The organism is Streptomyces sp. NPDC051207, from assembly GCF_040682395.1.
Lineage (GTDB): Bacteria > Actinomycetota > Actinomycetes > Streptomycetales > Streptomycetaceae > Streptomyces.
The window spans coordinates 283,574-341,244 of sequence record NZ_JBFBAX010000002.1 but is presented as its reverse complement, the minus strand read 5'-3'; the positions used below and the strand labels follow the sequence as shown (position 1 = coordinate 341,244).

Annotated in this window: 46 protein-coding genes, 1 pseudogene and 1 riboswitch (2 of these 48 running past the window's edge); of the genes and pseudogenes, 32 read left to right on the top strand and 15 right to left on the bottom strand. The window is 72.5% G+C overall.

The annotated features are described in order from the left end of the window. Both nrdR and AB0M97_RS03325 read left to right on the top strand, forming a co-directional pair. Positions 1 to 228, top strand: partial view of a transcriptional regulator NrdR gene (gene nrdR, locus AB0M97_RS03330; RefSeq protein ID WP_365958988.1) — the final stretch only. The gene continues 333 nt to the left of window position 1, outside the view; 228 of the gene's 561 nt are visible here — the last part of the coding sequence; its start codon lies off the left edge, out of view; it ends in the stop codon at positions 226 to 228. Positions 229 to 393: 165 nt separating this feature from the next. Further along, positions 394 to 3,297, top strand: coding sequence for a vitamin B12-dependent ribonucleotide reductase (locus AB0M97_RS03325; protein WP_365958987.1), 2,904 nt, complete (start codon positions 394 to 396; stop codon positions 3,295 to 3,297). Between the two features lie 99 nt (positions 3,298 to 3,396). On the opposite strand, the gene AB0M97_RS03320 is transcribed toward AB0M97_RS03325, so the two are convergent. Further along, positions 3,397 to 3,927: a TerD family protein gene (locus AB0M97_RS03320; protein ID WP_365958986.1), complete on the bottom strand. Its 531-nt coding sequence runs from the start codon at positions 3,925 to 3,927 to the stop codon at positions 3,397 to 3,399. Positions 3,928 to 4,084: 157 nt separating this feature from the next. Between AB0M97_RS03320 and AB0M97_RS03315 the strand changes: the two genes are divergently transcribed. From AB0M97_RS03315 to AB0M97_RS03290, 6 genes are all read left to right on the top strand, one after another. Beyond that, positions 4,085 to 4,690, top strand: a complete 606-nt coding sequence (locus AB0M97_RS03315; RefSeq protein WP_365958985.1) for a YdbC family protein — start codon at positions 4,085 to 4,087, stop codon at positions 4,688 to 4,690. Between the two features lie 252 nt (positions 4,691 to 4,942). After that, positions 4,943 to 5,626 (top strand): histidine phosphatase family protein, encoded by a 684-nt coding sequence (locus AB0M97_RS03310; RefSeq protein WP_365958984.1) that lies wholly within the window; start codon positions 4,943 to 4,945, stop codon positions 5,624 to 5,626. Then, the gene (locus AB0M97_RS03305) at positions 5,616 to 6,608 is read left to right on the top strand and encodes an ADP-ribosylglycohydrolase family protein (RefSeq protein WP_365958983.1); all 993 of its coding nucleotides are present in this window, start codon (positions 5,616 to 5,618) and stop codon (positions 6,606 to 6,608) included. Before AB0M97_RS03310 ends, AB0M97_RS03305 begins: the two co-directional genes overlap by 11 nt. A gap of 202 nt (positions 6,609 to 6,810) precedes the next feature. Continuing rightward, the gene (locus tag AB0M97_RS03300) at positions 6,811 to 6,933 is read left to right on the top strand and encodes a hypothetical protein (protein ID WP_365958982.1); all 123 of its coding nucleotides are present in this window, start codon (positions 6,811 to 6,813) and stop codon (positions 6,931 to 6,933) included. An 81-nt stretch (positions 6,934 to 7,014) separates the two neighbouring features. Continuing rightward, the gene (locus AB0M97_RS03295; protein ID WP_365958981.1) at positions 7,015 to 7,716 is read left to right on the top strand and encodes a ribonuclease HII; all 702 of its coding nucleotides are present in this window, start codon (positions 7,015 to 7,017) and stop codon (positions 7,714 to 7,716) included. Between the two features lie 68 nt (positions 7,717 to 7,784). Beyond that, positions 7,785 to 8,417, top strand: a complete 633-nt coding sequence (locus AB0M97_RS03290; RefSeq protein WP_365958980.1) for a hypothetical protein — start codon at positions 7,785 to 7,787, stop codon at positions 8,415 to 8,417. Between the two features lie 208 nt (positions 8,418 to 8,625). On the opposite strand, the gene AB0M97_RS03285 is transcribed toward AB0M97_RS03290, so the two are convergent. Both AB0M97_RS03285 and AB0M97_RS03280 read right to left on the bottom strand, forming a co-directional pair. Further along, positions 8,626 to 9,240: a hypothetical protein gene (locus AB0M97_RS03285; protein ID WP_365958979.1), complete on the bottom strand. Its 615-nt coding sequence runs from the start codon at positions 9,238 to 9,240 to the stop codon at positions 8,626 to 8,628. A gap of 372 nt (positions 9,241 to 9,612) precedes the next feature. Next, the gene (locus tag AB0M97_RS03280) at positions 9,613 to 11,778 is read right to left on the bottom strand and encodes a RecQ family ATP-dependent DNA helicase (RefSeq protein ID WP_365958978.1); all 2,166 of its coding nucleotides are present in this window, start codon (positions 11,776 to 11,778) and stop codon (positions 9,613 to 9,615) included. A 140-nt stretch (positions 11,779 to 11,918) separates the two neighbouring features. Between AB0M97_RS03280 and AB0M97_RS03275 the strand changes: the two genes are divergently transcribed. The 6 genes from AB0M97_RS03275 (at position 11,919) to AB0M97_RS03250 (ending at position 20,585) form a co-directional block, all read left to right on the top strand. Then, positions 11,919 to 13,409 carry a DUF4192 family protein gene (locus tag AB0M97_RS03275; protein WP_365958977.1) on the top strand — a complete coding sequence of 497 codons (1,491 nt, stop codon included), beginning with the start codon at positions 11,919 to 11,921 and terminating at the stop codon, positions 13,407 to 13,409. A 197-nt stretch (positions 13,410 to 13,606) separates the two neighbouring features. Next, positions 13,607 to 14,365: an NUDIX hydrolase gene (locus tag AB0M97_RS03270; protein WP_365958976.1), complete on the top strand. Its 759-nt coding sequence runs from the start codon at positions 13,607 to 13,609 to the stop codon at positions 14,363 to 14,365. Between the two features lie 264 nt (positions 14,366 to 14,629). Next, on the top strand, positions 14,630 to 16,579 hold the full coding sequence (locus AB0M97_RS03265; protein WP_365958975.1) for an ATP-binding cassette domain-containing protein: 1,950 nt from the start codon (positions 14,630 to 14,632) through the stop codon (positions 16,577 to 16,579). A gap of 162 nt (positions 16,580 to 16,741) precedes the next feature. Beyond that, on the top strand, positions 16,742 to 17,626 hold the full coding sequence (locus AB0M97_RS03260; RefSeq protein ID WP_365958974.1) for an FCD domain-containing protein: 885 nt from the start codon (positions 16,742 to 16,744) through the stop codon (positions 17,624 to 17,626). A 416-nt stretch (positions 17,627 to 18,042) separates the two neighbouring features. Continuing rightward, positions 18,043 to 19,578 carry an RNA polymerase sigma factor gene (locus AB0M97_RS03255; RefSeq protein WP_365958973.1) on the top strand — a complete coding sequence of 512 codons (1,536 nt, stop codon included), beginning with the start codon at positions 18,043 to 18,045 and terminating at the stop codon, positions 19,576 to 19,578. 131 nt (positions 19,579 to 19,709) lie between these two features. Further along, positions 19,710 to 20,585, top strand: coding sequence for a serine protease (locus AB0M97_RS03250; RefSeq protein ID WP_365958972.1), 876 nt, complete (start codon positions 19,710 to 19,712; stop codon positions 20,583 to 20,585). Between the two features lie 111 nt (positions 20,586 to 20,696). Here the strand turns inward: AB0M97_RS03250 and AB0M97_RS03245 are convergent, their stop codons facing one another. Continuing rightward, positions 20,697 to 20,921, bottom strand: a complete 225-nt coding sequence (locus AB0M97_RS03245) for a hypothetical protein (RefSeq protein WP_365958971.1) — start codon at positions 20,919 to 20,921, stop codon at positions 20,697 to 20,699. Positions 20,922 to 21,365: 444 nt separating this feature from the next. Between AB0M97_RS03245 and AB0M97_RS03240 the strand changes: the two genes are divergently transcribed. The 3 genes and pseudogenes from AB0M97_RS03240 (at position 21,366) to AB0M97_RS03230 (ending at position 25,753) form a co-directional block, all read left to right on the top strand. Further along, positions 21,366 to 23,489, top strand: coding sequence for a DNA topoisomerase IV subunit B (locus AB0M97_RS03240; RefSeq protein ID WP_365958970.1), 2,124 nt, complete (start codon positions 21,366 to 21,368; stop codon positions 23,487 to 23,489). 154 nt (positions 23,490 to 23,643) lie between these two features. After that, on the top strand, positions 23,644 to 24,168 hold the full coding sequence (locus tag AB0M97_RS03235) for a DUF485 domain-containing protein (RefSeq protein WP_365958969.1): 525 nt from the start codon (positions 23,644 to 23,646) through the stop codon (positions 24,166 to 24,168). Further along, positions 24,165 to 25,753 (top strand): annotated as a pseudogene (locus tag AB0M97_RS03230) (cation acetate symporter). The gene AB0M97_RS03235 and the pseudogene AB0M97_RS03230 overlap by 4 nt, the downstream one beginning before the upstream one ends. Positions 25,754 to 25,855: 102 nt before the next feature. Here AB0M97_RS03230 and AB0M97_RS03225 read toward each other — a convergent pair. The 4 genes from AB0M97_RS03225 to AB0M97_RS03210 form a co-directional block, all read right to left on the bottom strand. Beyond that, positions 25,856 to 26,536, bottom strand: coding sequence for a response regulator (locus AB0M97_RS03225; protein WP_365958968.1), 681 nt, complete (start codon positions 26,534 to 26,536; stop codon positions 25,856 to 25,858). After that, the gene (locus AB0M97_RS03220) at positions 26,533 to 28,296 is read right to left on the bottom strand and encodes a sensor histidine kinase (protein WP_365958967.1); all 1,764 of its coding nucleotides are present in this window, start codon (positions 28,294 to 28,296) and stop codon (positions 26,533 to 26,535) included. The genes AB0M97_RS03225 and AB0M97_RS03220 overlap by 4 nt, the downstream gene beginning before the upstream one ends. A gap of 97 nt (positions 28,297 to 28,393) precedes the next feature. Next, on the bottom strand, positions 28,394 to 29,335 hold the full coding sequence (locus AB0M97_RS03215) for a sucrase ferredoxin (RefSeq protein WP_365958966.1): 942 nt from the start codon (positions 29,333 to 29,335) through the stop codon (positions 28,394 to 28,396). Between the two features lie 53 nt (positions 29,336 to 29,388). Continuing rightward, positions 29,389 to 30,642 (bottom strand): citrate synthase, encoded by a 1,254-nt coding sequence (locus AB0M97_RS03210; protein ID WP_365958965.1) that lies wholly within the window; start codon positions 30,640 to 30,642, stop codon positions 29,389 to 29,391. A 100-nt stretch (positions 30,643 to 30,742) separates the two neighbouring features. On the opposite strand from AB0M97_RS03210, the gene AB0M97_RS03205 reads away from it, so the two are divergent. Together AB0M97_RS03205 and AB0M97_RS03200 are read left to right on the top strand one after the other, a co-directional pair. Continuing rightward, positions 30,743 to 31,909: a citrate synthase/methylcitrate synthase gene (locus AB0M97_RS03205; RefSeq protein WP_365959036.1), complete on the top strand. Its 1,167-nt coding sequence runs from the start codon at positions 30,743 to 30,745 to the stop codon at positions 31,907 to 31,909. Positions 31,910 to 32,132: 223 nt separating this feature from the next. Continuing rightward, entirely contained in the window at positions 32,133 to 33,257 is a 1,125-nt protein-coding gene (locus tag AB0M97_RS03200) for a GTP-binding protein (protein ID WP_365958964.1), read from the top strand. Here the strand turns inward: AB0M97_RS03200 and AB0M97_RS03195 are convergent. Then, the gene (locus AB0M97_RS03195) at positions 33,254 to 35,704 is read right to left on the bottom strand and encodes a DNA topoisomerase IV subunit A (protein WP_365958963.1); all 2,451 of its coding nucleotides are present in this window, start codon (positions 35,702 to 35,704) and stop codon (positions 33,254 to 33,256) included. The two genes, AB0M97_RS03200 and AB0M97_RS03195, sit on opposite strands and share 4 nt — an antisense overlap. A gap of 326 nt (positions 35,705 to 36,030) precedes the next feature. On the opposite strand from AB0M97_RS03195, the gene AB0M97_RS03190 reads away from it, so the two are divergent. From AB0M97_RS03190 to AB0M97_RS03175, 4 genes are all read left to right on the top strand, one after another. Further along, the gene (locus tag AB0M97_RS03190; RefSeq protein ID WP_365958961.1) at positions 36,031 to 37,410 is read left to right on the top strand and encodes a pitrilysin family protein; all 1,380 of its coding nucleotides are present in this window, start codon (positions 36,031 to 36,033) and stop codon (positions 37,408 to 37,410) included. Continuing rightward, positions 37,407 to 38,795 (top strand): pitrilysin family protein, encoded by a 1,389-nt coding sequence (locus tag AB0M97_RS03185; protein ID WP_365958960.1) that lies wholly within the window; start codon positions 37,407 to 37,409, stop codon positions 38,793 to 38,795. The genes AB0M97_RS03190 and AB0M97_RS03185 overlap by 4 nt, the downstream gene beginning before the upstream one ends. A gap of 225 nt (positions 38,796 to 39,020) precedes the next feature. Continuing rightward, positions 39,021 to 39,186, top strand: a riboswitch (cyclic di-AMP (ydaO/yuaA leader). A gap of 12 nt (positions 39,187 to 39,198) precedes the next feature. Further along, positions 39,199 to 39,975, top strand: a complete 777-nt coding sequence (locus AB0M97_RS03180) for a M23 family metallopeptidase (RefSeq protein ID WP_365958959.1) — start codon at positions 39,199 to 39,201, stop codon at positions 39,973 to 39,975. Positions 39,976 to 40,274: 299 nt separating this feature from the next. Further along, positions 40,275 to 40,964 (top strand): GntR family transcriptional regulator, encoded by a 690-nt coding sequence (locus AB0M97_RS03175; protein ID WP_365958958.1) that lies wholly within the window; start codon positions 40,275 to 40,277, stop codon positions 40,962 to 40,964. 215 nt (positions 40,965 to 41,179) lie between these two features. Here AB0M97_RS03175 and AB0M97_RS03170 read toward each other — a convergent pair whose 3' ends face one another. Next, positions 41,180 to 41,461 carry an HPr family phosphocarrier protein gene (locus AB0M97_RS03170; protein WP_365958957.1) on the bottom strand — a complete coding sequence of 94 codons (282 nt, stop codon included), beginning with the start codon at positions 41,459 to 41,461 and terminating at the stop codon, positions 41,180 to 41,182. Between the two features lie 213 nt (positions 41,462 to 41,674). On the opposite strand from AB0M97_RS03170, the gene AB0M97_RS03165 reads away from it, so the two are divergent. From AB0M97_RS03165 to AB0M97_RS03150, 4 genes are all read left to right on the top strand, one after another. Further along, positions 41,675 to 44,602, top strand: coding sequence for a GNAT family N-acetyltransferase (locus AB0M97_RS03165; protein WP_365958956.1), 2,928 nt, complete (start codon positions 41,675 to 41,677; stop codon positions 44,600 to 44,602). Between the two features lie 101 nt (positions 44,603 to 44,703). Then, on the top strand, positions 44,704 to 45,291 hold the full coding sequence (locus AB0M97_RS03160; RefSeq protein ID WP_365958955.1) for a DUF5998 family protein: 588 nt from the start codon (positions 44,704 to 44,706) through the stop codon (positions 45,289 to 45,291). Continuing rightward, a complete protein-coding gene (locus AB0M97_RS03155) occupies positions 45,291 to 46,484 on the top strand; it encodes a nucleotide pyrophosphatase/phosphodiesterase family protein (protein WP_365958954.1) in 1,194 nt (397 codons plus the stop codon). The genes AB0M97_RS03160 and AB0M97_RS03155 overlap by 1 nt, the downstream gene beginning before the upstream one ends. Positions 46,485 to 46,530: 46 nt before the next feature. After that, positions 46,531 to 47,181, top strand: coding sequence for a thymidine kinase (locus AB0M97_RS03150; RefSeq protein WP_365958953.1), 651 nt, complete (start codon positions 46,531 to 46,533; stop codon positions 47,179 to 47,181). Between the two features lie 31 nt (positions 47,182 to 47,212). On the opposite strand, the gene AB0M97_RS03145 is transcribed toward AB0M97_RS03150, so the two are convergent. Then, positions 47,213 to 48,016, bottom strand: coding sequence for a VOC family protein (locus AB0M97_RS03145; RefSeq protein WP_365958952.1), 804 nt, complete (start codon positions 48,014 to 48,016; stop codon positions 47,213 to 47,215). A 278-nt stretch (positions 48,017 to 48,294) separates the two neighbouring features. Here AB0M97_RS03145 and AB0M97_RS03140 point away from each other — a divergent pair, with 278 nt between their 5' ends. After that, positions 48,295 to 49,146, top strand: a complete 852-nt coding sequence (locus tag AB0M97_RS03140) for a sulfurtransferase (RefSeq protein WP_365958951.1) — start codon at positions 48,295 to 48,297, stop codon at positions 49,144 to 49,146. A 158-nt stretch (positions 49,147 to 49,304) separates the two neighbouring features. Here the strand turns inward: AB0M97_RS03140 and sepH are convergent, their stop codons facing one another. The 3 genes from sepH to AB0M97_RS03125 form a co-directional block, all read right to left on the bottom strand. Next, positions 49,305 to 50,339, bottom strand: coding sequence for a septation protein SepH (sepH, locus tag AB0M97_RS03135; protein ID WP_365958950.1), 1,035 nt, complete (start codon positions 50,337 to 50,339; stop codon positions 49,305 to 49,307). A 426-nt stretch (positions 50,340 to 50,765) separates the two neighbouring features. Next, complete coding sequence (locus AB0M97_RS03130; protein ID WP_365958949.1) at positions 50,766 to 52,085, bottom strand: D-arabinono-1,4-lactone oxidase; 1,320 nt, start codon at positions 52,083 to 52,085, stop codon at positions 50,766 to 50,768. Beyond that, on the bottom strand, positions 52,045 to 53,283 hold the full coding sequence (locus tag AB0M97_RS03125) for an MFS transporter (protein ID WP_365958948.1): 1,239 nt from the start codon (positions 53,281 to 53,283) through the stop codon (positions 52,045 to 52,047). Before AB0M97_RS03125 ends, AB0M97_RS03130 begins: the two co-directional genes overlap by 41 nt. Positions 53,284 to 53,443: 160 nt before the next feature. On the opposite strand from AB0M97_RS03125, the gene AB0M97_RS03120 reads away from it, so the two are divergent. Next, positions 53,444 to 54,571 (top strand): ferrochelatase, encoded by a 1,128-nt coding sequence (locus tag AB0M97_RS03120; RefSeq protein ID WP_365958947.1) that lies wholly within the window; start codon positions 53,444 to 53,446, stop codon positions 54,569 to 54,571. 8 nt (positions 54,572 to 54,579) lie between these two features. Continuing rightward, positions 54,580 to 55,395, top strand: a complete 816-nt coding sequence (locus AB0M97_RS03115) for an inositol monophosphatase family protein (RefSeq protein WP_365958946.1) — start codon at positions 54,580 to 54,582, stop codon at positions 55,393 to 55,395. A 66-nt stretch (positions 55,396 to 55,461) separates the two neighbouring features. Here AB0M97_RS03115 and AB0M97_RS03110 read toward each other — a convergent pair whose 3' ends face one another. Beyond that, entirely contained in the window at positions 55,462 to 55,632 is a 171-nt protein-coding gene (locus AB0M97_RS03110) for a hypothetical protein (protein WP_365958945.1), read from the bottom strand. A gap of 417 nt (positions 55,633 to 56,049) precedes the next feature. Here AB0M97_RS03110 and AB0M97_RS03105 point away from each other — a divergent pair, with 417 nt between their 5' ends. Beyond that, positions 56,050 to 56,703, top strand: coding sequence for a response regulator transcription factor (locus tag AB0M97_RS03105; protein WP_365958944.1), 654 nt, complete (start codon positions 56,050 to 56,052; stop codon positions 56,701 to 56,703). Between the two features lie 6 nt (positions 56,704 to 56,709). Further along, positions 56,710 to 57,671 carry the 5' portion of a HAMP domain-containing sensor histidine kinase gene (locus AB0M97_RS03100; RefSeq protein ID WP_365958943.1) on the top strand. It continues 271 nt past the right edge of the window, so only the first 962 of its 1,233 coding nucleotides appear in the window; its start codon is at positions 56,710 to 56,712; its stop codon lies beyond the right edge, outside the window.

Below are 57,671 nucleotides of genomic sequence, written 5' to 3'. Positions count from 1 at the left end.
CCGCTGCAGGAGCTCGACCTCGTCGCCTACCTGCGCTTCGCCTCCGTCTACCGGGCGTTCGACTCGCTCGAGGACTTCGAGGCCGCGATCATGGAGCTCAGGCAGCAGACGGGGCGCACCGCCGCGGACGACGCGGTCCGCGAGGGCGCGGGTGCGGGGAGCCAGGAAGACGACCGCGGGCCGACGGGAACCGGGCAGGTCCCCGAACCCGCGGGCGCCGCCGACTGACCGGCGGGCCGGACCCGGACCACAGGACCGGGGCCGGCCGTGCGGCGGCGAGGGAGAAGACCTGTCGCGGGCGGCGTACGAGAGGCCCGCGACACCAGACAGAACACCGTGCCACGGGAACAAACGGGGCACTTCAGGGCGTTTTCGCCCGTACAGGGAGGCGGCATGACAGAGACGGCGAGCGGTCCGGCACGGAGTTCCCGAGCCAAGAGCACCAAGGGCGGGAAGGGACTGCGGATCGAGCGCATCCACACCACCCCTGGGGTCCACCCCTACGACGAGGTGGAGTGGGAGCGCCGTGACGTCGTCATGACCAACTGGCGCGACGGCTCGGTCAACTTCGAGCAGCGCGGCGTCGAGTTCCCCGGCTTCTGGTCGGTGAACGCGGTCAACATCGTCACCAGCAAGTATTTCCGCGGTGCCGTCGGCACCCCGCAGCGCGAGACCAGCCTCAAGCAGCTGATCGACCGCATCGTGAAGACGTACCGGAAGGCCGGTGAGGACTACACGTACTTCGCCTCGCCCGCCGACGCCGAGATCTTCGAGCACGAGCTGGCGTACGCCCTCCTGCACCAGATCTTCAGCTTCAACAGCCCTGTCTGGTTCAACGTCGGCACCCAGCAGCCCCAGCAGGTCTCGGCCTGCTTCATCCTGTCCGTCGACGACTCCATGGAGTCGATCCTCGACTGGTACAAGGAAGAGGGCATGATCTTCAAGGGCGGTTCGGGCGCCGGCCTGAACCTGTCCCGCATCCGCTCCTCCAAGGAGCTGCTGTCCTCCGGCGGCAACGCCTCCGGCCCGGTCTCCTTCATGCGCGGCGCCGACGCCTCCGCCGGCACCATCAAGTCCGGTGGCGCCACCCGCCGCGCCGCCAAGATGGTCGTCCTCGACGTCGACCACCCGGACATCGAGGACTTCATCCAGACCAAGGTGAAGGAAGAGGAGAAGATCCGCGTCCTGCGCGACGCGGGCTTCGACATGGACCTGGGCGGCGACGACATCACGTCCGTCCAGTACCAGAACGCCAACAACTCGGTCCGCGTGAACGACGAGTTCATGAAGGCGGTGGAGAACGGCGACAGGTTCGGCCTGCGCGCCCGCATGACCGGCGAGGTCATCGAAGAGGTCGACGCCAAGCAGCTGTTCCGCAAGATCGCCGAGGCCGCCTGGGCCTGCGCCGACCCCGGCATCCAGTACGACGACACCATCAACAACTGGCACACCTGCCCCGAGTCCGGCCGCATCACCGCGTCGAACCCGTGCAGCGAGTACATGCACCTGGACAACACGTCCTGCAACCTGGCCTCGCTGAACCTGATGAAGTTCCTGAAGGACGACGGCAAGGGCAACCAGTCCTTCGAGGCCGACCGCTTCCAGAAGGTCGTCGAGCTGGTCATCACCGCGATGGACATCTCCATCTGCTTCGCGGACTTCCCCACCCAGAAGATCGGCGAGAACACCCGCGCCTTCCGCCAGCTCGGCATCGGCTACGCCAACCTCGGCGCCCTGCTGATGGCCACCGGCCACGCCTACGACTCCGACGGCGGGCGCTCCCTCGCCGGCGCCATCACCTCCCTGATGACGGGCACGGCCTACCGGCGCTCCGCCGAACTCGCCGCGGTCGTCGGCCCGTACGACGGCTACGCCCGCAACGCCGACGCCCACAAGCGCGTCATGAAGCAGCACGCTGACGCCAACGCCACGGCCGTCCGCATGGACGACCTGGACACCCCGGTGTGGGCCGCCGCCACCGAGGCCTGGCAGGACGTGATCCGCCTCGGCGACAAGAACGGCTTCCGCAACTCCCAGGCGTCCGTGCTCGCCCCGACCGGCACCATCGGCCTGGCGATGTCCTGCGACACCACGGGTGTCGAGCCCGACCTCGCGCTGGTCAAGTTCAAGAAGCTGGTCGGCGGCGGCTCGATGCAGATCGTCAACGGCACGGTCCCGCAGGCCCTGCGCCGCCTGGGCTACCAGGAGGAGCAGATCGAGGCGATCGTCGCCCACATCGCCGACCACGGCAATGTGATCGACGCCCCCGGCCTGAAGCCCGAGCACTACGAGGTGTTCGACTGCGCGATGGGCGAGCGGGCCATCTCCCCGATGGGCCACGTCCGCATGATGGCCGCGATCCAGCCGTGGATCTCCGGCGCCATCTCCAAGACGGTCAACATGCCGGAGACGGCGACCGTCGAGGAGGTCGAGGAGATCTACTACGAGGCGTGGAAGCTGGGCGTCAAGGCGCTCGCCATCTACCGCGACAACTGCAAGGTCGGCCAGCCCCTCTCCGCGAAGACCAAGGACACCAAGGCCGCGGAGAAGGCCGAGATCACCGAGAAGGCCGAGGAGACGATCCGTACCGCGGTCGAGAAGGTGGTCGAGTACCGCCCGGTCCGCAAGCGCCTCCCGAAGGGCCGTCCCGGCATCACCACGTCCTTCACCGTCGGCGGCGCCGAGGGCTACATGACCGCCAACTCCTACCCGGACGACGGTCTCGGCGAGGTCTTCCTGAAGATGTCCAAGCAGGGCTCGACCCTTGCGGGCATGATGGACGCCTTCTCCATCGCGGTCTCGGTCGGCCTCCAGTACGGCGTGCCGCTGGAGACGTACGTCTCGAAGTTCACCAACATGCGCTTCGAGCCGGCCGGCATGACGGACGACCCGGACGTGCGGATGGCGCAGTCGATCGTCGACTACATCTTCCGCCGCCTGGCGCTGGACTTCCTGCCCTTCGAGACGCGCTCCGCGCTCGGCATCCACTCCGCCGAGGAACGCCAGCGCCACCTGGAGACCGGCTCGTACGAGCCGTCGGACGACGAGGTCGACGTCGAGGGCCTCGCCCAGTCGGCGCCGCGCGCCCAGGAGCTGAAGGCCGTCGCCACGCCGCAGGCCGGGACGGAGGCCGCCAAGCCCGCCCCGCAGCAGGCCCACACCAGCGCCGAACTGGTGGAAATGCAACTGGGCATCCAGGCGGACGCCCCGCTGTGCTTCTCCTGCGGCACGAAGATGCAGCGGGCGGGGTCCTGCTACATCTGCGAGGGGTGCGGCTCGACGAGCGGTTGCAGCTGACCGCCGGCCCAGCGGTGACCGCTGAGCGCTGAGACGACGGAGGGGACCGGCCCGGTGGCCGGTCCCCTTCCGCGTGTGTCCGTGCCTGCCGGCGTCCTCTCAGTTGCGCGCCGCGCCCATCGTCCTCGTGAACGTGGCCGGGTCGGTGCCGGAGCCGCGCACTCCGGGGCGGAAGTCCCAGGTGCCGGTCTCGCCCCGGACGAACTCGGCCACCGTCGCCGCCGTCGCGCCGAGGACACCGCCGAAGTCGTCCTCGGCCAGCACGGTGTAGCCCTCCCGGATGCGCAGGCCGACGTTGGCCACGTCCGCGAACGTCCGGGCGCCGGAGCGCTGCTGGATGACGACGCCGACCACCACGCGCGCGTACCGGGCGTCGAGCCGGTCCAGCTCCAGCGTCATGACCTCGTCCCAGCCGAAGCCCTTGCCGTCCTCGCTGTCCCGGTTGAGCGTGATCGTGCCGTCGGGGGAGCGGCTGTCGAAGTGCACCAGATAGGCGGCGTCACCGTGCGGATCGCTCGCCAGGTACGTACCGGCGACCAGGTCGAGATCGGAGGGCGGCTTCCCGGCCGGACTCGGATCCCACCTCAGCGAGACCTCGACCTTGCGGATTCCCTTGCCCAGACCGTTCACCAGCAGTCCCCTTCCCCGTACCCGTCCTGCACGTCCTTCCCCTAACTGCCGCGCAGCCAGGGCCGATTGCCATCCTCCCACGCAGGCCCCGCCCCGCGCCGGGAAGCGGTGCCGCCGAGCATGACCGGCGCCACGTCCAGGGCCGTACGATGGCGCGGTGCTGGTCAAGTGGAGTCGCTGCACCGTGGTGGACCGCCGCGGGTTCGAGCGGGGGCAGCGGAAATGGGCGGGGCTTCCGGGGGAGCCGGGATTTCGCGGACAGGGCGGTGGCTGGAGCCGGAGGCGACCGGACGTGGCGAACATCTTCGCCTTCTGGGAGAGCCGCGCCTTCTACGACTCCTTCATGGCGCGTTCCCACGACCGGCTCGCGACGGCCCAGTCGGGCACCTTCAAGGACGCCCGGGTGCGGCTGTTCGACTACCGCTTCGACGTGAAGACCGGCTTCGAGCCGCGCTTCACCGACGCCGACCTGGTGCGGGTCGCGCTGTGCCGCGTCCACGAGGAGCGCGCGGAGCACTTCGTCCTGATGCAGGAGAAGGTGTGGAACCCGGCGATGGCCGGCTCGCCGGGCATGATCCGCGGACTGTTCGGCGAGGCGCCGGGCCACGAGTACCTGATCCTGTCGATGTGGCGCTCGGCGGCCGAGCACGGCAAGTACCGCACGGAACGGGTGGAGCGGCTCGCCCTGCGCGCCCAGACGGAGGCCGACGTCGCGGCCCTCACCGGGGACGTCGTGGATCTCGAGACCGCCTGGACCGTTTGATTCCCGGACCGTCCCGGCGTGCGGCACACGCGTGTGCCGCCGGCACGCTCCTACGTGCGGCACGCACGCGTGGTCACCGGGCATGACCCTACGTGCGGCACGCCCGTGTGGCACCGGGCATGATCCGGCGTGCGGCACGCGCGTGTGGCCGGCGGTCCGTGTGACGAACGCCGTGTCGCGATCCGTGTGACCTACGCCGTACGGGGCCCGCGCGGGTGCTCGACGGCCACCGGCCCGATCTAGTGTGCTGGCATGGCACGACCACGGCGCATCGTTCTCGTCCGGCACGGCGAGTCGACGGGCAATGTCGACGACTCCGTCTACGAGCGGGAGCCCGACCACGCTCTCGCCCTCACCGAACGCGGCTGGCGGCAGGCCGAGGAGACGGGCAAGGCGCTGCGCGAGCTGTTCGGCCGTGAGCGGGTCAGCGTGTACGTCTCCCCGTACCGCCGTACGCACGAGACGCTGCGCGCCTTCCACCTCGACCCCGAGCTGATACGCGTGCGCGAGGAGCCCCGGCTGCGCGAGCAGGACTGGGGCAACTGGCAGGACCGTGACGACGTCCGCCTCCAGAAGGCCTACCGGGACGCCTACGGCCACTTCTTCTACCGCTTCGCGCAGGGCGAGTCCGGGGCCGACGTGTACGACCGGGTCGGCGGCTTCCTGGAGAGCCTGTTCCGCAGCTTCGAGGCGCCGGACCACCCGCCGAACGTCCTGATCGTGACGCACGGACTGGCCATGCGGCTGTTCTGCATGAGGTGGTTCCACTGGACGGTGGCCGAGTTCGAGTCGCTGGCCAATCCGGGGAACGGGGAGGTGCGGATGCTCGTTCTCGGGGACGACGGCAAGTACATGCTGGACCGGCCGTTCGAACGCTGGCGTGATCCGGAACCGTACGGGGATCACCGAATAGAGTGGCAGAGCGATGACCGCTGACTCCTTCGACTCCTCACCCGACGAACCCGGCGTATCCGGCGAACCCGGCACGGTCGACGTGGCCGACGCGCCCGCCCGGCGCCTGGAGCGCGCCCTGGCAGCCCTGCGCGGACTGTCGGTCGGAGACGCGCTGGGCGCCCAGTTCTCCGTCCCGGTGAACTACCCGCTGCTCAAGCGGCGCGAGCTGCCCGACGGGCCCTGGCAGTGGACGGACGACACGGAGATGGCCTGCTCCGTGGTCGCCGTCCTCGCCGCCCACCACCGCGTCGACCAGGACGCGCTGGCGCACTCCTTCGCCGGGCACCACGACGCGGACCGCGGCTACGGCCGGGCCGTCGACCGGCTGCTGAGGCAGATCCGCGAGGGCGGCGACTGGCGCGAGCTGTCCGCCGCGCTGTTCAACGGGCAGGGCTCCTGGGGCAACGGCGCCGCGATGCGGATCGCCCCGCTGGGCGCCTGGTACGCGGACGACCCCGAGCAGGCCACGCACCAGGCGGAGATCTCCGCCTACCCCACCCATCAGCACCGCGAGGCCGTGGTCGGCGCGATGGCCGTCGCCGCTGCCGCCGCGCTGGCCGCCGCCCCGGGCGGGCCGCCGAGCGCCGAAGGGCTCATCGACGGCGTAGTCGGCCTGGTGCCGAAGAGGAGCGCGGTCGGCGCGGGCCTGCGCCGGGCCCTGGACATGCTCGACTACGGCGACCCGGGCACCGTCGCGGCGGTCCTCGGCTGCGGACGGCGTACGACGGCGCACGACACGGTGCCCTTCGCGCTGTGGTCGGCCGCGCGGTGCCTCGGCGACTACGAGCAGGCGTTCTGGACGACCGCGCAGGCCGGTGGGGACGTGGACACGACCTGCGCGATCGTGGGCGGCGTGATCGCTTCGGCCAGGACGGGCACCCCGCCGACGGAGTGGCTGGAGCGGACGGAGAGCCTGCCGGAGTGGGTGCCGGGGGTGGGGGAGAGGGCGTCGGCGACGGGCTGAGCGCGGCGGGGACAGAGCCTGGACCGGGGCCTTCCGCGCTGCCGGCGTACGCGAACGCCGTCAGCAGTACGACGGCGGCGGCGAAGGCGCCGACGGTCAGGCCGTCCCACCCAGCGCCCGTCGAGCCATGCGGCGAGCCGGATTCGCCCTGCGCTCCGTCCTTCACGAATGCGACCCGAGCCAGGGGAAACGCTTCCATGCGGTGATAGCGTCGAGGACGTGGCTGGTGTCGGCGCCCGGGCAGACCTGCGAATGGGTCGACCGGGAACTCGAGGGGCTGATCGACCGGCCGATGTTCCCGCTGCTTCGCCCGGCCGACACCTGACGGCAGCCTTCCAACGTCCCGGAACGGCCCGGGGAACCGGGGTGTCGCGGCGGGATGCGGGCGGCGTACCCTAAGGGCGCCATGCCGTACGAACCGCCTACTCACACCGTCGAGCGCTCCCTGCGCGCCACGACCGGAGCGAAGGTCATTGCCGGTGTCGACGAGGTGGGGCGCGGCGCGTGGGCCGGTCCCGTCACCGTCTGCGCAGCGATCACCGGACTGCGCCGGCCCCCCGAAGGCCTCACCGACTCCAAGCTCCTCACCGTCAAACGCCGCGAGGAACTCGCCGAGACGCTGCGGACCTGGGTGACGTCGTACGCCCTCGGTCACGCCTCCCCGGAGGAGATCGACGACCTGGGGATGACGGCCGCGCTGCGGCTCGCCGCGGTACGCGCCCTGCAAGCCCTGCCCGTCCGGCCCGACGCGGTGATCCTCGACGGGAAGCACGACTACCTCGGCGCCCCCTGGCGGGTCCGGACCGTCATCAAGGGCGACCAGTCGTGCGTGGCGGTCGCGGCGGCCTCGGTGATCGCCAAGGTCCAGCGCGACAAAATGATGGCCGAACTGGGCAGCGACCATGCAGACTTCGGTTTTGCGGACAACGCCGGGTATCCGTCGCCCGTGCACAAGGCCGCACTGGCGGAGCGGGGCCCCACCCCGCACCACCGGTTGTCGTGGGCGTATCTTGATGCGCTGCCCAGGTGGCGGCACCTGAAGAAGGTCCGCACCTTGGTGAACGCGGGCGTGCCGGAGATCGAGGGTCAGCTCGGCTTCGATTTCTGACGGTTGCCCGTGCGGTCAAGGGCCACCCGCCGACGCGAGCCGCACCGGCGTTTGATAAACATCAGCTCATGCCTCTCATTCCCGAGGAGCCTCAGATTCACGAGAGTGCCCAGGGTCCCCGCGCCACCCCGGCCAACGGCCGCACCGCGCCGACCCCCCGCCCCGTACCCGGCCCCCGTCCCGCGGCCCCGCCGCGGCCCGGCCGCCCCGGCGGCCCCCTGCGGGCCACCAGCCCGGCGCAGCGCACCCCGCATGACGTCGCCGCCGCCAAGCCCGCGCCGTCGGGACCGGCCGCTGCCGCCGGTTCCGCCACCCCGCAGGTCCAGCTGATCCCGGCGTCGGTCGAGGGTGCCCTCGACGCCGCCGAGGAAGCCGTGGACCTACTCCTGGACTCGGGCCGCGCGCCCGGCGACATCCTGGTGGTCACCACCGGCGAGCAGCACCCGTGGGCCGCCCACGAGCTGTCCTTCGGTGAGGCCTCCTACTGGGCGCAGCACGACGCGCGGGACGACGTGTTCTACGCGGACGCCGCCGTCGTGGACCGCGCCGCCGCGCGTCCCGTGGTCGTCGTCGCCGTCAACGGCGGCCCGGAAGCGTCCGCCGCCGCGGCCCTGGCCACGGCCCACTCGCGGGCCGGCGCCCTGCTGATCGTCTGCGGCGACCCGCAGCGGATCAACGCGGTGCTGGGCGCGGGCGTCTGAGCCGACACCCGCGCGTCCCGGGCGGCGCCGGGTGACGTCGTGTGGTGGCTGTGCGTGCGCGTGCGAGTACGGCGTGCCTGGGCGTGTGCTGTCTGCCTGTGCGTGCTGCGTGTCCGTGTCTGCTGAGTGCCCCTGTGCGCCGCGCGGGGGAGGCGGCAAGGCGGAACGTCCCGCCGCAGTTGCTCACGCGTTCAAAGAGTCGGCCGGGTCAGCGGGCCGCCACGCGGCGCAGCACGTCCGAGGAGACGCCGCCGGTCCTCGGCGGCGGAGGCAGCGCCTCGGACGTGGCGAACGGCTCCGGTGTCGAATCCACACTCGGCCGGCGTCCACCCCGCCCGTCACCGAGCACCTGCCAGCCGTCTCGCGTCAGCGTGATGTACGCCCCGCAGCGCAGCCCGTGCAGGGTGCAGGCGTCCCGCAGGCCCCACATCCACGCGCCGTCCTCCTCCGTCCAGCGCGCATCGCCCTCACGGCAGTACAGCAGCACGGCCGTGCGCACCGGCGTGCGGCGGCGCAGATCGTGCGGGATGACCCGGCGCAGCTGGGCGAGCAGCGCGTTGCGGAACATCCAGCCGTCGGCCTGCGCCTGGCGACGCGTGAACGAGGCGCTCGCCCGCAGCCGGTCGTCCGGATCGAGCACCGCCACGACGGCCGTCTCGGGCCGCGGGCGGTGCCGGGTGTGCAGTCCGCTGACGATCTCGCGGGGATTGCGCAGCAGCGGGATCCCCGCGGCGGCCCATTCCGCGGGCTCGAGCACACGATTGGCGGAGGTGGCGGACGTCGACAACGAGGCCGCCGAGGACGGAGCGAATCCGAAGGTCACGTTCCTCCCTTCGGCTACGCGCCCACACTGCGGGCGGGGTCGGATTCCAGGGACCGCGCACCGCAGTGGAGCCCTGTCTGATCACGGACGAGCAGTGCGGGGAGCGGACCTCAATTCTTCCTGTCGAACTGAGATGCGGCAACGAGCAATTGGGGCCACCGACCCTTATCGAGCGGTAAGCCACTTATATCCCTGCTGTATACCTGCCCACTGCGCCACCCGGCGACGCCTCCGAAGTACCCCCAGGAGATCTTCGTACGCCATGACCGCGCGGGTCGTCCAGGGATACGCACGTGTGGGTGTGGGGGAGGTGGGCGCGCGGTATGGAGGCGCGGGGGAAGGCGGGGAGGCGGGCGCCGCCACCACTCGCCGTCATCCCTGTACGGCGAGGACCAGCGGCATCACCTCCAGGGCGCCCGCGCGGCGGAGCATGCGGGCCGCGACCGCGAGGGTCCAGCCGGTCTCGGTGAAGTCGTCCACGAGCAGGACCGGGCCGCGCGCCTCGGCGAGCGTGGCGGCGAGCGCGGACGGTACGGTCAGTGCCCCGTGCAGCGCCTTCAGCCGCTGGGCGCTGTTGCTCCGGGAGGACGGCGGAGCCTCGCCCGTGTACTCGACCGAGCCCAGCAGCGGCAGCCGCCCGACCTGTGCAATGTGCGCGCCGAGGGAGCTGATCAGCTGCGGCCGCGTGCGTGAGGCGACGGTGACCACGCCGACGGGGCGCGGCGGGGCGTCCTGGGTCCCTGAAGCCCAGCCGCCGGGTCCTTTGGCCCAGTCCGCGAGCACACCCACCACGGCCTTCGCCACGTCGTCGGGCACGGGGCCGTCGGACGCCTGCGGAGAGAGCATCGGCCGCAGCCGGTTGCCCCAGCCGATGTCCGACAACCGCCCCAGGGCCCGGCCCGGCGTGGCCTGTTCACCGGCCGGAATGCGCCCCTTCAGCTCCACGCCGATCGCCGGAAGCCCGGTCGGCCACATGCGCCGCGGCTCCACCTCGACACCGGCTCGGCCCAGATCGGCCCGGGCCGCACCGACCGCGTCGGCGGAGGCGTCCGCCGTGAAGCGCGGCCCCGCGCAGTTGTCGCAGCGGCCGCAGGGCTTGGCGCCCTCGTCGTCCAGCTGCCGTTGCAGGAACTCCATCCGGCACTCCGTCGTCGCCGCGTACGCGCGCATGGCCTCCTGCTCGGCCCTGCGCTGCCGCGCGACCCAGTCGTACCGCTCCGAGTCGTACGTCCACGGCCGGCCGGTGGCGATCCAGCCGCCCTTGACCCGCTTGACCGCCCCGTCCACGTCGAGAACCTTGAGCATGGTCTCCAGGCGGGAGCGGCGCAGTTCCACCAGCGGCTCCAGGGCGGGCAGCGACAGCGGCCGGTCCGCGCGCGCGAGGATGTCGAGCGTGCGGCGCACCAGGTCCTCCGGCGGGAACGCCAGCGACGCGAAGTACTGCCAGATCGCCTCGTCCTCCTTGCCCGGCAGGAGCAGCACCTCGGCGTGCTCCACGCCCCGTCCCGCGCGGCCGACCTGCTGGTAGTAGGCGATGGGGGAGGACGGCGAACCGAGGTGCACCACGAAGCCGAGGTCGGGCTTGTCGAAGCCCATGCCCAGCGCGGAGGTGGCGACGAGCGCCTTGACGCGGTTGGCGAGCAGATCCTCCTCGGCCTGCTGCCGGTCGGCGTTCTCCGTCTTCCCGGTGTACGAGGCGACGGTGTGGCCGCGCTGCCGCAGGAAGGCCGTGACCTCCTCGGCCGCGGCCACCGTGAGCGTGTACACGATGCCAGAACCCGGCAGCTCGTCGAGGTGGTCGGCGAGCCACGCCAGCCGGTGCGCGGCGTCCGGCAGCCGCAGCACGTGCAGGCTCAGGCTCTGCCGGTCCAGCGGGCCGCGCAGCACCAGGGCGTCCGAGGCGCCGCCGGTGCCCAGCTGCTCGGCGACGTCGGCGGTCACGCGCGCGTTGGCGGTCGCGGTGGTCGCCAGCACGGGCACGCCGGGCGGCAGATCGGCCAGCATGGTCCGCAGCCGCCGGTAGTCCGGCCGGAAGTCATGACCCCAGTCCGAGATGCAGTGCGCCTCGTCCACCACGAGGAGCCCGGTCGCGGCGGCCAGCTTCGGAAGCACCTGGTCGCGGAAGTCCGGGTTGTTGAGCCGCTCCGGGCTGACCAGCAGCACGTCGACCTCACCGGCCGCGACCTCTGCCTGGACCGTCTCCCACTCCTCCGTGTTCGAGGAGTTGATCGTCCGGGCGTGAATGCCCGCCCGGGCCGCCGCCTCGACCTGGTTGCGCATCAGCGCCAGCAGCGGGGACACGATCACCGTGGGACCCGCGCCCCGCGAGCGCAGCAGCGCCGTCGCCACGAAGTACACCGCGGACTTCCCCCATCCCGTGCGCTGCACGACCAGGGCCCGGCGCCGCTCGGCGACCAGCGCCTCGATGGCCCGCCACTGGTCCTCGCGCAGCCGGGCCGCGCCCGAGGCGTCCCCGACGAGACGGGCGAGGACCGCGTCGGCGGCCGTCCGGAGTTCCGCGTTGCTCGTGTGCTCCATGCGTTCCATACAACAGGACGGGACCGACAGTCCGCGTGGCATGTGGACGACGGGCACGCCCCGGCCGGCTGTGACGTGTCCCTGATCGGACTTATCCACAGGCTCAAGCGGAGCGTCACCATCCGCGAGATCGTCGTCGCATGACGAATCACAGCGACACGACCGGACCGTCCGAGAACAGCGACATCACCGCAGGCACGGGTGACATCTCCCTCGGAGACCCGGCCTTCGGCGACCACCAGGTCACCCTGCGCACCCCGGCGGAACTCGCCGACGCCCTCCCGTACCTCCTCGGCTACCGACCGGAGGACAGCATCGTCCTCGTCGCCCTGACCGAGAAGGACGGCCGCGGCAGGTTCGGCGGCCGGGCCAGGCTCGGCATCCCCGCGCATCCCGACGACTGGCCGTCCGCCGCCCGGCAACTGGTCCACGGCCTGGTCACGGGCAGCGAACGCCGGGGCGCCCGGCCCGGTCAGATGGTCGCCTACCTCTGCCAGGAACCGGCGGCAGGCGAATCGGGACGCCAGGTCATGGAGCGCCTGCGGCCCCTCGCCCACAAGGTCCGCCTCGAATGCGGCGCCCTCGACGTACCGGTGGTCGAGGCGCTGTGCATCTCCGACGGCCGCTTCTGGTCCTACTGCTGCGACAGCGAAGTGTGCTGCCCCGCAGAGGGCGTTCCCATGGGCCTGCCCGGCACCTCCGTGGTCGCCGCCGCGGCCACCTACGCCGGCATCCAGGTGCGCGGCACCCTGCGCGAACTGCGCGCCCGGCTCCTCCCCAGGGAGAACTCCGCCGCGCTCGAACAGGAAGTCGCCCTCGACACCGCCAGCATGGCCCTGGTCTCCCGCATCCTCGACGACGCCAGTCGCGCCGACGTCGCCGAGGAGACCCTCCGCCTCGCCGAACGGATCATGCGCCGTTTCGCCGAAGCCCCGCCCGCGACCGGCACAGTCACCGCGGACCTGCGCGACGACGAACTGCTCGGCCCCGACGAGGCGGCGACCCTGATCCTCGGCCTCCAGGACCGCACCACCCGCGACCGCGCCGCCGAGTGGATGGAGGGCGACGAAGCCGGCCCCGCCCTCCGCCTCTGGCGGGCCCTGGCCCGCCGCTGCGCCGGCCCGTACGGCGAACACGCCGCCGCGCCGCTCACCCTGGCCGGCTGGGTCGCCTGGTCCACCGGCGACGAACTGGAGGCGAGGGAGGCCTTCGCCATGGCCCTCGGCGCGGACCCCGAGTACCTCTTCGCCCGCCTGCTGCACCAGGCCTGCAACCAGGGCCTGGACCCCGAGTCGGTCCGCCGCTGCCTGCGCGCGGAACGCTCGGAACGCACGGCAGGAGGGCAACGGGAGCCCAGCGGCACGGCCTGTCGCACCAACACCGGCCCGGACACCGAGCAGCCGACGGAAAGCGAGGCCCCCGCCGAAACCGGCCCGGCTCCGGAGCCCACCACCCGCCGTCGGCCACGAGTGCGCACCACGAGCCCCACCAGGAACCGGCAACGCACCACGCACGGGACGCGGCCCCGAAGCACCCGCCCACGCCCCTCCGGCAACAACAGCACCCCGCGCCGTGACACCCGCTCCGGAGGCCTGCGCCAGGGAAGCGGCGCAACCGAGGGGGAGGAGTGAAGAGCCGGCAACTGCCCTGACCCGCCCGACGCCCCCCGGACGGCGACGGCCCGCGTCCGGGGCCACGACCTGGCACGACGCACCACGGCACCCCACCTCGGACCCGTGCCACACCCCGCGCGGACCGAAGTGGATCAGCCATCGACGAGACCGGCGAAGGGAGTGTTTATCGTCAGGCAGACGACTATGATCGCGGCATGCCCTACGACCCGTCAGCGTTTCCGCCTTTCGCCGTCACCGTGGACCTGGTCGTGCTGACCGTGCGCCGCCATTCCCTGTGCGCGCTGGCGGTACGCAGGGGCGAACCCCCGTTCCAGGGACGCTGGGCCCTGCCAGGCGGGTTCGTACGGGAGGACGAGGACCTGGCACAGGCGGCAGCGCGCGAACTCGCCGAGGAAACCGGCCTGCGCGTCCACGACCCCGCCGTCCCCGCCCAGGACAACGGCGCCCACCTTGAACAGCTCGCGACCTACGGCGACCCCAAGCGGGACCCCAGAATGCGCGTCGTCAGCGTCGCCCACCTCGCCCTCGCCCCCGACCTCCCGGCACCCCGGGCGGGCGGCGACGCCAGCAACGCGCGCTGGGCACCGGTCGAGGAACTGCTGCAACAGGGCGGCTACGGCCGCGAAGGCGAACCCCTGGCACCGCTCGCCTTCGACCACGCCCAGATCCTGGCCGACGGGGTCGAGCGCGCCCGATCCAAGATCGAGTACTCCTCCCTCGCCACCGCCTTCTGCCCGCCCGAGTTCACCGTGGGCGAGCTGCGCCGCGTCTACGAGGCCGTGTGGGGCGTCGCCCTCGACCCGCGCAACTTCCACCGCAAGGTCACCGGCACCCCGGGCTTCCTCGTCCCCACCGGTGGCACCACCACACGCCAGGGCGGCCGCCCGGCCCAGCTCTTCCGCGCGGGCGGCGCCACCCTCCTCAACCCGCCGATGCTGCGCCCCGAGGTCTGACGCCGCGGCCCACGGCGGGAGGGTGACGGCGACCGCGACCCACGGCACCGCCAAGAACAGTCGGCGACCAACGCCACCGCCGGCGGCAGTCGGCGACCGGCGGCACCGTCAACGGTTGCGCACGGCCGGGACGATGGAGACACCGACCGTCCCGGCCCGTACTCGGCGCGAACAACCAACACGGGTCCGGCAAGCCGCAGACCGCCCTGCGAGCACCCCGCATGGCGCCCGAAAAACCGGATATAGCACGCTATCTTGCTGCGGGTGATCCAGGCCATCGGACTGACAAGCAAGCCCCGCAAAGAGCTTCCGCCCGCCGTCGACGACGTCTCCTTCGAGGCGCACGCCGGCCGCGTCACCGCGCTGCTCGGAGCACCGGGCGCGGGCAAGACGACGGCGCTCAGACTGATGCTCGAACTGCAACAAGGCCGAGGGATCACCTACTTCAGGGGTCGCCCCCTGCACCGCATCACCCACCCGTCACGCGAAGTCGGCGTGCTGCTGGGCGAAGTGCCGGGACACCCCTCCCGCACCGTACGCGGCCATCTGCGCATGCTCTGCGCCGCCGCGGGCGTCCCGGTCCGGCGCGCCGACGAAGTCCTCGAAGCCGTCGGCCTCGTCAGCCTGCGCGACGAACGCCTCGGCACCCTCTCACGCGGTATGGACCGCCGCCTCGGACTGGCCTGCGCGCTCCTGGCCGACCCCCACACCCTCGTCCTCGACAACCCGGCCGGCGACCTGTCCCCCCGCGAGAGCCACTGGCTGCACGCCCTGCTGCGCGCCTACGCCGACCAGGGCGGCACCGTCCTGCTCACCACGGCCGACCCCAAGGAGGCGGCCCGCACCGCCGACCACGTCATCACCCTTAACAACGGCCGGGTCGTCGCCGACCAGAAGGCCACCGACTTCGCCCGTACCCGGCTGCGTCCCCGCGTCGCCGTCCGCACCCCGCACGCCGCCCGCCTCGCCGCCCTCCTCGCCAAGGACGCCCGCACCGCACAGCGCTCCGTCGAGGTCGCCCACGAGGACGGCAACCGCCTCTCCGTGTACGGCAGCAGCTGCGCCGAGGTCGGCGAGGTCGCGTTCCGGCACGGCATCGTCGTCCACCAACTCGCCGACGAGACCGGCGACATGGGGCCGGGCGCGGGGGCCGAGGGCGGTCAGGAGCCACCGGGCGGCGGGCAGGACTCACCCGCCGGCGATGACCGGCCCTCACTCCAGGCGCCCCACACACCAGGCCCGGACGCCGGTCAGGAGCCGAACGCCGAGCACGAGCAGGAACCCCACCAAGACCCGAGCCAAGACCCGAGCCAAGAGCCGAGCCAAGAGCCGCAGCAGGAACCCGGGCCGGACCAAGTCCCCCGCCCCGTCACCGCACCCCGCACTCTCGACCCCCCCTCCTCCCGCCCCGCCCCCCTCCCACCCCCCATCTCCGTCCGCCCCACCCCCACCCCCCTCCGCCCCCTGCGGTACGAGCTGCGGCGCGTCACCGGTGTCGCCACCGTGTTCGTCATCGGTGCGGCCGTGCTGCTCGTGTCCGCCGTCACCGCCGTGGTGCTGGCGCGGATCGGGCACACCCCGCAGCCGCGGCTGCTGGCCGCGTGGCCGCGGGAGATGCCGCTGCCGCCCGCGGCGCTCGGCGCGGGGCTGATCGGCGCGCTCGCTTTCGGTGACGAGTTCCGCCATCCCGCGCTGGCGGCCGATCGCGGCACGGTGCCACGCCGACTGGGGCTGCTGGCCGCGAAACTCGTCGTGTCCGCCGTCACGGCGCTGGTGCCGGCGGTTCTGGCAGTGGGGTGTGACGCGGAGCTGCTGTATCTGATGTACGGACGGGAGGTCGTGGAGGTTCCCGGGGACTGGCCGGTGCTGGGTGTGAGTTGGATCGGACTGGTCGTGGGGTGTGCCTGGGCGGGGGTGCTGGCGGCGGGGGTGTTCCGGTCGGCGGCGGCGGGGCTGGCGGTGGTGGTGGCCGTGCCGGTCGCCGTGGTGCCGGTCGTACACCAGCTCCTGGAGGGAGCGTCCGTGCGAACGGCGGCGGGGCTGCACGCTCGGCTGCGGGAGGTGTTTCCGGTGCCGTGGCCGTTCGGAGGGGAGCGGTATGTGGCCGGTGCGCTGCGCCTGATCGCCCAACCGGTCGGCGGCGCGCTGGCGTTGTCGCTGGCCACGCTGCTCTGCGCGTATGTGCTGACCACGGTGCGCGGCAGGGTCCGGTGAACACGGTTCGCACACTTCCGGTCCCGCTGTGTGCACAACTCCCTGCGGAAAGCCCATTTCTTTCCGATAAGGCGTCAATTGCGACGGGGTGAGCGATCACCCTTTCGTGTGCTTTTCACCAAAGACCTCAAGGGAGTTGAGAACGGCGCCGACAAAAGATCCGTGAGTACCCTTGCGCACACCATGATGACCGCCGCCCGCTCCGCCGACTCCGGCCTGACGAGCCCGGGCGAACTCGACCGCTACCCCTTCGAGGCGCCCGTGGGCGACCGCGTCGGTGCCTCCGCCTGGGACACCGCGGAGCCCGAGCTGGGCCGCGTGAGCCGGCGCGCCGCGGGCAGCCGCGGGCGCGGACTGCACGGCCAACTCGTCCAGCAGCTCGGCCAGATGATCGTCTCCGGCGACCTGGGAGCCGACCGCCCGCTGGTGCCCGAGGAGATCGGCCAGCGTTTCGAGGTCTCCCGCACCGTCGTGCGCGAGTCACTCCGCGTCCTGGAGGCCAAGGGCCTGGTCAGCGCCCGCCCGAACGTCGGCACGCGTGTGCGTCCCGTCAGCGACTGGAACCTGCTGGATCCGGACATCATCGAATGGCGCGCCTTCGGGCCGCAGCGCGACGACCAGCGCCGCGAGCTGAGCGAGCTGCGCTGGACGATCGAGCCGCTGGCCGCCCGCCTCGCCGCGGGGCACGGCCGCGAGGACGTCCAGCAGCGCCTGACGGACATGGTCGAGATCATGAACCACGCCATGGCCCAGGGGGACGCGCTGACGTTCTCGCGCGCCGATGCCGAGTTCCACTCGCTCCTCATCCAGGTCGCCGGCAACCGCATGCTGGAGCACCTCTTCGGGATCGTGTCCGCAGCCCTCCAGGTCTCCGGCGGCCCGGTCACCGGCTGTGACCGGCCGAACGAGGTGGCGCTGGCGCTCCACGCGCGGATCGCCGACACCCTCGCCGCCGGTGACGGCGCGGCGGCCGAGGCGACCATGCGGCAACTGCTCACGGTCCACCCCGAGGTGGAGCGCGTGGTGCCCGCCCCGCGCGAGCACTGACCGCCCGCCGAGGATGCCGCCGCCGGGGGTGGCACCCCCTCCTGTGGCATCGCCCGGCCGGCGAGCCGTCCCCCGTCGGGCCCCGCAGAAATCTGCGGGGCCCGACCGCGCGAGGTGGCCCCGGGACCGCCATGCCGACCGCACGGGGAGCGTCGTTGACCTGCTCTGCACCTGTCTGACCAATTTTGAGCGTTTACGGGGTGTGACTCGGGCCACGCGGATTGGGCGTAACGCTCGTGGGAACACCGCGATGACCTAAGAGGTGACAGCCGCGGAGGGAATACGGACGCCGTTCACGGCGCTGTGCATCTCCCGGCCCCCGCCCGCACCGTCGGCCCATCCCCAAGCCGGCGGTCGGCTCCTGTCCGTCGTGGACGGGGCCGGAAGCCGTTTTCCAACGTTCCGAGAGGTTGTTCGTGTCGGCCAGCACATCCCGTACGCTCCCGCCGGAGATCGCCGAGTCCGTCTCTGTCATGGCGCTCATTGAGCGGGGAAAGGCTGAGGGGCAGATCGCCGGCGATGACGTGCGTCGGGCCTTCGAAGCTGACCAGATTCCGGCCACTCAGTGGAAGAACGTACTGCGCAGCCTCAACCAGATCCTCGAGGAAGAGGGTGTGACGCTGATGGTCAGTGCCGCGGAGCCCAAGCGCACCCGAAAGAGCGTCGCAGCGAAGAGTCCGGCCAAGCGCACCGCCACCAAGACGGTCGCGGCGAAGACGGTGACCGCCCGCAAGGCCACCGCCGACGCCGCCACCCCGGCGGAGCCCGCCGGCGACACCCCCGCCGAGGAAGAGGCGCCGGCCAAGAAGGCGGCCGCCAAGAAGACCACCGCCAAGAAGACGGCGGCGAAGAAGACCACCGCGGCCAAGAAGACGGCGGCGAAGAAGACCACGTCCAAGAAGGACGATGCCGAAGTCGTCGAGGACGAGGTCCTCGAGGAGGTCAAGCCCGGCGAGGAGCCCGAGGGCACCGAGAACGCGGGCTTCGTGCTGTCCGACGAGGACGAAGACGACGCGCCCGCGCAGCAGGTCGCGGCCGCCGGCGCCACCGCCGACCCGGTCAAGGACTACCTCAAGCAGATCGGCAAGGTCCCGCTGCTCAACGCCGAGCAGGAGGTCGAGCTCGCCAAGCGCATCGAGGCCGGACTGTTCGCCGAGGACAAGCTCGCCAACTCCGACAAGCTCGCCCCGAAGCTCAAGCGCGAGCTGGAGATCATCGCCGAGGACGGCCGCCGCGCCAAGAACCACCTCCTGGAGGCCAACCTCCGTCTGGTGGTCTCCCTGGCCAAGCGCTACACCGGCCGCGGCATGCTCTTCCTGGACCTCATCCAGGAGGGCAACCTGGGTCTGATCCGCGCGGTCGAGAAGTTCGACTACACCAAGGGCTACAAGTTCTCCACGTATGCCACCTGGTGGATCCGTCAGGCGATCACCCGCGCCATGGCCGACCAGGCCCGCACCATCCGTATCCCGGTGCACATGGTCGAGGTCATCAACAAGCTCGCGCGCGTGCAGCGCCAGATGCTCCAGGACCTGGGCCGCGAGCCCACCCCGGAGGAGCTGGCCAAGGAACTCGACATGACCCCGGAGAAGGTCATCGAGGTCCAGAAGTACGGCCGCGAGCCCATCTCGCTGCACACCCCCCTCGGCGAGGACGGTGACAGCGAGTTCGGTGACCTCATCGAGGACTCCGAGGCCGTCGTCCCGGCCGACGCGGTCAGCTTCACACTCCTGCAGGAGCAGCTCCACTCGGTCCTCGACACCCTGTCCGAGCGCGAGGCGGGCGTCGTCTCCATGCGCTTCGGTCTCACCGACGGTCAGCCGAAGACCCTCGACGAGATCGGCAAGGTCTACGGCGTGACGCGCGAGCGCATCCGCCAGATCGAGTCGAAGACCATGTCGAAACTGCGCCACCCGTCCCGTTCCCAGGTGCTGCGCGACTACCTCGACTAGACCGCCCAGCCACGACGACAAGGCCCGGTTCCCTCGCGGGGAACCGGGCCTTCGTGCTGCCGCGCGGGTGCGGCGCGCGGCGGACTGCATGACGCTGGGTGTCCCACGCACACCCAGAGTGAGGAGCGTCCATGCGCCGTCCCTTCGCCCGGGCGCTGGCCGGGCCGCTGGTTCTGGCCGCCGCCGCGACCGCCCTGCCCCTGGTGTCCGCCGTCCCGGCCGCCGCCGACAGCGTTGTCGTCGGCGGCTTCCCGGTCGACGCGTCCGACAGTCCCTGGACGGTGGCGCTGTCCAGCCGTGACCGGTTCGGGGGTACGCGGTCCGGGCAGTTCTGCGCAGGCGTCGCCGTGAGCCGCAGCACCGTGCTCACCGCGGCCCACTGCCTGGGCGAGGAGGTCCTCGGCACACGGCCGGACCAGCTGCGCGACCTGCGGGTGATGGCGGGGCGCACCGACCTGCGCACCGACGAGGGGCGGGAGATCCCGGTCCGGGACACCTGGGTGAACCCGGGCTACGACACCGAGAGCAAGGCCGGCGACTTCGCCGTGCTCTCCCTCGCCGAGCCGCTGCCCAGTGACGCGGTCGTCCCGGCGGCGGGCGCGGGCGATCCCGCGTACCGGCCGGGGACGAGCGCCTATGTCTACGGCTGGGGCGACACGTCGGGCAGCGGCGACTACGCGCACAGCCTGCGCGCGGCACGCGTGCAGGTGCTGCCCGACACGCAGTGCGAGCGGGCCTACCCGGGCAGCACCGACGGGTCGTACGTCGCCGCCCGGATGGTGTGCGCGGGGGAGCCGCAGGGCGGCCGTGACGCCTGCCAGGGCGACAGCGGCGGGCCGCTGGTGGCCCAGGGGCGGCTGATCGGCCTGGTGTCCTGGGGCAGCGGCTGCGGCCGTCCGGGCAGCCCGGGCGTCTACACGCGCGTGTCCGACGTCCTGCGGACGCTCGGGTGGGACGCGGCGCGGCAGGGCCCGCAAGGGCTCACAGGGACCCCTGAGGGGATGTGACGGGCCACGCCCGGCACGACGAGGACGGCCGCCTCCGCGTGTGCGGAGGCGGCCGTCCGTTCACCGGCCTTGCCGGGCTGGGCTCGTCGGACGCGAGATCTCGCGCTTCGGTCAGCGCTCCTCTTCGGCGGCGGGAACGGCCGTCAGCCGCTCCGTCTCGTCCTGTATCTCAGCGGCGATCTTCTTGAGTTCCGGCTCGAACTTGCGACCGTGGTGGGCGCAGAAGAGCAGTTCTCCGCCACTCAGCAGGACGACGCGCAGGTACGCCTGGGCGCCGCAGCGGTCGCAGCGATCAGCGGCCGTCAGCGGGCTCGCGGAAGTCAGAACAGTAGTCACGTCGCCTCTTCTCTAGCTCGACGAGCTGTCGTACCAGGGTCAACATCCAACCAGCCCCCAAACGTTCCCGCTCGCGGCTTTTCCTCGAAAAAATCTTTTCGAGGCGGCTGGCAGTTGCCGGTTGGCGGCGAATGTGCCGTATTACGTGTCTGTCGTGTCGTACGGGTTCGCGCTGTCGGTCATGGTCGGGTCCTCCCGGCCGGATTGCCGGTTTGTTCATGAGGACGTGCCCGGAGCCTAAATGGTTCATGCCTCGAAGGGAACGTGATGTGCACTTCACCCTCACGAGGGATCGAACACGTATGCGACCGTGGTCTAGTGTGGGAAGCCGACGAGGGTGGCGTGACAACGGCTCTACCAGGCCTCGGTACCCTCTGACCGGTGACCGAAGCCGCGCCCTTACCCATCGGGGCCCCATCTGAAATTCAGCGAGGAGCGAACCGCGTGACCGCCGAGACGTCCGTGCCGTCCACTGCGTTGCTGGCAGGAGCAGACCGGGACGGTTCCAACTACACCGCGCGGCACCTGCTCGTCCTCGAAGGGCTCGAGGCCGTGCGGAAGCGCCCGGGCATGTACATCGGGTCGACCGACAGCCGAGGCCTGCTCCACTGCCTCTGGGAGATCATCGACAACTCCGTCGACGAGGCCCTGGGCGGGTACTGCGACCACATCGACGTGATCCTCCACGACGACGGCTCGGTCGAGGTGCGGGACAACGGCCGGGGCATCCCGGTCGACGTCGAGCCCAAGACCGGCCTGTCCGGCGTCGAGGTCGTCATGACCAAGCTGCACGCCGGCGGCAAGTTCGGCGGCGGCTCCTACGCGGCCTCCGGCGGCCTGCACGGCGTCGGCGCCTCCGTGGTCAACGCCCTGTCCGCCCGGCTCGACGTCGAGGTGGACCGCGGCGGCCACACCAACGCCATCAGCTTCCGGCGCGGCGTCCCCGGCGTCTTCTCCGGCAACGGCCCGGACGCGCCGTTCGAGGCCAGGAGCGGACTGCGCAAGACCAAGAAGATCCCCAAGAACCGCACCGGCACACGCGTGCGCTACTGGGCCGACCGGCAGATCTTCCTCAAGGACGCCAAGCTCTCCCTGGACACGCTGCACCAGCGCGCCCGCCAGACCGCGTTCCTGGTGCCCGGCCTGACCATCGTCGTCCGCGACGAGTACGGCCTGGGCGAGGGCGGCAGCAAGGGCGAGGAGTCCTTCCGCTTCGACGGGGGCATCAGCGAGTTCTGCGAGTACCTGGCCGCCGACAGGCCGGTCTGCGACGTCCTGCGCTTCACCGGCCAGGGCACCTTCAAGGAGACCGTCCCGGTCCTGGACGACCGCGGCCAGATGACCCCCACCGAGGTCACCCGCGAACTCGGCGTCGATGTCGCGATGCGCTGGGGGACGGGGTACGACACGACGGTCAGGTCGTTCGTCAACATCATCGCCACCCCCAAGGGCGGCACCCACGTCGCCGGCTTCGAGCAGGCCGTCGCCAAGACGATGAACGAGGTGCTGCGCGCCAAGAAGCTGCTGCGCGTCGCCGAGGACGACATCGTCAAGGACGACGCCCTGGAAGGCCTGACCGCGGTCGTCACGGTCCGTCTCGCCGAGCCGCAGTTCGAGGGCCAGACCAAGGAGGTCCTCGGCACCTCGGCGGCGCGCCGCATCGTGAACACGGTGATCTCCCGCGAGCTCAAGGCGTTCCTGACCTCCACCAGGCGCGACGCCGCCCAGCAGGCCCGCGTCGTCATGGAGAAGGCCGTCGCCGCGGCCCGTACCCGCATCGCCGCCCGTCAGCACAAGGACGCCCAGCGCCGCAAGACGGCCCTGGAGTCCTCCTCGCTGCCCGCCAAGCTCGCCGACTGCCGCAGCGACGACGTCGACCGCAGCGAACTGTTCATCGTCGAGGGAGACTCCGCGCTCGGTACGGCGAAGCTCGCCCGGAACTCCGAGTTCCAGGCGCTGCTGCCGATCCGCGGCAAGATCCTCAACGTCCAGAAGTCGTCCGTCTCGGACATGCTGAAGAACGCCGAGTGCGGCGCGATCATCCAGGTCATAGGAGCCGGGTCGGGCCGGACCTTCGACATCGACACGGCGCGCTACGGCAAGATCATCATGATGACGGACGCCGATGTGGACGGCTCCCACATCCGTACGCTGCTGCTGACGCTGTTCCACCGCTACATGCGGCCCATGGTCGAGGCCGGCCGGGTCTTCGCCGCGGTGCCGCCGCTGCACCGCATCGAGCTGGTCCAGCCGAAGAAGGGCCAGGACAAGTACGTCTACACGTACTCGGACCGCGAGCTGCGCGACAAGCTCATGGAGTTCCAGAGCAAGGGCATCCGGTACAAGGACTCCATCCAGCGCTACAAGGGCCTCGGCGAGATGGACGCCGACCAGCTGGCCGAGACCACCATGGACCCGCGGCGCCGCACCCTGCGGCGGATCAACCTCACCGACCTGGAGGCCGCCGAGCAGGTCTTCGACCTCCTGATGGGCAACGACGTCGCCCCGCGCAAGGAGTTCATCTCCAACTCGGCGGCGACGCTCGACCGCTCCCGCATCGACGCCTAGGCGGTGCCGCACGGCCGGGCGCGCGAGTCGCGCTCGGCCGGGCATTACGCCCGTGTGCGGGCGCGTGGGGACCGTCGGCGGGACGGTCACCTGAAGGGGTGAAGGGCGCGGCGAACAAGAGTCACGGATCCTCCCGGCCTGTCCATGCTTGGGCATGCAGTCAAGCAACGCTCGTCCCCCGGGCGGAGGTGCCGGGAACCCGGCCGGAACGCACCCGCACGCCCCCGGTGAGTCGTTCGGCGGTGTGCCCTGCGACGACCCCTGGTACGACGCGGTCGCCTCCGGCTGGGGCGAGTCCGCCGCACCGGCCGTACCGGCCGCCCGCCGGGAACCCGGGGCCGGATCGGCGGCGGAGGTGTACCTGGAGGTGCAGCGCAGCCCGGCCTTCCAGGAGGTGCGCAGCCGCTACCGCCGGTTCGTCGTACCGGCCGTCGCCGTCTTTTTCACCTGGTACGTCGCCTACGTCGGGATCGCCACCGGCGCGCCCGGCCTCATGGCGCGGCCCGTGGCCGGCGCCGTCAACGTGGGCATGGTCGCCGGACTCGGCCAGTTCCTCACCACGTTCCTGCTCACGTGGGCCTACGCACGGCACGCGCGGCTGCGCCGGGACCGGGCCGCTCTCGAACTGCGGTGGGACACCCAGGAACTGACGCGCGGCGCGAGGGACGGAGCCCCGTGACCGACGACCACCAGATGCTGTCACTGCTGCTGTTCGGCGTGTTCGTCGCCGTCACCCTCGCCATCACGACCTGGGTGAGCCGCAAACGGCAGGGCTCGGCCGAGGAGTTCTACGCGGGCGGCCGTCTCTTCACCCCCATGGAGAATGGTTTCGCCCTCGCGGGCGACTACATGTCGGCCGCCTCCTTCCTCGGCATCTCCGGGCTCATCGCGCTGTTCGGCTACGACGGGATGCTGTATGCGGTGGGTTTCCTCGTGGCCTGGCTCGTCGTGCTGTTCCTCGTCGCGGAACTGGTCCGCACTGCGGCCGTTTCACCCTCGCCGACGTCGTCGCGGCCCGCATGTCCGAACGGCCCGTGCGGATCGCCGCGGGAACTTCCTCGGTGACCGTGTCCGTTCTGTATCTGGTGGCGCAGATGGTGGGCGCGGGCAGCCTGGTCGCCCTGCTCCTCGGGGGCACGAGCGAGGCGGCACAGGACTGGACCGTCGTCGCCGTCGGCGCGCTCATGGTCGTCTACGTGTCGCTGGGAGGGATGCGGGCCACCACCTGGATCCAGATCGTGAAAGCGGTCCTGCTGCTCGCCGGCACCGTCACGCTCACCGTGCTCGTCCTGATCCGCTTCCACGGCGACGTCGACCGGCTGCTGACCACCGCGGCCGAACGAAGCGGGCACGGCGCGGCCTTCCTCGCCCCCGGGCTCAAGTACGGCGCGGACTGGACCGCGCGCTTGGACTTCATCAGCCTCGGACTCGCCCTGGTGCTCGGCACCGCCGGGCTGCCGCACATCCTGTCCCGCTTCTACGCCGTGCCCACGGCGCGGGCGGCACGCCGGTCCGCCGTCTGGGCGATCGGACTCATCGGCGGCTTCTACCTGATGACGATCGTCCTCGGCTTCGGCGCCGCCGCGATCCTCGGCCCTGACACCGTGCGCGCCTCCAGCGCGACCGGGAACACCGCCGTACCGCTGCTCGCCATGGACCTCGGCGGCGGCGCCGGCTCCACGGGCGGGACGGTCCTGTTCGCGGTGGTCGCCGCCGTCGCCTTCGCCACGATCCTCGCCGTCGTCGCCGGCATCACGCTCGCCTCCTCCGCGTCCGTCGCCCACGATCTGTACGCGTCGCTGCGCCGCCGGAGTGAGCCGCGCAGCGAGGTGGCCGTGGCCCGCGTCGCCGCCGTCGGCATCGGCGCCGTCGCAATCGCCCTCGGCCTGCTGGCGAAGGACCTCAACGTCGCCTTCCTGGTCGGCCTCGCCTTCGCCGTCGCCGCGTCCGCGAACCTGCCGGTACTGCTCTACTCGCTGTTCTGGCGCGGCTTCACCACCCGCGGCGCCGTGTGGTCGGTCTACGGCGGGCTGGTCCCGGCCGTCGTCCTCGTGCTGCTGTCGCCCGTCGTGACGGGCAGCCCCGACGCGCTGTTCCCCGGCGTCGACCTCCAACTCTTCCCGCTGCAGAACCCCGGTCTCGTCTCCGTCCCGCTGGGCTTCCTCGCGGGCTGGCTCGGCACGGTCACCTCGCCCGAGCCCGCCGACGAGGCCAAGCACGCGGAGACCGAGGTGCGGTCCCTGACGGGCGCGGGGGCGGCGTGACGCGGGGCGCCGGCAGCGACGTACGCGCGTACCGTGCTCACCGTGTGCCGCGGCTGCGGGCCCGGTGCCATCGCCGGGCGCGCATGCCCTGCGCCCCGTGCCCTACGCGCGCGTGGCCCACGCGTAACGGTGCTCCGGGCGGCCCGCGTCGCCGTACTTGAGGGTCAGGCGGGCCCGCCCCGTGCGCTCCAGGAGCTTCAGATAGCGCTGGGCGGTCTGCCTGCTCAGGCCGGTCCGCTCCGCGATCTCCTGCGCCGACAGCGGGACCTCGGCGTTCATCAGCGTCCGGCGCACCAGCTCGGCGGTGGCGGGTGAGTGGCCCTTGGGCAACTGCGGCTCCGACGGCGCCGACAGGGCGCCGAAGATGCGGTCCACCTCTGCCTGCTCCGCCTCGCCGCCGCCCTCCAGGGTGCGGCGCAGGTGCGCGTACGCCTCCAGCTTGGCGCGCAGGCCCGCGTAGGCGAACGGCTTGACCAGGTACTGCAGCGCGCCGTGCCGCATCGCCGCCTGCACGGTCGCCACGTCCCGGGCCGCCGTCACCATGATCACGTCGGTCTGGTGGCCGCGGCGGCGCATCTCCTGGACCACCGACAGGCCCGTCGCGTCGGGCAGATGGTGGTCCATCAGCACCAGGTCCACCCGGGGCAGGGCCTCTACCTGGTTCAGCGCCTCTGCCGCGCTGTGCGCCTCGCCCGCGACACGGAAGCCCGGGACCTTCTCGACGTAGGCGGCGTTGACCCGCGCGACCCGTACGTCGTCGTCCACGACCAGGACCTCGATCATCGCCACTCCTCCTCGGCGGCGGCCGGGGCGGCGGCGACCGGACCGGCGGCGGGCCCGGCGGACGGCACGGTCGGCGCCGGTGCCGCGGCGGCGTCGGCCAGCGCCTCCGGCAGGACCACGGTGAACTCCGCGCCGCCGCAGGTCGTCTCGCCGACCGACGCGCCGCCGCCCTGCCGCTCGGCCAGCCTGCGCACCAGGGACAGCCCGATGCCGCGCTGCCGGTGCGCCGGGGCCTCCTTCGTGGACCACCCCTCCGTGAAGATCAACTCGCGCTGGTCGGGCGGGATTCCCGGCCCCGTGTCCCGCACGACGAGGACCGCGGTGCGGCCCTCCGCCCGCAGTTCGACCTCCACGCGCGCGTGCGGCGTACGCCGCCCCTCACCGAGGGACCCTCGGGGACCATCGGCCTCCACGCGTGCGTGCGGCGTCGCCGCGGCGGCGTCCAGCGCGTTGTCCACCAGATTGCCGACGACCGTGACCAGCCCGCGCGGGTCGACGAGCCGGTCCGGCAGCCGCGTGCGGTCCGACACGCTGAGGGCGACGCCCCGCTCGGCCGCCACGGTCGCCTTGCCGACCAGCAGCGCCGCCAGCAACGGGTCGTGGATCTTCTCGGTGACCTGCTCGGCGGTGGCCCGCCGGTCGCCGACGACCTCCCCGACGTACTCCACGGCGTCGTCGTACATCTCCAGTTCGAGCAGGCCCAGCAGGGTGTGCATGCGGTTGGCGTGCTCGTGGTCCTGGGCGCGCAGCGCGTCGATCAGGCCGCGCGTCGAGTCCAGCTCCCGGCCCAGTTGCTCCAGCTCGGTGCGGTCGCGCAGGGTGGCCACGGCGCCGCCGTCCCCGGTGGGCATGCGGTTGGCGACCAGGACGCGTCTGCCGCGCACGGTGAGCAGGTCGGTGCCCGTGACCCGGCCGGCCAGGACGTCGGCCGTACGGCCCGCGCCGAGGACTTCGTCCGGTGTCCGGCCGACGGCTTCCTCTGCCACGCCGAGCAGGCGCTGCGCCTCGTCGTTGAGGAGGCGGAGGCGGCCCGCGCGGTCCAGCGCGACGACGCCCTCCCGGATGCCGTGCAGCATCGCCTCCCGCTCCGCGAGCAGCGCCGCGATGTCCGAGAAGGCCAGGTCGCGGGTCTGCCGGTGGACCCGCCGGGAGATCAGCCAGGCCGCCAGGGCGCCGACGGCCAGGGCACCGCCCGCGTACGCGAACAGCCCCGGGATCGCGTGGATCAGCCGGGCCCGGACGCTGTCGTAGGCGATGCCCACCGAGACCGCTCCGACGACGGCGCCGTCGCCGTCCCGCAGCGGCACCTTGCCGCGCGCGGAACGGCCCAGGGTTCCCTCGTCGATCTGCATCACCTCCTGACCGGCCAGGACGCGGCCCGGGTCGGTGGAGACGTGCCCGCCGATCTCGTCCGGGTCGGTGTGCGACCAGCGCACGCCCCGCCGGTCCATCACCACGACGTACTGCGCGCCGGTCGCCTTCCTGATCCGCTCCGCCTCCCGCTGCACCGGCCCGTCCGGGGAGGCGGGCGTGGTGCGCAGGTCGGCCGCGAGCTGCGACTGCTGCGCGGTCGTCTGCGCGATGGCGAGCGCGCGGCGCATCGCCTGGTCGTCCAGCTGGTCACCGAGAGGCGCCAGGAACAACCCGGTCGCCAGCACCGCGACACCCGCGGCGACCGCCAGCTGCATCAGCAGGACCTGCGAGAACACCCGCCGCGGCAGACCGAGGCGCAGACGGCGTGCGGGGGGAGGGGAACTCATGCCGATGACGGTACGTGGACGCCGGCACCGGCCGGGAACGGGCACTGCATGGATACCTTGATCAACCCGTGGTCCGGGCGTCGGGCCGGTCCGTGCGTCAGCCGGCGAGCGCCGTCACGTTGAGCTCCCGCACCGCCACCACGTCCATCCGCGCCGGTGCCCCGAGCACCGACGTGCCGCAGCTCTCCGCGCGGGGCGGCAGGGACGCGCCCTGGGCCACCACGACCCGCCAGCGGCGCCCGTCGACGTGCGCGACGGTCACCTCCCAGCGCGGGGCGGCGCCGTCGGTCCGCGCCACGCTCAGCACGTCCGCCGCGTACTCGCCGGCCGTCGTGCGCACGGCCAGTTCCGCCGCCTGGCCGGGCCGCTCCCAGGCGGAGCTGCCGCGGCAGCCCTCCACCACGATCCGGCCCTCCCGCACGGCCTGCAGGATCTCCTTGACGCCGTGCGCCTCGGCACGGCCGTACGCGTATCCGTACGGCAGCACGAGCAGGGTCGGGGAGAAGCGGTGACCGCCCAGATGAGTGACCTCCCAGACGCCGTCGACACCGGACGCGGCGAGTTCCGCGGCGAGGGGGCGGCCGAGGAGGGCGCAGCAGCGGTCCCGTTTGCCGTTGGTGCACACCAGGGCGAGCGGGTCGCCGGTGTGGGGGCGGCCGTCGAGCGCGGTGTCGAAGCCGGTGTGGTCGCCCCTGCCGAGCGCGGCGAAGTCGAGGTCGAGCAGCCGCCGCGGGTCCGCGGTGCCGGCCTCGCGCAACCACACCTTCCCGGGCGTGGTGTGGGCGGCGTAGACGCGGCGCATGGCGGGCGTGCCGAAGTCGGCATGCCGTCCGGGGCGGCGGATGAGGGCGATACGCACGCCCGTGCCCTTCGCCGCCGCCTCCAGGGCGCGGCCCAGCGCGGGGTCCAGGTGGCTCGAAGTGAGCGCCTTGGCACCCCACGGACCCGGCTGCTCCAGCAGCAGCCAGGTCTTCGCGGTCGCCGCAGTACCCGAAAGGGGCTCGTCGAGGTCCCGGGAGACGGTTGAGCACGTACTCACAGAGGTGAACCTAACCTGACTTGCGGCAGGGCACTTCCAGCCGCGCCCGGACGCTACTCCGGCAGGGGGCGAGGCGGGCGGGGCCCCGCGTACAGGCCGCTCGGGCGCATCCGCAGGGGGCGCTCGCCGTACTCCTCCAGCGCGTGCGCGATCCAGCCGGCCGTACGGGACACCGCGAAGATCGTCTCCCCCGCCGTGGCGGACATCCCGGAGGACGCGGTCAGTACGGCCAGGGCCAGGTCCACGTTGGCGTGCAGCGGTGCGTGGCGCGCGGCGGTGGCCACGACGTCGCGGGCGGCGGCCAGGGCCGGCGCGGCCCGCGGGACCTCCTCCAGCAGGGCGAACAGCGCACGCGCGCGTGGATCCTCGCCGGTGTAGATCCGGTGGCCGAGACCCGGGACGCGGCGGCCGGCCCGCAGCTCCTCCGCGACGACGGGCACCGCGCTGTCCTGGTCCAGCACGTCGAGCAGCATCCGGTGGGCGTGGCCGCTCGCCGCCCCGTGCAGCGGCCCCTCGATCACGCCGAGCCCGGCGGAGACGGCCGCGTAGGCGTGCGCGCGGGCCGAGGCGGCGACGCGCACGGCGAGCGTCGAGGCGGCCAGGTCGTGGTCGACGAGCAGCGCGAGCGCCGTGTCCAGGGCGCGCAGCGAGGCCTCGTCGGGGTCCCGGTGGCTCAGCCGCCCCCACAGCCGCTCGGCCAGTGAGCCGTCCTTGCCGGCGTACGCCTTCGGGGGCAGGGCCTCGACGAGCGTGGGGATGAGGAGGCGGGCGGTGGCGAGGACGGTGTCCTCGGAGAGGTCGAAGCGCAGCGGATCGGCGGCTGCCGCGGCGGTCACGGCGACCCGCAACCGGTCGGTGGGGCCCGCGTGTTCGGGCAGGGCGTCCACGGCGCGGCGGGCGACGGCGACGGAGGCCTCGGGCGCGGTGAACGTGGCGCCGGGGCGCGATGTGCCCGTCCACAGCCACTCGGCGACCTCCTCGTAGCTGTACCGGGCGGCCAGTTCGGTCGCGTCGACCCCCCGGAAGTAGTACCGGTCTTCCTCGATGAGTGTCAGCCGGGTCCGGACGGACAGCTCTCCGGCCGGGCCCGGACTCCCGCCGCCCTCCCGTCTGTTGCGCCGGGCGAGCGCCTCCACCTCGCGGGCGTCGAAAGTGCTGCCCCGGCCGCCGGGCGCCCGGCGGCTGCTGAGCTGGCCGCGGCTCACGTACGCGTACACCGTTTCGGGCTTCACGCCGAGCAGCTCGGCGGCCTCCTTGGTGCTCAGCCGGCGTTCCGAGGCGGCAGGGGAGGGCTCTTGATCGCGCATGGAGGCCACCGTATCGACAGTCACGAGCATTGATTATGAATCAATGTTGACAGATATCGAGTCAACCATGGACAGTCTCATCAAGTCCAGGGAGGTCATCATGTCCGTCACCAGGTCCGAAGCCGCTCTTGTCGACGTCCCGCGCGGACTCGCCGGCGTCGTCGTCACCGACACCCGCGTCGGGGACGTCCGGGGGCTCGAGGGCTTCTACCACTACCGCCAGTACTCGGCCGTGGAACTCGCGCAGACCCGTGGCTTCGAGGACGTCTGGCACCTCCTCGTGCACGGTGAACTGCCCGGCGCCGCGCGCAGTGCGGCCTTCGCGGCAGAGACCGCCGCGCTGCGCCGGCTGCCGGACGAGGTGCGGGCGGCGCTGCCCGCCGTCGCCGCGGCGGGCGGACGCTCCGGCCCGCTCGCCGGACTGCGCACGGCCCTGTCCCTGCTGGGCGCGGCCAAGGGGTTCCGCCCCGTGTACGACATCGACGCCGAGCAGCGCCGACGGGACACCCTCGTCGCTGCCGCGGCCGTACCGACGCTGCTCACCGCGCTGCACCGGCTGGGCACCGGACGCGAACCCGTGGAACCGCGCGAGGACCTGTCGTACGCGGCCAACTACCTGTACATGCTGACCGGTGCGGAGCCGGACGAGGAGCGGGCCCGGGCGATCGAGCAGTACCTGATCTCAACCATTGACCACGGATTCAATGCATCAACCTTCACGGCCCGGGTCGTCGCGTCCACGGGCGCGGACGTGGCGGCCTGCCTCTCGGGGGCGGTGGCCGCGCTGTCGGGCCCGCTGCACGGCGGTGCGCCGAGCCGCGCGCTGGACACCCTGGACGCGATCGGCACGCCCGACCGCATCGATGCCTGGATCCGCGAGCGGGTCCTCGCCGGGGAGCGCATCATGGGCTTCGGGCACGCCGTCTACCGCACGGAGGACCCGCGTTCCCGGATGCTCCGCGAGGTCGCCCTGCGGTTCGGCGGCCCGCGCGTGCATTTCGCGGTGGAGGTCGAACGCCGGGTGGAGGCGATCCTCGCGGAACTGAAGCCGGGCCGGGAACTGCACACCAACGTCGAGTTCTACGCGGGCGTGGTCATGGAACTGTGCGGCCTTCCGCGCGAGATGTTCACCCCGACCTTCGCGGTCGCCCGCACGGTGGGCTGGAGCGCCAACATCCTGGAACAGGCGGAGGACTCCAAGATCATCAGGCCGGCGGCCCGGTATGTGGGACCCGCGGCACCGGAGCCGGTTCCCGCGGCTGCCTGACGTCCGGCAGGCGCAGGCGCACGGAGGCGGCCTACGGCCAACAGGCGGACGAAGGCGGCGAGGGCAGGAAGGCGGCGAGGGCGGGGAGGGGCGCGCGCATCCGCGCCCGTCCAGTGGCCGCGCCCGCGCCCGCCGCACGGCTCGTATCCTGGGGCGGCACGCGTTCCCGTGCGTGCGCCGCGGCGTGAGCCGGTGCACGCGTAGGTGTCAGAGAGGTCGCACGTTGGGTCACAGTCCGCGTCCACCGATCCCGGTCGTCGTCCTCGCCGGGTTCCTCGGCTCCGGAAAGACCACCCTGCTCAACCATCTGCTGCACCGCAGCGGAGGCAGCCGTATCGGCGCCGTCGTCAACGACTTCGGTGCCATCGAGATCGACGCGATGGCCGTGGCGGGGGCCCTCGGCGACTCGACCGTCTCGCTCGGCAACGGCTGCCTGTGCTGCGCCGTCGACGCCAGTGAACTGGACGAGTACCTGGAGCGCCTGACCCGTCCCGAGGCCGGCATCGACGTCGTCGTCATCGAGGCGAGCGGCCTCGCCGAGCCACAGGAACTCGTGCGCATGGTGCTGGCCAGCGAGAACCCGACCGTCGTCTACGGCGGGCTCGTCGAGATCGTCGACGCCGCCGAGTTCGACGACACCCGCGCCAGGCACCCCGAGCTGGACCGGCACCTCGCCCTCGCCGATCTCGTCGTCGTCAACAAGATCGACCGCGCGCCGGACGCCGAGCGCGTCCTGCGCCTCGTACGGTCCCTGGCCGACCGCGCCGCCGTCGTCCCCGCGACCTACGGCCGGATCGACCCGGAGTTCCTCTTCGACTGCCGGCCCAGTGAGGAGCGCGTCGGGCAGCTGTCCTTCGACGACCTTCACCAGCACGAGGCGCACGACGAGCACGGCCCGGACGCCCACGCCGGGCATCTGCACGCCGCCTACGACAGCCTGTCCTTCGTCTCCGGCGTGCCCCTCGACCCGCGCCGCCTCATCGCGTTCCTCGACAGCCGGCCCGAGGGGCTGTACCGGATCAAGGGGTACGTCGACTTCGGCGCGTCCGACAGCCGCAACCGGTACGCCGTGCATGCCGTCGGCCGGTTCCTGCGCTTCTACCCGGAGCCGTGGCCCGCCGACGGGGAGCGCCTGACCCAGCTCGTCCTCATCGGCTCCGGCATCGACGTCACCGCCCTGGGCAAGGAGCTCGACGCCTGCCGCAGCGACGCCCCGCACACCGCCGACGAGCACGGCATGTGGGGCGTCCTGCGTTACGTGCAGCACCCGGACGGGCAGGACCCCGACCTGGCGGAACCCGGCCCGGAGGACCCGGAGGACCCGGGCCCGCACAGCCTCGCCCGCTAAATCGGCCCCGCCACCACCGACACCGTCTTCGGCAGGGACACGCCCGAGCCGTCGCGGCGCGGGTCGATGTCCGGCAGCTCGGCCGGCGTGCCGTTCTTCTGCGCGGCCCGCGCCGGGGACGGGCCCGCCCAGGCCAGCGACAGGCAGTCCTCGCCCTTCAGGAACCGCTGGCAGCGCACACCGCCCGTGGCGCGGCCCTTGCGCGGGTACTGGTCGAACGGGGTCAGCTTCGCCGTCGTCTGCACCGAGTCGTCCAGCGTGCCCCGCGAGCCCGCGACGGTGAACACCACCGCCTCCACCGCCGGGTCGACCGCCGTGAACGAGATGACCTTCGCGCCCTCGGCGAGCTTGATGCCCGCCACACCGCCCGCCGGACGGCCCTGCGGCCGGACCTGCGAGGCCTGGAAGCGCAGCAACTGCGCGTCGTCCGTGATGAAGACCAGGTCCTCCTCGCCGGTGCGCAGCTCCACAGCGCCGACGATCCGGTCGCCCTCCTTGAGCGTGATGACCTCCAACTCCTCCTTGCTGGAGGGGTAGTCGGGCACGACACGCTTCACGACGCCCTGCTCCGTGCCGAGCGCGAGGCCCGGCGAGGACTCGTCCAGCGTGGTCAGGCAGATCACCGTCTCGTCGTCCTCCAAGGACACGAACTCGGCGAGCGGCGCGCCGCCCGACAGGTTCGGTGTCGGCATCTCCTGCGGGAGCTGCGGCAGGTCGACCACGTTCAGCCGCAGGAGGCGGCCGGCCGAGGTGACCACGCCGACCTCGCCGCGGGCCGTGGCGGGCACGGCGGAGACGATCACGTCGTGCTTGACGCGCCTGGCCTTGGCATCCTCCTGGAAGGGCTCGCCGTTCGCCGTGCGGGCCAGCAGACCCGTCGAGGACAGCAGCACCCGGCACGGGTCGTCCGCGACCTGCAGCGGCACGGCGGCCGGGGCGCCCGCCGACTCCAGCAGCAGCGTGCGTCGGTCGGTGCCGAACTTCTTGGCGACGTTCGCCAGTTCCGCCGAGACCAGCTTGCGCAGCTCCACGTCCGAGTCGAGGATCCGGGTCAGCTCCTCGATCTCCGCGTTCAGCCGTTCCTTCTCCGACTCCAGCTCGATGCGGTCGTACCTGGTGAGTCGGCGCAGCGGCGTGTCGAGGATGTACTGCGTCTGCACGTCGCTCAGCGAGAAGCGGTCGATCAGGCGCTGCTTGGCCTCGGCGGAGTTGTCGCTGGAGCGGATCAGGCGGATGACCTCGTCGATGTCGATCAGGGCCGTCAGCAGGCCCTCCACCAGGTGCAGCCGGTCGCGCTTCTTGCCGCGGCGGAACTCCGAGCGGCGCCGGACGACGTCGAAGCGGTGGTCGAGGTAGACCTCCAGCAGCTCCTTCAGTCCCAGCGTGAGGGGCTGGCCGTCCACCAGGGCGACGTTGTTGATGCCGAAGGACTCCTCCATCGGCGTCAGCTTGTACAACTGCTCCAGGACCGCCTCCGGCACGAAGCCGTTCTTGATCTCGATGACCAGGCGCAGGCCGTGCTGGCGGTCGGTGAGGTCCTTGACGTCGGCGATGCCCTGCAGCTTCTTCGCGCCGACCAGGTCCTTGATCTTGGCGATGACCTTCTCGGGGCCGACCGTGAAGGGCAGCTCCGTGACGACGAGGCCCTTGCGGCGCGGTGTCACGTTCTCCACGGTGACCGTCGCGCGGATCTTGAACGTGCCGCGGCCGGTCTCGTAGGCGTCCCGGATGCCGGACAGGCCGACGATGCGGCCGCCGGTGGGCAGGTCGGGGCCCGGGACGTGCTTCATCAGGGCGTCCAGATCCGCGTTCGGGTTCCGGATCAGGTGGCGGGCGGCGGCGATGACCTCGCGCAGGTTGTGCGGCGGCATGTTCGTGGCCATGCCGACCGCGATGCCCGAGGCGCCGTTCACCAGGAGGTTCGGGAAGGCGGCGGGCAGCGCCACCGGCTCGCGCTCCTGGCCGTCGTAGTTCGGCGCGAAGTCGACGGTGTCCTCTTCGATGGACTCCGTCATCAGGCTGGTGGCCTCGGCCATCCGGCACTCGGTGTACCGCATGGCGGCCGGCGGGTCGTCGTTGCCCAGTGAGCCGAAGTTGCCGTGGCCGTCGACCAGCGGGACGCGCATCGAGAACGGCTGCGCCATGCGCACCAGCGCGTCGTAGATCGACGCGTCGCCGTGCGGGTGCAGCTTGCCCATGACCTCGCCGACGACGCGGGCGCACTTCACGTAGCCGCGCTCGGGGCGCAGGCCCATCTCGTTCATCTGGTAGACGATGCGGCGGTGCACCGGCTTGAGGCCGTCGCGGGCGTCCGGCAGGGCGCGGGAGTAGATGACCGAGTACGCGTACTCGAGGAAGGAGCCCTGCATCTCGTCGACGACGTCGATGTCGAGGATCTTCTCCTCGTACGGGTCGTCGGGCGGGGTCTTCGTACTACGGCGGGCCATCGCTGCCGGCTCCTTCTGATTTCCGGTCGTTCGCCTGAGGGGGCGCTCACGTCGCCCCTCGGGCTCACTCGTGCTGAAGCGTGAACGGACGGGTCTGACGCGGACCATTGTGGACCGCGGCACTGACAACGACCGACCAGGACCCGAGAGGGGGCCCCGGCCCGGCACGCTGACCGCAGGTTACGCCCTCGCGCCGCGCAACCCCGTTCTCGCTGTGGGCGTACAGCCCGCGGGAACTTCGCGGAGCCTCCGCACGCTTGCATACAGTGGCAGGACCGGCAGCATTCCGCGGTTTCCATGTTGTTTGCGCGATCGAAGGGACGTACATGCCCATGGGTCACACGGCCACAGCCCAGGCAGGCTCCGGCGGCCTGACAGCGACCGAGCACCGCCTGGCCAACGGCCTGCGCGTGGTGCTCTCCGAGGACCACCTGACCCCGGTCGCGGCGGTGTGCCTCTGGTACGACGTCGGCTCCCGCCACGAGGTCAAGGGGCGTACCGGCCTGGCTCACCTTTTCGAGCACCTGATGTTCCAGGGTTCCGCCCAGGTCAAGGGCAATGGTCACTTCGAGCTGGTGCAGGGCGCGGGCGGCTCGCTCAACGGAACCACCAGCTTCGAGCGGACCAACTACTTCGAGACCATGCCCGCCCACCAGCTGGAGCTGGCGCTCTGGCTGGAGGCCGACCGCATGGGCTCCCTGCTCGCCGCCCTGGACGACGAGTCGATGGAGAACCAGCGCGACGTCGTGAAGAACGAACGCCGCCAGCGCTACGACAACGTGCCTTACGGCACGGCCTTCGAGAAGCTCACCGCCCTCGCCTACCCGGAGGGCCACCCCTACCACCACACCCCGATCGGTTCCATGGCCGACCTGGACGCGGCGACGCTGGAGGACGCGCGCGCGTTCTTCCGGACCTACTACGCGCCCAACAACGCCGTGCTCTCGGTGGTCGGCGACATCGACCCCGAGCAGACGCTCGCCTGGATCGAGAAGTACTTCGGCTCCATTCCCGGGCACGACGGCAAGCCCGCCCCCCGGGACGGCACCCTGCCCGACGTGATCGGCGAGGAGCTGCGCGAGGTCGTCGAGGAGGAGGTCCCCGCGCGTGCCCTGATGGCCGCCTACCGCCTGCCGCAGGACGGCACACGCGCGTGCGACGCGGCCGACCTGGCGCTGACCGTCCTCGGCGGCGGGGAGTCCTCGCGCCTGTACAACCGGCTGGTGCGACGGGACCGTACGGCCGTGGCGGCCGGCTTCGGCCTGCTGCGGCTCGCCGGCGCGCCGTCCCTCGGGTGGCTGGACGTGAAGACGTCCGGCGACGTCGAGGTGCCGGTCATCGAGGCCGCGATCGACGAGGAGCTCGCCCGGTTCGCCGAGGAGGGCCCCACGGCCGAGGAAATGGAACGCGCCCAGGCCCAGTTGGAGCGCGAGTGGCTGGACCGCCTCGGCACGGTCGCGGGCCGCGCCGACGAACTGTGCCGGTTCGCGGTCCTGTTCGGCGACCCGCAGCTCGCCCTCACGGCCGTGCAGCGCGTCCTGGACGTGACCGCCGAGGAGGTCCAGGAGGTCGCCAAGGCCCGCCTGCGCCCCGACAACCGCGCGGTGCTCGTCTACGAGCCCGTCGCAGCCGAAGCGCAGGACGCCGAGGACGCCGAGAACACCGAGGCCGCGGCCACCGACGAGACCGAGGAGGCGGCGAAGTGACCGAGCTCGCCACGATGGAGTTCCACCCCCGCCCGCAGGCCGGCGAGCCCAAGCCCTGGGCGTTCCCGGCACCGGAGCGCGGCACGCTCGGCAACGGCCTGACGGTCCTGCGCTGCCACCGCCCCGGTCAGCAGGTCGTCGCCGTGGAGGTGCTGCTGGACGCGCCCCTGGAGGCCGAGCCCGCGGGCCTGGACGGCATCGCCACGATCATGGCGCGTGCCTTCTCCGAGGGCACCGACAAGCACTCCGCCGAGGAGTTCGCCGCCGAGCTGGAGCGCTGCGGTGCCACGCTCGACTCGCACGCCGACCACCCCGGTGTGCGCCTGAGCCTGGAGGTGCCCGCCTCCCGCCTGGCCAAGGCGCTCGGGCTGCTCGCCGACGCCCTCAGGGCGCCCGCGTTCGCCGACAGCGAGGTCGAGCGGCTCGTGCGCAACCGTCTCGACGAGATCCCGCACGAGCTGGCCAGTCCCGCGCGGCGGGCCGCCAAGGAGCTGTCGAAGGAGCTGTTCCCGGCGGACTCGCGCATGTCGCGTCCGCGTCAGGGCACCGAGGAGACGGTCGCCGCCGTCGACGCGGCGGCGGTGCGCGCCTTCTACGAGCGGCACGTGCGGCCCGCCACCGCCACGGCCGTGATCGTCGGCGACCTCACCGGCACCGACCTCGACGCCCTGCTCGGCGACACGCTCGGCGCGTGGACCGGCTCCCCGGCCGCCGCCCGTCCCGTGCCGCCGGTGACCGCCGACGACACCGGCCGCGTGGTCGTCGTGGACCGGCCGGGCGCCGTCCAGACGCAGCTGCTCATCGGCCGCGTCGGGCCGGACCGCCACGACCGCGTGTGGCCCGCGCAGGTGCTCGGCACGTACTGCCTGGGCGGCACCCTCACCTCCCGCCTGGACCGCGTCCTGCGCGAGGAGAAGGGCTACACCTACGGCGTGCGGTCGTTCGCGCAGGTCCTGCGGTCCGCACCGGACGGCTCGGGCGCCGCGATGCTCGCCATCAGCGGCTCCTTCGACACCCCGAACACCGGCCCGGCGCTCCAGGACCTGTGGACGGTGCTGCGCACGCTCGCCGCGGAGGGCCTCACCGACGCCGAACGCGACGTCGCCGTGCAGAACCTGGTGGGTGTCGCGCCGCTCAAGTACGAGACGGCGGCGGCCGTCGCCGGCACGCTGGCCGACCAGGTCGAGCAGCACCTGCCCGACGACTACCAGGCCACGCTGTACCGGCAGCTCGCCGCGACCGGCACCGTGGAGGCCACCGCGGCGGTCGTCAACGCCTTCCCGGTGGACCGGCTGGTGACGGTCCTCGTCGGCGACGCGGCGCAGATCAAGGCGCCCGTCGAGGCCCTCGGCATCGGCGACGTCACGGTGGTTGCCGCGGAGTAGCCCGCACGCGAAGGGCACGCCGGAACACGCGTGAACCAGGGGGCCCTGGTGGCGGAAGCGCCACCAGGGCCCCCTTATGCCGGAATTGACTTGGATTGCTAGGGAGGCTGCCTGTCTGAGCTGTGGCATGCGCTACAAAAGCCGCGATCCGTTTGGGGATTGAAAGATGTCCCGTTTAGCGTCATCCGGGCTGTCCGTCAGGCAGTGCGCCGCACCCGCGGCACCGGACAGTCATCGCCGAGTCCCCGTACGGCGCGAGCCAGGGGAGCCGGGGACCCGTCAGCAGTCCCTGGGGTGAATCGGACGCCCGCGCGTGAAGCGTGGGGGTCCGTAGGAGACCTTCCTGCTCCGAACCCGTCAGCTAACCCGGTAGGCGAGAGGGAAGGAAAGGACAAACCGCTACATGGCGTTCACGCGCGCCACAGGGAAGCACCGTCGTCCCGGCCGAATACAGCGTTCCACCGCCCGCGCGGCGGGCGTGGCGGCACTCGCCGCCACCGGCGTCGTCGGCACCCTCACGCCCCCGGCGCACGCCGCCGAATCGGCCGCCGAACAGACCGGTCTGACCCCCGTCGTCGCCATCGGCGACACGGTCGCCGACCGGATCGCCGACCAGGTCGCCGCCCAGCAGCACGCCGCCGAGGTGGCCGAGGCGGAGCGCAAGGCCGTCGAGGCCGCCCGCGAGAGGGCGGCGCAGGCCGCCGCGGAGGCCGCCGAACGGGCCCGCGAGGCCAAGGAGCGCGCCGCCCGCGAGGCCGAGCGCAAGCGCCTGGGCACCTACGTCTCCCCGATCGCCGGTTCGTACGTCTCCACCGGCTACAAGTCCGGCGGCGCCGTCTGGTCCTCCGGCAGCCACACCGGCGTCGACTTCCACGCCGCCGGCGGCACGCCCGTCCGCGCGGTCGGCATGGGCACCGTCGTCGAGGCCGGCTGGGGCGGCGCGTACGGCAACCAGATCGTCATCCGGATGAACGACGGCACGTACACCCAGTACGGCCACCTGTCCTCCATCGGCGTCTCGGTGGGCCAGCGGGTGGCCCCGGGCACGCAGATCGGCCTGTCCGGCGCGACCGGCAACGTCACGGGGGCACACCTGCACTTCGAGGCGCGGACGAGCCAGGAGTACGGCTCCGACATCGACCCCGTCGCCTACCTCCGCTCCCACGGCGTCACCATCTGAGGCGCCCGCCCGCGCGGCCTCGGCATGTGAGACGCCCGCCCGCACGGCGTCGGCATCCGAGGCGCCCGGCGCGTCCGGGACTCCGGCGCGCACACCCGCGGCGCCCGCCCGGTGACACGCGCCGGTGATGACGCCCCGCCCCGGCTCACCAGCCGGGGCTTTCGGCGTTTCGGGAGGCGCACGTCCAAAAACCGTCCATGAATTTCTGCCCGCCGTCGGAAATTCGGCCTCATTGCCCTAGAGTCACGGAACACGCGTCCATCGTCGGCGTTTCACGGGGATTAAGGCGGAGGTCGGTCATGCGTATTCCGGCGCACTCGGTGTGCACGGCGATCCGGGACGACATCGTCGCGGGTGTCTACGAGCGCGGCAGCCGGCTCACCGAGGAACTGCTCGCCCGCCGCTACGGCGTCTCGCGCGTCCCCGTCCGGGAGGCGCTGCGCACCCTGGAGGCCGAGGGGTTCGTGGTGACCCGGCGGCACGCGGGCGCGTGCGTGGCGGAACCGACCGAGCAGGAGGCCGCCGACCTGCTGGAGATGCGGCTGCTCCTGGAGCCGCTCGGCGCGTCCCGGGCCGCCCAGCGCCGCACCGAGGCCCATTTGAAGGTGCTGCGCGGCCTGGTCCGGCTCGGCCAGGAGCGCGCCCGGCGTGGCAACAGCGACGACCTGCGCTCCCTGGGCGGCTGGTTCCACGAGACGCTCGCCCAGGCCTCCGGCAGCCCGGCGCTGTGCTCGGTGCTGACCCAGCTGCGGCACAAGATCGCGTGGATGTACGCGGTGGAGGCCCCCGCCGACCCGGCGGAGACCTGGGCGGAGCACGGCGCGATCGTCGACGCCGTGGCCCGCGGCGACGGCGAGCGCGCGCGGGCCGTCACGGCGCTGCACACCGAGCGCTCGGGCGCCGCGCACCGGCTGCGGTTCGGTTCCCGGGGCCCGGACCGTGTGAGGAACTCGCAACATCCCGTCAACACGGCGAGCCTGCGGCATTAACACGGGAGCCGTATACAAAGAAAAGATATTCGACGCGGAGCAATTCGGTGTGCCCTTTTCGCGCGGTGTGCAATTGCGTCACCGCGCTGCTTCCGCATGCCCATTACCGGGTGCCCCCGGATCACCTCCGGGAATTCCCGGAGAGCCTGCCGTAAAACGGCGGAGCCGCGCCCACCGGAAAACGGGCACGGCTCCGCGCGCTGGTGCTCGGTCGCTCAGACGGTCTCGGGAAGCTCCTCGAGGCCCTCGGCGACCAGCTTCGCCAGGCGGTCCAGGGCGGCGTCGGCGCCCTCGGCGTCGGAGGCGAGGACGACCTCCTCGCCGCCCTGGGCGCCGAGCCCCAGGACGGCCAGCATGGACGCCGCGTTCACGGGGTCGCCCCCGGCCTTGGCGATCGTCACCGGGATGCCTGCGGCCGTGGCGGCCCGGACGAAGATGGAGGCGGGGCGGGCGTGGAGACCCTCGGCCCAGCCGACGTTGACGCGGCGCTCAGCCATGTGTTGCTGCCCTTCAGATGTCTCGGGTTGTCTGGACCAGATGTCTAGACCAGTCTTCCATACCGTGAAGCAGGCCCCGGACGGCGCCCTGCACCGCCCGGGAACGACTCCGGACCGCGGCCTCGGCCCGGATGCCGTCATTGTCCTCGTAGGTGGCTGTCGTCCACAGACTGCCCCGCGCCGTTGTCATACCCGAGCCGTACTCTGGGGCCCATGCAGACCTCGTCGGACCGGCACGAGTACCCCGCCCACTGGGAGGCCGACGTGGTGCTGCGCGACGGCGGCACGGCCCGCGTCCGCCCCATCACCGTCGATGACGCCGAGCGCCTGGTCAGCTTCTACGAGCAGGTCTCCGACGAGTCGAAGTACTACCGCTTCTTCGCGCCCTACCCGCGCCTGTCCGCGAAGGACGTCCACCGCTTCACGCACCACGACTTCGTGGACCGGGTGGGTCTCGCGGCCACGGTGGGCGGCGAGTTCATCGCCACCGTACGCTACGACCGGATCGGCGCCGACGGCACGCCCGCGTCGTCCCCCGCCGACGAGGCCGAGGTCGCCTTCCTCGTGCAGGACGCCCACCAGGGCCGCGGCGTCGCCTCCGCCCTGCTCGAGCACATCGCGGCCGTCGCCCGGGAGCGCGGCATCCGCCGCTTCGCCGCCGAGGTGCTGCCCGCCAACACCAAAATGATCAAGGTGTTCACGGACGCGGGCTACACCCAGAAGCGCAGTTTCGAGGACGGCGTCGTCCGCCTGGAGTTCGACCTCGAACCCACCGACCGCTCCCTCGCCGTGCAGTACGCGCGCGAGCACCGCGCCGAGGCGCGATCCGTGCAACGGCTGCTGACCCCCGGCTCGGTCGCCGTCATCGGCGTCGGCCGCACCCCCGGCGGAGTGGGCCGCAGCATCCTCGGCAACATCCGGGACGCCGGCTTCACCGGCCGCCTGTACGCCGTGAACCGGGCGCTGCCGGAAGGGCAGAAGGACATCGACGGGGTGCCCGCCCACCGCTCGGTGGGGGACATCGGGGAACCGGTCGACCTCGCCGTCGTCGCCGTGCCCTCCGAGCACGTGCCGCAGGTCGTCACCGACTGCGGCGAGCACGGCGTGCGCGGACTCGTCGTGGTCTCCGCGGGGTACGCCGAGAGGGGGCCCGCGGGCCGCGAGCGCCAGCGCGAACTCGTGCGGCAGGCACGCACGCACGGCATGCGGCTCATCGGGCCGAACGCCTTCGGGATCGTCAACACCTCCGCGCGCGTGCGGCTCAACGCCTCCCTCGCGCCCGAGATGCCGCGGCCCGGCCGGATCGGCCTGTTCGCCCAGTCCGGCGCCATCGGCATCGCCCTGCTGTCCCGGCTGCACCGGCGCGGCGGCGGCGTCACCGGCGTCACCGGCGTCTCGACGTTCGTCTCCTCCGGCAACCGCGCCGACGTCTCCGGCAACGACGTCCTGCAGTACTGGTACGACGACCCGGACACCGACGTCGCCCTGATGTACCTGGAGTCCATCGGCAACCCCCGCAAGTTCACCCGCCTCGCCCGGCGCACGGCCGCGGCCAAGCCGCTCGTCGTGGTCCAGGGCGCGCGGCACGGTGGCGCGGCCCCGCCAGGACACGCCGTACGGGCGACCAGGCTCCCGCACGCCACGGTGTCGGCGCTGCTGCGCCAGGCCGGCGTGATCCGTGTCGACACGATCACCGAGCTGGTCGACGCGGGCCTGCTGCTCGCCCGGCAGCCCCTGCCGGCCGGACCGCGCGTGGCGATCCTCGGCAACTCCGAATCGCTCGGCCTGCTCACCTACGACGCGTGCCTCGCCGAGGGCCTGCGTCCGCAGCCGCCCCTGGACCTGACGACCGGCGCCGGCCCGGAGGACTTCCGCGCGGCACTGTCCCGCGCGCTCGCCGACGGCACGTCCGACGCGGTCGTCGTGACCGCGATCCCCACGGTCGGCGAGGACTCCGCGGGGGACGCGGCGCTGGCCGAGGCCCTGCGGTCGGCCGCCGCGACGGTGCCGTCCAAGCCGGTGCTCGTCGTGCACGTGGAGCTGGGCGGCCTGGCGAACGCCCTCTCGGCAGCGGCGAGCACGGCACCGCAAGCCGCGTCCAGCACGGCACCGCAGGCCGCGTCCAGCACCCCGCCCAGCGTCCGGCCGGCCCCTCAGCCCGAGCGCCCGACCGCACCGGGCCGGACACCCGCCGCACCCGCGACGCCCCCGGCATCCCCGCCCCCCACCACACCCGGGCCCACCACCAAGACTCCCGACACCCCCACCCCCACCGACTCCCGCCTCATCCCCGCCTACCCCGCCGCCGAGCGCGCGGTGCGGGCCCTGGCCGAGGCCGTCCGGTACGCGCAGTGGCGGCGGGAGGCCGCCGACCCCGGCAAGGTGCCCGAGTTCGAGGACATCGACGAGAAGGGCGTCGCCCAGCAGATCGACGGCCTCCTCGCGCGCGGGCAGGGTTTCACTCCCGGCCCGGCCGAGACCTGCGAGCTGCTCGGCAGGTACGGCATCCACGTCCACCGCGCCCTGCCCGCCCCCACGCCCGACGAGGCCGCAGCGGCCGCCCGCACCCTCGGCTACCCGGTCGCCCTCAAGGCCACCGCCCCGCACCTGCGGCACCGCGCCGACCTCGGCGGCGTACGCCTGGACCTCACCGACGAGGAGCAACTGCGCCGGGCGTACGCCGAGTTGACCGGGCTGTTCGGCACGCCGGAGGAGCTGCGCCCGGTGGTGCAGCGGATGGCACCACGCGGCGTGGACACGGTCGTCCAAGCCGTGATCGACCCGGCGGCCGGCGCCGTGCTCTCCTTCGGGCTCGCCGGGGCCGCGTTCCAGCTGCTCGGGGACACCGCACACCGGCTCATCCCGGTCACCGACCGCGAGGCGGCGTCTCTGGTGCGGTCCATCCGGACGGCGCCCCTGCTGTTCGGCTGGCGCGGCTCCGCCCCGGTCGACACCCCCGCGCTGCAGGAACTGCTACTGAGAGTGTCTCGCCTGGTGGACGACCATCCGGAGGTCGTGGAGGTCGCTCTGGAGCCGGTGGTCGTCGCTCAGCAGGGCCTGAGCGTCCTGGCGGCCTCGATCCGCCTGGCCCCGCCCCCCGCCCGCGGCGACCTGGGGCCCCGTACGCTCCCTGCATACTGAGCGCGACCACCGCCCGAACCCTTGCCGGACCGACTGCCGGGACCCAGCCGGACCGGCCCGAGCGGTGCCTCACAGTCAGTGGTCCCCCGTAGGATGGGCGCATGGCCAAGACCAGTACGACGACCCAGGGGCTGCGTGCGGCGATCGAGCGCAGCGGCTACTACCCGGCCCTCGTGGCCGAGGCGGTGGAGGCTGCCGTGGGCGGCGAGCCCGTCCGGTCGTACCTGGTCCACCAGGAGACGACGTTCGACCAGAACGAGGTGCGGCGGCACGTGACGGTGCTGGTCCTCACCGGCAACCGCTTCATCGTCAGCCACACCGACGAGCAGGCCGCCGACAGCACCTCCCCGACGCCGTACGCCACGACGTCGACCGAGTCGGTGAAGCTCAGCCGGATCTCGTCGATCGTGGTCAGCCGCGTCGTCGCCAACCCCGAGTCGTACACGCCGGGCACCCTGCCCCGCGAGATCGTGCTGACCATCGGCTGGGGTGCCGTCTCCCGCATCGACCTGGAGCCCGCCGCCTGCGGCGACCCCAACTGCGAGGCGGACCACGGCTACACGGGCAACTCGACGGCGGACGACCTGAGCCTGCGCGTCAGCGAGGCCGGGGACGGCCCGGAGACGGTGCGTCAGGCGCTGGTCTTCGCGCAGGCCCTCTCCGAGGCGACCGCGGATCCGACGCGCTGATGGCGCAGCCCGCCGCCTGGGATGACCACCCGGAACCACTCGCCCCGGACACCGCGCCCCTGCCCGCGTACGGCACCGGCTCGCTCGCCGACCTGCTGCCCACGCTCGCCGCCGGCATGGGCGTCCCCGGCACGACCGCCGTGATCCCCGAGCTGACCCCCGCCGACCGCAACTGCGTCTTCCTGATCGACGGACTCGGCTGGGAGCAGCTCGCGGCGCACCCGGACGAGGCCCCGTTCATGACGTCCCTGCTCGCCACCTCGCGCGGCGGCACCGGACGCCCGATCACCGCCGGCTACCCGGCGACCACCGCCACCTCCCTCGCCTCGGTCGGCACCGGCCTGCCGCCCGGCGCCCACGGCCTGCCCGGGTACACGGTGCGCAACCCGGACACCGGCGAGCTGATGAACCAGCTGCGCTGGCAGCCGTGGACCCCGCCGTCCACCTGGCAGCCGTACCCGACGGTCTTCCAGCTGGCCCACGAGGCGGGTGTGCACGCCGCCCAGGTGACCTCGCCCACCTTCGAGAACACCCCGCTGACCAAGGTCGCCCTCAGCGGAGGAACGTTCCACGGGCGGCTCTCCGGCGAGGACCGCATGGATCTCGCGGCCGAGCAGCTGGCCGCCGCCGACCGCGCCCTGGTCTACACGTACTACGCCGAGGTCGACGGCGCCGGGCACCGCTTCGGCGTCGACTCCGACACCTGGCGCGGCCAGCTCATGTACGTCGACCGCCTGGTCCAGCGCCTCGCCGAGCAGCTCCCGCCGCGCACCGCGCTCTACGTCACCGCCGACCACGGCATGCTCGACGTGCCGTTCGACGAGGACCACCGCATCGACTTCGACCACGACTGGGAGCTGCGCGCCGGCGTCGCCCTGCTCGGCGGCGAGGGCCGCGCCCGGCACGTCTACGCGGTACCGGGCGCCCAGGACGACGTGCTGACCTGCTGGCGCGAGGTGCTCGGCGAGCAGTTCTGGGTGGCGTCGCGGGACGAGGCGATCGCGGCGGGCTGGTTCGGCCCGCACATCGACGAGCGGGTCCGCGACCGCATCGGCGACGTCGTGGCCGCCGCCCGGGACGACGTGCTGCTCATCGCCTCCGAGCGGGAGCCGAAGGAGTCCTCGATGGTCGGCAACCACGGCTCCCTGACCCCCGCCGAGCAGCTGGTTCCGCTGCTCGAAGTACGCTCCTGACCAGGAACTGCCGTCCCCCGCTTTGCCGAAAGGTGCTCAACCCCCCATGCCCGAGCTGGTGTTCTTCTCCGGAACGATGGACTGCGGGAAGTCGACGCTGGCTCTGCAGATCGAGCACAACCGCTCGGCGCGCGGCCTGGCCGGCCTGATCTTCACGCGGGACGACCGGGCCGGCGAGGGCAAGCTCTCCTCCCGCCTCGGCCTGGTCACCGACGCGGTGGAGGTCGAGGACGGCACGGACCTGTACGCCTACCTCGTGGAGCACCTCTCGCAGGGCGGGCGCGCGGACTACGTCATCGCCGACGAGGCGCAGTTCCTCGCACCGGAGCAGATCGACCAGCTCGCGCGCGTGGTGGACGACCTGGAGATCGACGTCTACGCCTTCGGGATCACGACGGACTTCCGCAGCAAGCTGTTCCCCGGCTCGCAGCGGCTGGTGGAGCTCGCCGACCGCGTCGAGGTGCTCCAGGTGGAGGCGCTGTGCTGGTGCGGCGCCCGCGCCACGCACAACGCCCGCACCATCGGCGGTGTCATGGTGGTCGAGGGCGCCCAGGTGGTCGTCGGCGACGTCAACCAGTCCGCGGACGAGATCGGCTACGAGGTGCTGTGCCGCCGCCACCACCGGCGGCGCATGACGGCGGCGACGGCACGGGCGGCGGCGCTGTCCCCGGACGTGCTGCCGGTGCCGTCGGCCTGACCGGCCCGAACGACCGCCGCGGCCACGGGAGTCAGCGCGAGCCGCACAGCAGCGAGAACCGCGCCCCTTCCGGGTCCGCCACCGTGGCCACCCGCCCCTGCCTGCTGTCCCCGGCCGGCACGAGGACGCGACCGCCCAGCTCTTCCACCCGCTCCAGGGCCTCGCCGAGATCGGCGACCTCGAAGTACGTGTTCCAGTGCGGGCCGCGGTCCCGGGGCAGGCCGGTGCCCATGCCCTGGATGCCGGCGACCGGACGGCCGTCGAGGCACAGCGTCACGTGGTCGACGTCGGCGGAGACCTCCGCCTCGCGCGCGTAGCCGAACACCGACTCGTAGAACTTGGCGGTGCGCGCCGACTCGTAGGTCAGCAGTTCGTTCCAGGTGGGCATGCCCGGTACGCCGGCGACGGTCGTGCCGAGGTGCGCCGCGGCCTGCCAGATGCCGAAGACCGCGCCCGACGGGTCGGAGCCGATCGCCAGGCGCCCGGCGTCGGCGACGTCCAGCGGGCCCACCCCGACCGTGCCGCCGCACATCCGCACCGCCTCGGCGGTCGCGTCCACGTCGTCCGAGGCGAGGTACGGCGTCCAGGCGACGGGCAGATGGTGGTCCGGGGGCAGCTGCCCGATGCCCGCCACCTCCTGCCCGCCGAGCAGGGCCCTGACATAGGGGCCGAGTTGTTGCGGGCCGGGCCGGAACTCCCAGCCGAACAGCGCCCCGTAGAAGTCCTGGGTCGCGGTCACCGCGTGCACCATCAGACTCACCCAGCAGGGCGTGCCGGGCACGTACCGGGCCTGTTCCGCGCCGTGCGGGCCGGCCGAGCCCCGTGCGTCGGTCATCGTCACTCTCTTCTCGGCCCCTCGTGGTGGCCGTGCTCGCGTCCGCTCGCCGCTCCGGGGCCGGTGGTCGTACCACCCGCTGCGCCGCGCGCTGCGACGCGCCCTGTGTCCGGGAAGCCCGGGTTGCGGCCGCCCGTCCGTTTCCGGGCGCGCCGACGGGTGTTGATCGGCTGTACAGCTTGTGCTCGATCCCGTACGTAACGTGACCGAGACCGTCCGGCCGAGCAGATTAGCCGGACATGGGTGAATCGGCCACCCTGTGCGCAAGGATGGTGACCATGAACGCCATCATCTCCGCATCCGAACTCGCGAGCGAACTCGCGGGCGATAACCCGCCCGTCCTGCTGGACGTCCGCTGGCAGTTGAGCGTCGCCAGGGCGAACGGTGAACCGGCCTTCGACGGGCGCGCCGAGTACGCGGCCGGTCACCTGCCCGGCGCCGTCTTCGTGGACCTGGACCGGGAGTTGGCGGGTGCGCCCGGCGCGGGCGGCCGGCATCCGCTGCCCGATCTCGCGGTGTTCGGTGCCGCGATGCGCCGGGCGGGCGTGTCGGCCCGGCGGCCGGTCGTCGCGTACGACGGGGGGCAGGGCTGGGCGGCGGCACGCGCGTGGTGGCTGCTGCGCTGGGCGGGTCACCCGAACGTGCGAGTCCTCGACGGCGGGTTGCCGGCCTGGCGGGGTCCTGTGGAGACCGCGGTGCCGACGCCCGCCGAGGGCGATTTCGCGCCGGTGCCGGGTGCGGCGGGGCTGCTCGACGCCGACGGCGCCGCGGCGCTGGCGCGGTCCGGGGTGCTGTTCGACGCGCGCGCGGGGGAGCGGTACCGGGGCGAGGTGGAGCCGATCGACCCGGTCGGCGGCCACATCCCGGGCGCGGTGTCCGCGCCGACGACCGACAACGTGACGGAGGACGGGCGGTTCCGGCCGGCGGAGGAGTTGCGGGCGCGTTTCACGACGCTCGGCGTGTCCGAGGGGGCGGACGTCGGCGTGTACTGCGGCTCGGGTGTCTCCGGCGCCCACGAGGTGCTGGCCCTGGCCGTGGCGGGCATCCCGGCCGCGCTGTACGTCGGCTCGTGGTCGGAGTGGTCCTCGGACCCGCGGCGCCCGGTCGCGGTGGGCCCCGACCCGCAGTAGCCGTACCCCGGCTTCCGGCGGCACTGCGGGGAGCCGCCCGTGTGGACCGGCCACACGTCCCTGATCCGCGACCGCGACCAGGGTCCGGCCGACACGGCTGAGGGGCCCGCGCCACCCGGCGCGGGCCCCTCAGCCGCGATTCCGGTCCGCCCTGCGGACTACTCCTGCTTCTTGCGCCGCGTCCCGAACACGATCTCGTCCCAGCTCGGCACGGCGGCGCGGCGGCCCGGACGGACCCCGTCCGCCTCGGCCTGACGGTCGGTGGACCCGATCAGCCGGTCGCGGTGGCTGCCGACGGAACGCGGCATGAGCACATCGGCGTAGGCCGAACCGGCCGACGCGGCGGGCGCGGGCGGCTCCTCCGCCTCGGGCTCCGGCTGCTCCTCCGCGTCCGGATCGGCGGGCTCCGGGACCACCAGGTCGCCCCGGAAGCTCGGCACGGCCTCCAGCAGGCTGGTCAGCGAGTCCCGTTCGGCCGTGGCGGTGATCTCCTCGGCCGGCTCGGACGGCTGCGACGGCAGGCCCGGGCGCTCCCGGTCCAGGGAACGGTCCAGCGGACGGTCGCGCGGCAGCCGGGCGATGCGCGGCACGAAGGGAAAGCTGGGCTCCGAGGCGGCGAGGTCGTCGGACTCGCCGATCAGCGAGCGGGCCTCCTCGTCGACGGCCTGGACGAGCCGCCGCGGCGGGTCGTACGTCCAACTCGCCGAGTGCGGTTCGCCCGCGACGCGGTAGACCAGCATGACTTCCCAGGTGCCGTCGTCACGGCGCCAGGAGTCCCACTGGACGGTGTCCTTCTCGGCGCCGCGCAGCAGCAGCCGCTCCTGGACGGCCTCGCCCAGCGGCGGACCGGAGTTCTCGCCGGGGCGGCGCACCGGGGTCTTGCGGGCGCGCTCGGCCATGAAGGCGCGCTCGGCGAGGACGGGTCCTTCGAAGCGGCGCACGCGGTCCACGGGGATGCCGGCCATCTGCGCGACTTCTTCCGCGGTCGCGCCGGCTCGTATGCGCGCCTGGATGTCGCGGGGGCGGAGGTGGCTCTCCACCTCGATCTCGATCTGGCCGAGACGGGGACGGTCGCCGCGCACGGCGGCGCGGAGCCGTTCGTCAATCGGAAGCGTGTACTCCGTGCTGTCCGCAGCCTTCAGCACCAGCCGTGTGCCGTCATTCGAGACGGCCACGACACGCAGTTCGGGCATGGGGACCTCCCGGGTGGTGCCTGCCGACGTCACGTGCGTCGCTGCTTCCGCTAGTCGAGTGTGGCCTGCCCGGGTGCAGCCTGCCACAACCTTGCCGAGTTGCCCGGCGTGTCGGGCGCGGGCCCTGGATCGCCGTTATGGCACGGTTACCTGTTCGCAACGCTAAGTGACCAACTGCGTCACCCTGTGCAACTAGCCCCCTCCCGGCGGTCCATGAGGCCCCGTGCACCCTACGGGAGACCGGACCCAGGGCTCGCCACAGTACTCCATTCGGGCCACGTGCGTGGATTGGCACGCCGCCCAACTTCTGGCAAGGGGTGCGACTTGGCCGCCCGTTGCCCGGATTTCTGGATCTTGAACGTGGTGTACTTCACGCACTCACCCGAAACGGAGCGAATGGTTTCGAGGCGGGGACACCGCGGCCGGTCACGCTCCGAGAACCCTGCGCAAGTAGTCGTTCTGGAACCGCCGTTCCGGGTCGAGGCGGTCGCGCAGCGTGGTGAACTCGCCGAAGCGCGGGTAGAGCCGCGCGAAGTGCTCGGCGTCCCGGGTGTGCAGCTTGCCCCAGTGCGGACGCCCTTCGTGCGCGGTGAAGATGCGCTCCGCGGCCGTGAAGTACGCGCGGTGGGGCGTTCCCCGGTACATGTGGACGGCGACGTAGGCGCTGTCCCTGCCCGAGGCCGTGGACAGCGTGATGTCGTCGGCGGGGGCGGTGCGCACCTCGACGGGGAAGCTGACGCGCAGGTCCGAGCGGTCGATCATGGTCTTCAGCTCGCGCAGGACCTGGGTCACCGCCGCGCGCGGGACGGCGTACTCCATCTCCACGAAGCGCACCCGGCGCGTGGACGTGAAGACCTTGTAGGGGATGTCGGTGTACGTGCGTGCCGACCACGCGCGGCCGGCGGCCTTGGCGATGGCGGGAACGGTGGCCGGAATCGCGCGGCCCACGAGATTGGCCGCCTGCCAGACGCCGTTGGAGAGGAACTCCTCCTCGATCCAGGCGCCGACGCGGCCGACGGGCTGCTCGGGGCCCGCGCTGCGGTTGTTGCGCTTGGTGTGGCAGCGCTCGGTGTGCGGGAACCAGTAGAACTCGAAGTGCTCGTTCTCGGTCCACAGTTCGTCGAAGTCGGCCAGGACCTTCCTCCACGGCATCGGCTCCTCGCGGGCGGTGAGCAGGAAGAGCGGCTCCACGGCGAACGTGATCGCGCTGACGACGCCCAGCGCGCCGAGCCCGATGCGGGCGGCGGCGAACACCTCCGGGTTCTCCCCGGGGGAGCAGGTCAGCACCGAGCCGTCGGCCGTGACCAGTTCGAGTGCCGTGATCTGGGCGGCGATCGACGCGGAGTCGCGGCCGGTGCCGTGCGTGCCGGTGCTGACGGCGCCGGAGACCGTCTGCTCCATGATGTCGCCCATGTTGGCCAGCGACAGGCCTTCGCGCGCCAGCGCCACATTGAGCCGCCTGAGCGGGGTGCCGGCCTCCACCGTGACGGTCATGTTCTGCCGGTCGATGTGGCGTATGCCCGTCAACAGATGAGGGCGTATCAACAGGCCGTCGGTGGCGGCGATGGAGGTGAAGGAGTGCCCGGTCCCGACGGCCTTGACGCGCAGGCCGTCCTCGGCGGCCCGCCGCACGGCGTCGGCCAGTTCGTCGACCGAGGCCGGGGCGGCCTCCCGCGCGGGACGCGCCGAGACGTTGCCGCCCCAGTTACGCCAGGTGCCGTTCTTCCCGCTCGCTGTGCTGCCCAACGGAGCCTCCCCGACCCGGAGCCGGCCGCTTGAGCCGGCGGTACCCCAGGAACCCGACCACGACCGCGACGGCCCCGGCCGCCACCGGAACCCCGTACCCGGCGCGCGCCCCGGCCGCGTCGATCACCCAGCCGGCCACGGCGGAGCCGAGCGCGACGCCGACCGCGAGCCCGGTGCTCACCCAGGTCATGCCCTCGGTGAGCTGCGCGCGTGGTACGTGCTCTTCGATGAGGGACATCGTCGTGATCATCGTGGGAGCGATGGACAGACCCGCAGCGAACAGCGCCACGGCCAGGAACGGCAGGTTCCCGACCAGTAGGAGGGGGATCATACTCACGGCCATCGCACACACGCCCAGCAGCCAGCGGCGCTCGGGCGCCCCCGCGAAGCGCATCAGCCCGAACACCGCGCCCGCCACACAGGAACCCGCCGCGTACAGCGCCAGGACGACACTCGCCGCGCCCTTGTGCCCCTGCTCCTCGGCGAAGGCGACCGTGACCACGTCGACCGCCCCGAAGATCGCACCCGTCGCCACGAACGTCCCGACCAGCACCCGCAGTCCCGCGGAGCGCATCGCCGTGCCGCCCTCCTTGCTCTCCCGCGGATGCGGTTCCGGCTCGGTGGCGCGCTGCGCGGTCAGCCAGAACACGCCGACCGCCAGGAAGCAGGCGGCGAGCAGCGGCCCCGCCTCCGGGAACCACGCCGTGGACAGGCCGATGGAGATGATCGGGCCGAAGATGAAGCACACCTCGTCCACCACGGACTCGAAGGAGTACGCGGTGTGCAGCTGCGGGGTGCCGCGGTACAGCGCGGCCCAGCGCGCCCGGATCATCGCGCCGACGCTCGGCACGCAGCCCACACCCACGCAGCACACGTACAGCACCCAGTCCGGCCAGCGGTGGTGCGCGGCCAGCAGCAGCGCCGCGGCGGCGGCGAGCGAGATCAGGGTCGCCGGGCGCAGCACCCGCCGCTGCCCGTGCCGGTCCACCAGCCGCGACACCTGCGGGCCCGCCACCGCCGCCGACAGCGCGATGGTGGCCGACAGCGCGCCGGCGAGGCCGTACCGGCCGGTGAGCTGGGAGACCATCGTGACCACGCCGATGCCCATCATGGACAGCGGCATCCGGCCGAGGAATCCGGCGGCGGAGAAACCCTTGGAGCCGGGGGCGGCGAACAGGGCGCGGTAAGGGCTGGGCAACGGTGTCTCCGAAGGGGCCGCAGTAAGGCGCGAGCGCAGTCGTTACAGCTTACTGGTTAGGTTACCCTAAATGCACCACGGACTGCCTGGTGGACGGCCCGGCGCGCACCCGTTCCCCCGCCGTTTTCCGGCTGTCGGCGCCGGGTGGCAGGATCGAGACATGCCAGACGCGCTCGATCCCACCCCCTACGACGCCCTGCTGCTGCTCTCCTTCGGCGGCCCCGAGGGGCCCGACGACGTGGTCCCGTTCCTGGAGAACGTGACCCGCGGGCGCGGCATCCCGAAGGAACGCCTGAAGGAGGTCGGGCAGCACTACTTCCTGTTCGGCGGGGTCAGCCCGATCAACGACCAGAACCGCGCCCTGCTGGACGCCCTGCGCACGGACTTCGCGGACCACGGCCTTGACCTGCCCGTCTACTGGGGCAACCGCAACTGGGCGCCCTACCTGACGGACACCCTGCGCGACATGGTCCACGACGGCCGCCGCCGCATACTGGTCCTCGCCACCAGCGCCTACGCCTCCTACTCGGGCTGCCGGCAGTACCGCGAGAACCTCGCCGACGCCCTCGCCACCCTGCGGGACGAGGGCCTGGAACTGCCGAAGGTCGACAAGCTGCGGCACTACTTCAACCACCCGGGGTTCGTCGAGCCCATGACCGAGGGCGTGCTGCGCTCCCTGGCCGACCTGCCCGAGGACGTCCGCGACGGCGCGCACCTCGCCTTCACGACCCACTCCATCCCGACCGCGGCGGCGGACACCTCCGGCCCGGCCGAGGAGCACGGCGACGGCGGGGCGTACGTCAGGCAGCACCTGGACGTGGCGCGGCTGATCGCCGACGCCGTCCGCGAGCGCACCGGCGTCGACCACCCCTGGCAGCTCGTCTACCAGTCCCGCTCCGGCGCCCCGCACATCCCCTGGCTCGAGCCGGACATCTGCGACCACCTGGAGGAGCGGCACGCGGCAGGCGCCCCGGCCGTCGTCATGGCCCCCATCGGCTTCGTCTCCGACCACATGGAGGTCCTCTACGACCTCGACACGGAGGCCAGGGCCAAGGCGGAGGAGCTGGGCCTGCCGGTGCGCCGCTCGGCGACCGTCGGCGCCGACCCCCGGTTCGCCGCCGCGATCCGCGAGCTGGTCCTGGAGCGGGCCGCCGTCGAGACCGGCCGGGACGTCACGCCGTGCGCCCTCGGCGCGCTCGGCCCCAGCCACCACCTGTGCCCGGCCGGCTGCTGCCCGGCCCGCGCGCCCCGGCCCGCCGCGGCGGGCGCCGACAGCCCCTACGCCTGAGGAGCCCCGTGACCGACCCCCTGCACTCGGAACTGCTGGAGATCGCCCTGGAGGCCGGCCGCCGCGCGGGTGCGCTGCTGCGCGACGGCCGGCCGGCCGACCTCGCGGTGGCGGCCACCAAGTCGAGCCCGATCGACGTGGTCACCGAGATGGACATCGCGGCGGAGAAGCTGATCACCGGCCTGGTCGCCGAGCGCCGCCCGCACGACGGCTTCCTCGGCGAGGAGGGCGCCGCCACGGAGGGCACGAGCGGCGTCCGCTGGGTCGTCGACCCGCTGGACGGCACGGTCAACTACCTGTACGGGCTGCCGACCTGGGCGGTCTCCGTCGCCGCCGAGCAGGACGGCGAGACGGTCGTCGGCGTCGTCGTGGCCCCGATGCGCGGCGAGACCTTCCACGCCGTGCGCGGCCGGGGCGCCTGGGCGTCCGGCGCCTGGGCGGGGGAGCGCAGGCTCGCCTGCCGCCCCGCCCCGCCGCTGGACCAGGCCCTGGTCTCCACCGGCTTCAACTACGTCGCCCACGTCCGCGCCCACCAGGCCGAGGTGGCCGCGAAGCTGATCCCGCGGCTGCGTGACATCCGGCGCGGCGGCTCGGCCGCGGTCGACCTGTGCGACCTGGCCGCGGGCCGCCTCGACGGCTACTACGAGCGCGGACTGAACGCCTGGGACTGGGCGGCGGGCGACCTGATCGCCCGGGAGGCGGGCGCGCTCACCGGCGGCCGTCCCGGCCGGCGCCCCTCCGGCGACCTGACCGTCGCCGGCACCCCGGGCGTCTTCGAACCCCTCCAGCGGCTCCTGGAGGACTACGGCGCCTGGCACGACTGACAGCGACGCGAGGCGGGGCCCCGGCGACGAATGCGCCGGGGCCCCGCCCTGTGAAGGTCTGCCGGGTCAGACGGTGGAGCCGACCTCCACGCCGTGCTCGGCGGCGAGGCGGCGCAGGTCGTCCAGCTCGCCCTGTTCCACCTCGACGAGGAAGTCGTCGCCCTCGTCACGAGCCCGCGAGAGATCCGACTCGGTCGCCCTTATGCGCTGCAGAAGTCCTGTGGTGAAAGCGTCCATGCTGCGCCCCCTCGTCCTGGGTCGTGGTCGGTGGCACCGGGGTGTGCCTGTACGGAGGGTCGATCACGTCCGGAGCGGATGCCCGGCGCCGCTCGGCCGGGCGGCGACGGTGCCGGACACCCACGCCCGCCCTGCGGACAGCGGATCCTGCATACCGCACGGTCGTAGCGGTACCAACAGAGCGTGATCGCGGGGTGTAAAGCCGTCCTCCCCTCCGGCCCTGCCGCGGAAACCTCGACAGCACGAGAAAATCCCGCATGGCCGCGCTCCGCCCGTTCGCCCCCGGCCACCCGCCCACCCGCCTTACAGCCGACTTATGGCCGAAAAGGGCAGGATGGAGGCACCACACCCGAGAAGCCCCCGGCCCGCGCGCGCCCCAGATCCCCGCGCGGGCGGACACCAGGAAGGACCAGCGACGTGCGCGTACTCGTCGTCGAGGACGAGCAGCTGCTCGCCGATGCGGTGGCCACCGGACTGCGCCGGGAGGCCATGGCCGTCGACGTCGTGTACGACGGTGCGGCCGCTCTGGAGCGCATCGGCGTCAACGACTACGACGTGGTCGTCCTCGACCGCGACCTCCCGCTCGTGCACGGCGACGACGTCTGCCGCCGGATCGTGGAGCTGGGCACGCCCACGCGCGTGCTGATGCTCACCGCGTCCGGCGACGTCAGCGACCGCGTCGAGGGCCTGGAGATCGGCGCCGACGACTACCTGCCCAAGCCCTTCGCGTTCAGCGAGCTCATCGCACGCGTGCGTGCCCTCGGCCGGCGCACCAGCCTGCCCCTGCCGCCGGTCCTGGAGCGCGCCGGGATCAAGCTCGACCCCAACCGCCGCGAGGTCTTCCGCGACGGCAAGGAGATCCAGCTCGCGCCCAAGGAGTTCGCCGTCCTGGAGGTGCTGATGCGCAGCGAGGGCGCCGTCGTCTCCGCCGAGCAGCTCCTGGAGAAGGCCTGGGACGAGAACACCGACCCGTTCACGAACGTCGTGCGGGTGACCGTGATGACCCTGCGCCGCAAGCTGGGCGAGCCGCCCGTCATCGTCACCGTCCCCGGCTCCGGCTACCGGATCTGACGCCCGATGGCCGCCGCCCCCGCACCCCCCGCCGCCCCGCCCAAGCCCACCTGGGACCCGCGCAAGCCGGTGCCGCCCTTCCCGTGGCTGCGCCCGACCATCCGCATACGGCTCACCCTGCTGTACGGCGGCATGTTCCTGATCGCCGGCATCGTGCTGCTGTCGATCATCTACCTGCTGGCCGCCCAGGCGCTCAACGTCGGCAGCGACCTGCCCTTCAGGGTCGTCGAGGGCAAGGTCACCAGCGAGATCTGCTACCTGCCGGACCAGGCCTCGCCGAGCGCGTTCAACAGCGCCATGAACGAGTGCGTCAACGAGCAGCGCCGGGACGCCCTGGACAACCTCCTCAGCCGCTCCCTGCTGGCGCTTCTCGGCCTCGCCGTGATCGCCTTCGCGTTCGGCTACGCGATGGCGGGCCGCGTGCTGTCGCCGCTCGGCCGGATCACCCGCACCGCCCGCGCGGTGGCCGGCTCGGACCTGTCCCGCCGCATCGAGCTGGACGGCCCGGACGACGAGCTGAAGGAGCTGGCCGACACCTTCGACGACATGCTGGAGCGGCTCCAGCGGGCCTTCACCGCCCAGCAGCGCTTCGTCGGCAACGCCTCCCACGAGCTGCGCACCCCGCTGGCGATCAACCGCACGCTCCTGGAGGTGCACCTGTCGGACCCGAACGCCCCGATGGAGCTGCAGCAGCTCGGCAAGACGCTGCTGGCCACCAACGAGCGCAGCGAGCAGCTCGTGGAGGGCCTGCTGCTGCTCGCCCGCAGCGACAACCAGATCGTCGAGCGCAAGCCCGTGGACCTCGCCGAGGTCGCCTCGCAGGCCATCGACCAGGTGCACGCCGAGGCGGACGCCAAGGGCGTGGAGATCCGCGGCACGCGGGAGCCGGCCGTCGTCCAGGGCAACGGCGTCCTGCTGGAGCGGATCGCCCTGAACCTGGTGCAGAACGCCGTGCGGTACAACGTGCC

Bases quoted from the DNA above. Each gene is read 5' to 3' on its own strand.
- AB0M97_RS03220 (WP_365958967.1), bottom strand. From the start codon at position 28,296: ATGAGTTCCCCTCCCCCCGCACGCCGTCTGCGCCTCGGTCTGCCGCGG.
- AB0M97_RS03310 (WP_365958984.1), top strand. From the start codon at position 4,943: ATGGCACGACCACGGCGCATCGTTCTCGTCCGGCACGGCGAGTCGACG.
- AB0M97_RS03175 (WP_365958958.1), top strand. From the start codon at position 40,275: ATGCGTATTCCGGCGCACTCGGTGTGCACGGCGATCCGGGACGACATC.
- AB0M97_RS03290 (WP_365958980.1), top strand. From the start codon at position 7,785: ATGCCTCTCATTCCCGAGGAGCCTCAGATTCACGAGAGTGCCCAGGGT.
- AB0M97_RS03305 (WP_365958983.1), top strand. From the start codon at position 5,616: ATGACCGCTGACTCCTTCGACTCCTCACCCGACGAACCCGGCGTATCC.
- AB0M97_RS03170 (WP_365958957.1), bottom strand. From the start codon at position 41,461: ATGGCTGAGCGCCGCGTCAACGTCGGCTGGGCCGAGGGTCTCCACGCC.
- AB0M97_RS03225 (WP_365958968.1), bottom strand. From the start codon at position 26,536: ATGATCGAGGTCCTGGTCGTGGACGACGACGTACGGGTCGCGCGGGTC.
- AB0M97_RS03155 (WP_365958954.1), top strand. From the start codon at position 45,291: ATGGCGCAGCCCGCCGCCTGGGATGACCACCCGGAACCACTCGCCCCG.
- AB0M97_RS03145 (WP_365958952.1), bottom strand. From the start codon at position 48,016: ATGACCGACGCACGGGGCTCGGCCGGCCCGCACGGCGCGGAACAGGCC.
- AB0M97_RS03120 (WP_365958947.1), top strand. From the start codon at position 53,444: ATGCCAGACGCGCTCGATCCCACCCCCTACGACGCCCTGCTGCTGCTC.
- AB0M97_RS03190 (WP_365958961.1), top strand. From the start codon at position 36,031: ATGCCCATGGGTCACACGGCCACAGCCCAGGCAGGCTCCGGCGGCCTG.
- AB0M97_RS03165 (WP_365958956.1), top strand. From the start codon at position 41,675: ATGCAGACCTCGTCGGACCGGCACGAGTACCCCGCCCACTGGGAGGCC.
- AB0M97_RS03160 (WP_365958955.1), top strand. From the start codon at position 44,704: ATGGCCAAGACCAGTACGACGACCCAGGGGCTGCGTGCGGCGATCGAG.
- AB0M97_RS03275 (WP_365958977.1), top strand. From the start codon at position 11,919: ATGACGAATCACAGCGACACGACCGGACCGTCCGAGAACAGCGACATC.
- AB0M97_RS03270 (WP_365958976.1), top strand. From the start codon at position 13,607: ATGCCCTACGACCCGTCAGCGTTTCCGCCTTTCGCCGTCACCGTGGAC.
- AB0M97_RS03280 (WP_365958978.1), bottom strand. From the start codon at position 11,778: ATGGAGCACACGAGCAACGCGGAACTCCGGACGGCCGCCGACGCGGTC.
- AB0M97_RS03150 (WP_365958953.1), top strand. From the start codon at position 46,531: ATGCCCGAGCTGGTGTTCTTCTCCGGAACGATGGACTGCGGGAAGTCG.
- AB0M97_RS03140 (WP_365958951.1), top strand. From the start codon at position 48,295: ATGAACGCCATCATCTCCGCATCCGAACTCGCGAGCGAACTCGCGGGC.
- AB0M97_RS03295 (WP_365958981.1), top strand. From the start codon at position 7,015: ATGCCGTACGAACCGCCTACTCACACCGTCGAGCGCTCCCTGCGCGCC.
- AB0M97_RS03195 (WP_365958963.1), bottom strand. From the start codon at position 35,704: ATGGCCCGCCGTAGTACGAAGACCCCGCCCGACGACCCGTACGAGGAG.
- AB0M97_RS03235 (WP_365958969.1), top strand. From the start codon at position 23,644: ATGCAGTCAAGCAACGCTCGTCCCCCGGGCGGAGGTGCCGGGAACCCG.
- AB0M97_RS03180 (WP_365958959.1), top strand. From the start codon at position 39,199: ATGGCGTTCACGCGCGCCACAGGGAAGCACCGTCGTCCCGGCCGAATA.
- AB0M97_RS03210 (WP_365958965.1), bottom strand. From the start codon at position 30,642: ATGCGCGATCAAGAGCCCTCCCCTGCCGCCTCGGAACGCCGGCTGAGC.
- AB0M97_RS03250 (WP_365958972.1), top strand. From the start codon at position 19,710: ATGCGCCGTCCCTTCGCCCGGGCGCTGGCCGGGCCGCTGGTTCTGGCC.
- AB0M97_RS03205 (WP_365959036.1), top strand. From the start codon at position 30,743: ATGTCCGTCACCAGGTCCGAAGCCGCTCTTGTCGACGTCCCGCGCGGA.
- AB0M97_RS03325 (WP_365958987.1), top strand. From the start codon at position 394: ATGACAGAGACGGCGAGCGGTCCGGCACGGAGTTCCCGAGCCAAGAGC.
- sepH (WP_365958950.1), bottom strand. From the start codon at position 50,339: ATGCCCGAACTGCGTGTCGTGGCCGTCTCGAATGACGGCACACGGCTG.
- AB0M97_RS03110 (WP_365958945.1), bottom strand. From the start codon at position 55,632: ATGGACGCTTTCACCACAGGACTTCTGCAGCGCATAAGGGCGACCGAG.